The sequence below is a fragment of the Aquibacillus saliphilus genome, assembly GCF_020404745.1.
In the GTDB taxonomy this organism is placed as follows: Bacteria; Bacillota; Bacilli; order Bacillales; family Amphibacillaceae; genus Aquibacillus; species Aquibacillus saliphilus.
This window is the reverse complement of record NZ_JAIZAP010000013.1, coordinates 1-57,671: the sequence shown is the minus strand read 5'-3', so window position 1 is coordinate 57,671 and position 57,671 is coordinate 1. Positions and strand designations below refer to the sequence as shown.

47 protein-coding genes, 1 riboswitch and 2 other annotated features (1 of these 50 running past the window's edge) are annotated in these 57,671 nt (G+C 37.4%); of the genes, 35 read left to right on the top strand and 12 right to left on the bottom strand.

The window, feature by feature from the left end; all coding sequences use genetic code 11:
• Both LD272_RS13865 and LD272_RS13860 read left to right on the top strand, forming a co-directional pair.
• Positions 1 to 1,228: the 3' portion of a family 43 glycosylhydrolase gene (locus LD272_RS13865; protein ID WP_369413983.1), read on the top strand. 26 nt of this gene lie to the left of the window's left edge; only the last 1,228 of its 1,254 coding nucleotides appear in the window; its start codon lies beyond the left edge, outside the window; it ends in the stop codon at positions 1,226 to 1,228.
• Between the two features lie 111 nt (positions 1,229 to 1,339).
• Complete coding sequence (locus tag LD272_RS13860; protein WP_226037210.1) at positions 1,340 to 3,259, top strand: glycoside hydrolase family 127 protein; 1,920 nt, start codon at positions 1,340 to 1,342, stop codon at positions 3,257 to 3,259.
• Between the two features lie 63 nt (positions 3,260 to 3,322).
• Here LD272_RS13860 and LD272_RS13855 read toward each other — a convergent pair whose 3' ends face one another.
• The gene (locus LD272_RS13855; protein WP_226037209.1) at positions 3,323 to 3,724 is read right to left on the bottom strand and encodes a secondary thiamine-phosphate synthase enzyme YjbQ; all 402 of its coding nucleotides are present in this window, start codon (positions 3,722 to 3,724) and stop codon (positions 3,323 to 3,325) included.
• A gap of 113 nt (positions 3,725 to 3,837) precedes the next feature.
• Here LD272_RS13855 and LD272_RS13850 point away from each other — a divergent pair, with 113 nt between their 5' ends.
• Positions 3,838 to 4,212, top strand: coding sequence for a RidA family protein (locus LD272_RS13850; RefSeq protein WP_226037208.1), 375 nt, complete (start codon positions 3,838 to 3,840; stop codon positions 4,210 to 4,212).
• 389 nt (positions 4,213 to 4,601) lie between these two features.
• Positions 4,602 to 5,522, top strand: coding sequence for a DUF1002 domain-containing protein (locus LD272_RS13845; RefSeq protein ID WP_226037207.1), 921 nt, complete (start codon positions 4,602 to 4,604; stop codon positions 5,520 to 5,522).
• Positions 5,523 to 5,600: 78 nt separating this feature from the next.
• Here the strand turns inward: LD272_RS13845 and LD272_RS13840 are convergent, their stop codons facing one another.
• The 5 genes from LD272_RS13840 to LD272_RS13820 all read right to left on the bottom strand — a co-directional run bounded on the left by LD272_RS13840 (position 5,601) and on the right by LD272_RS13820 (position 10,397).
• Positions 5,601 to 6,788, bottom strand: coding sequence for an MFS transporter (locus LD272_RS13840; protein ID WP_226037206.1), 1,188 nt, complete (start codon positions 6,786 to 6,788; stop codon positions 5,601 to 5,603).
• Between the two features lie 227 nt (positions 6,789 to 7,015).
• Positions 7,016 to 7,813, bottom strand: coding sequence for a phosphonate ABC transporter, permease protein PhnE (gene phnE, locus LD272_RS13835; RefSeq protein WP_226037205.1), 798 nt, complete (start codon positions 7,811 to 7,813; stop codon positions 7,016 to 7,018).
• Positions 7,813 to 8,613 (bottom strand): phosphonate ABC transporter, permease protein PhnE, encoded by an 801-nt coding sequence (gene phnE, locus LD272_RS13830; RefSeq protein ID WP_226037204.1) that lies wholly within the window; start codon positions 8,611 to 8,613, stop codon positions 7,813 to 7,815. The genes phnE (LD272_RS13835) and phnE (LD272_RS13830) overlap by 1 nt, the downstream gene beginning before the upstream one ends.
• Entirely contained in the window at positions 8,606 to 9,382 is a 777-nt protein-coding gene (phnC, locus tag LD272_RS13825; protein WP_226037203.1) for a phosphonate ABC transporter ATP-binding protein, read from the bottom strand. The genes phnE (LD272_RS13830) and phnC overlap by 8 nt, the downstream gene beginning before the upstream one ends.
• 136 nt (positions 9,383 to 9,518) lie before the next feature.
• Positions 9,519 to 10,397 (bottom strand): phosphate/phosphite/phosphonate ABC transporter substrate-binding protein, encoded by an 879-nt coding sequence (locus tag LD272_RS13820; RefSeq protein WP_226037202.1) that lies wholly within the window; start codon positions 10,395 to 10,397, stop codon positions 9,519 to 9,521.
• 234 nt (positions 10,398 to 10,631) lie between these two features.
• On the opposite strand from LD272_RS13820, the gene LD272_RS13815 reads away from it, so the two are divergent.
• From LD272_RS13815 to LD272_RS13745, 15 genes are all read left to right on the top strand, one after another.
• The gene (locus tag LD272_RS13815) at positions 10,632 to 12,350 is read left to right on the top strand and encodes an ABC transporter ATP-binding protein (protein WP_226037201.1); all 1,719 of its coding nucleotides are present in this window, start codon (positions 10,632 to 10,634) and stop codon (positions 12,348 to 12,350) included.
• On the top strand, positions 12,350 to 14,182 hold the full coding sequence (locus tag LD272_RS13810; RefSeq protein WP_439647403.1) for an ABC transporter ATP-binding protein: 1,833 nt from the start codon (positions 12,350 to 12,352) through the stop codon (positions 14,180 to 14,182). The genes LD272_RS13815 and LD272_RS13810 overlap by 1 nt, the downstream gene beginning before the upstream one ends.
• A gap of 125 nt (positions 14,183 to 14,307) precedes the next feature.
• A complete protein-coding gene (locus LD272_RS13805) occupies positions 14,308 to 15,315 on the top strand; it encodes an LLM class flavin-dependent oxidoreductase (RefSeq protein ID WP_226037200.1) in 1,008 nt (335 codons plus the stop codon).
• A 194-nt stretch (positions 15,316 to 15,509) separates the two neighbouring features.
• On the top strand, positions 15,510 to 17,867 hold the full coding sequence (gene helD / locus LD272_RS13800; RefSeq protein ID WP_226037199.1) for an RNA polymerase recycling motor HelD: 2,358 nt from the start codon (positions 15,510 to 15,512) through the stop codon (positions 17,865 to 17,867).
• 558 nt (positions 17,868 to 18,425) lie between these two features.
• On the top strand, positions 18,426 to 19,976 hold the full coding sequence (locus tag LD272_RS13795) for a BCCT family transporter (RefSeq protein ID WP_226037198.1): 1,551 nt from the start codon (positions 18,426 to 18,428) through the stop codon (positions 19,974 to 19,976).
• Positions 19,977 to 20,194: 218 nt separating this feature from the next.
• Positions 20,195 to 21,727 carry a BCCT family transporter gene (locus LD272_RS13790; RefSeq protein ID WP_226037197.1) on the top strand — a complete coding sequence of 511 codons (1,533 nt, stop codon included), beginning with the start codon at positions 20,195 to 20,197 and terminating at the stop codon, positions 21,725 to 21,727.
• A 128-nt stretch (positions 21,728 to 21,855) separates the two neighbouring features.
• Entirely contained in the window at positions 21,856 to 22,695 is an 840-nt protein-coding gene (locus tag LD272_RS13785; protein ID WP_226037196.1) for an aldo/keto reductase, read from the top strand.
• 251 nt (positions 22,696 to 22,946) lie between these two features.
• Entirely contained in the window at positions 22,947 to 23,183 is a 237-nt protein-coding gene (locus tag LD272_RS13780; RefSeq protein ID WP_226037195.1) for a ferredoxin family protein, read from the top strand.
• A gap of 770 nt (positions 23,184 to 23,953) precedes the next feature.
• A complete protein-coding gene (locus LD272_RS13775; RefSeq protein ID WP_226037194.1) occupies positions 23,954 to 24,928 on the top strand; it encodes a ring-cleaving dioxygenase in 975 nt (324 codons plus the stop codon).
• Between the two features lie 304 nt (positions 24,929 to 25,232).
• Positions 25,233 to 26,084 (top strand): Cof-type HAD-IIB family hydrolase, encoded by an 852-nt coding sequence (locus LD272_RS13770; RefSeq protein ID WP_226037193.1) that lies wholly within the window; start codon positions 25,233 to 25,235, stop codon positions 26,082 to 26,084.
• Positions 26,085 to 26,156: 72 nt separating this feature from the next.
• Positions 26,157 to 26,256, top strand: a riboswitch (purine riboswitch).
• Positions 26,257 to 26,418: 162 nt separating this feature from the next.
• Entirely contained in the window at positions 26,419 to 28,197 is a 1,779-nt protein-coding gene (gene ade, locus LD272_RS13765) for an adenine deaminase (protein WP_226037192.1), read from the top strand.
• Positions 28,198 to 28,805: 608 nt separating this feature from the next.
• Complete coding sequence (locus tag LD272_RS13760) at positions 28,806 to 29,660, top strand: VOC family protein (RefSeq protein ID WP_226037191.1); 855 nt, start codon at positions 28,806 to 28,808, stop codon at positions 29,658 to 29,660.
• Positions 29,661 to 29,862: 202 nt separating this feature from the next.
• Entirely contained in the window at positions 29,863 to 30,711 is an 849-nt protein-coding gene (locus LD272_RS13755; RefSeq protein WP_226037190.1) for an NAD-dependent epimerase/dehydratase family protein, read from the top strand.
• Positions 30,712 to 30,747: 36 nt separating this feature from the next.
• Complete coding sequence (locus LD272_RS13750; protein ID WP_226037189.1) at positions 30,748 to 31,731, top strand: aldo/keto reductase; 984 nt, start codon at positions 30,748 to 30,750, stop codon at positions 31,729 to 31,731.
• Between the two features lie 237 nt (positions 31,732 to 31,968).
• The gene (locus LD272_RS13745) at positions 31,969 to 33,177 is read left to right on the top strand and encodes an ROK family transcriptional regulator (protein WP_226037188.1); all 1,209 of its coding nucleotides are present in this window, start codon (positions 31,969 to 31,971) and stop codon (positions 33,175 to 33,177) included.
• A gap of 124 nt (positions 33,178 to 33,301) precedes the next feature.
• On the opposite strand, the gene LD272_RS13740 is transcribed toward LD272_RS13745, so the two are convergent.
• Genes LD272_RS13740 through LD272_RS13725 form a run of 4 tightly spaced genes read right to left on the bottom strand, consistent with a single transcriptional unit; the run spans position 33,302 to position 38,045 of the window.
• The gene (locus tag LD272_RS13740; RefSeq protein WP_226037187.1) at positions 33,302 to 34,351 is read right to left on the bottom strand and encodes an aldose epimerase family protein; all 1,050 of its coding nucleotides are present in this window, start codon (positions 34,349 to 34,351) and stop codon (positions 33,302 to 33,304) included.
• A 13-nt stretch (positions 34,352 to 34,364) separates the two neighbouring features.
• Positions 34,365 to 35,855: a UDP-glucose--hexose-1-phosphate uridylyltransferase gene (gene galT, locus LD272_RS13735; protein ID WP_226037186.1), complete on the bottom strand. Its 1,491-nt coding sequence runs from the start codon at positions 35,853 to 35,855 to the stop codon at positions 34,365 to 34,367.
• 8 nt (positions 35,856 to 35,863) lie between these two features.
• On the bottom strand, positions 35,864 to 36,859 hold the full coding sequence (galE, locus tag LD272_RS13730) for a UDP-glucose 4-epimerase GalE (protein ID WP_226037185.1): 996 nt from the start codon (positions 36,857 to 36,859) through the stop codon (positions 35,864 to 35,866).
• Between the two features lies 1 nt (position 36,860).
• A complete protein-coding gene (locus LD272_RS13725; RefSeq protein ID WP_226037184.1) occupies positions 36,861 to 38,045 on the bottom strand; it encodes a galactokinase in 1,185 nt (394 codons plus the stop codon).
• A 378-nt stretch (positions 38,046 to 38,423) separates the two neighbouring features.
• On the opposite strand from LD272_RS13725, the gene LD272_RS13720 reads away from it, so the two are divergent.
• Together LD272_RS13720 and LD272_RS13715 are read left to right on the top strand one after the other, a co-directional pair.
• Positions 38,424 to 38,981, top strand: coding sequence for a nitroreductase family protein (locus LD272_RS13720; RefSeq protein ID WP_226037183.1), 558 nt, complete (start codon positions 38,424 to 38,426; stop codon positions 38,979 to 38,981).
• Between the two features lie 343 nt (positions 38,982 to 39,324).
• Complete coding sequence (locus LD272_RS13715; RefSeq protein ID WP_226037182.1) at positions 39,325 to 40,770, top strand: glycoside hydrolase family 1 protein; 1,446 nt, start codon at positions 39,325 to 39,327, stop codon at positions 40,768 to 40,770.
• A 45-nt stretch (positions 40,771 to 40,815) separates the two neighbouring features.
• Here the strand turns inward: LD272_RS13715 and LD272_RS13710 are convergent, their stop codons facing one another.
• On the bottom strand, positions 40,816 to 41,565 hold the full coding sequence (locus LD272_RS13710) for a MurR/RpiR family transcriptional regulator (protein WP_226037181.1): 750 nt from the start codon (positions 41,563 to 41,565) through the stop codon (positions 40,816 to 40,818).
• 781 nt (positions 41,566 to 42,346) lie between these two features.
• Between LD272_RS13710 and LD272_RS13705 the strand changes: the two genes are divergently transcribed.
• The 3 genes from LD272_RS13705 to LD272_RS13695 all read left to right on the top strand — a co-directional run bounded on the left by LD272_RS13705 (position 42,347) and on the right by LD272_RS13695 (position 46,796).
• The gene (locus tag LD272_RS13705) at positions 42,347 to 43,921 is read left to right on the top strand and encodes a bifunctional metallophosphatase/5'-nucleotidase (protein WP_226037180.1); all 1,575 of its coding nucleotides are present in this window, start codon (positions 42,347 to 42,349) and stop codon (positions 43,919 to 43,921) included.
• A 145-nt stretch (positions 43,922 to 44,066) separates the two neighbouring features.
• The gene (locus tag LD272_RS13700; RefSeq protein WP_226037179.1) at positions 44,067 to 45,758 is read left to right on the top strand and encodes a catalase; all 1,692 of its coding nucleotides are present in this window, start codon (positions 44,067 to 44,069) and stop codon (positions 45,756 to 45,758) included.
• A gap of 279 nt (positions 45,759 to 46,037) precedes the next feature.
• Complete coding sequence (locus LD272_RS13695) at positions 46,038 to 46,796, top strand: 3D domain-containing protein (protein ID WP_226037178.1); 759 nt, start codon at positions 46,038 to 46,040, stop codon at positions 46,794 to 46,796.
• Between the two features lie 142 nt (positions 46,797 to 46,938).
• On the opposite strand, the gene LD272_RS13690 is transcribed toward LD272_RS13695, so the two are convergent.
• The gene (locus LD272_RS13690; RefSeq protein ID WP_226037177.1) at positions 46,939 to 47,079 is read right to left on the bottom strand and encodes a hypothetical protein; all 141 of its coding nucleotides are present in this window, start codon (positions 47,077 to 47,079) and stop codon (positions 46,939 to 46,941) included.
• Between the two features lie 140 nt (positions 47,080 to 47,219).
• Between LD272_RS13690 and LD272_RS13685 the strand changes: the two genes are divergently transcribed.
• From LD272_RS13685 to trpA, 11 genes are all read left to right on the top strand, one after another.
• On the top strand, positions 47,220 to 47,765 hold the full coding sequence (locus LD272_RS13685) for a 3-dehydroquinate synthase II domain-containing protein (protein WP_226037176.1): 546 nt from the start codon (positions 47,220 to 47,222) through the stop codon (positions 47,763 to 47,765).
• Between the two features lie 78 nt (positions 47,766 to 47,843).
• Positions 47,844 to 48,953, top strand: coding sequence for a DEAD/DEAH box helicase (locus LD272_RS13680; protein ID WP_226037175.1), 1,110 nt, complete (start codon positions 47,844 to 47,846; stop codon positions 48,951 to 48,953).
• Between the two features lie 20 nt (positions 48,954 to 48,973).
• Positions 48,974 to 49,474 (top strand): C40 family peptidase, encoded by a 501-nt coding sequence (locus tag LD272_RS13675; RefSeq protein WP_226037174.1) that lies wholly within the window; start codon positions 48,974 to 48,976, stop codon positions 49,472 to 49,474.
• Positions 49,475 to 49,493: 19 nt separating this feature from the next.
• Positions 49,494 to 50,240, top strand: a complete 747-nt coding sequence (locus LD272_RS13670; protein WP_226037173.1) for a metallophosphoesterase family protein — start codon at positions 49,494 to 49,496, stop codon at positions 50,238 to 50,240.
• A 92-nt stretch (positions 50,241 to 50,332) separates the two neighbouring features.
• Positions 50,333 to 50,582: a binding site (T-box leader), on the top strand.
• Positions 50,583 to 50,617: 35 nt separating this feature from the next.
• Positions 50,618 to 50,848 (top strand) — a binding site (T-box leader).
• A 69-nt stretch (positions 50,849 to 50,917) separates the two neighbouring features.
• A complete protein-coding gene (gene trpE, locus LD272_RS13665; RefSeq protein WP_226037172.1) occupies positions 50,918 to 52,318 on the top strand; it encodes an anthranilate synthase component I in 1,401 nt (466 codons plus the stop codon).
• Entirely contained in the window at positions 52,299 to 52,898 is a 600-nt protein-coding gene (locus LD272_RS13660) for an anthranilate synthase component II (protein ID WP_226037171.1), read from the top strand. Before trpE ends, LD272_RS13660 begins: the two co-directional genes overlap by 20 nt.
• The gene (gene trpD, locus LD272_RS13655; RefSeq protein ID WP_226037170.1) at positions 52,882 to 53,904 is read left to right on the top strand and encodes an anthranilate phosphoribosyltransferase; all 1,023 of its coding nucleotides are present in this window, start codon (positions 52,882 to 52,884) and stop codon (positions 53,902 to 53,904) included. Before LD272_RS13660 ends, trpD begins: the two co-directional genes overlap by 17 nt.
• Positions 53,905 to 53,906: 2 nt before the next feature.
• Complete coding sequence (gene trpC, locus LD272_RS13650) at positions 53,907 to 54,680, top strand: indole-3-glycerol phosphate synthase TrpC (protein WP_226037169.1); 774 nt, start codon at positions 53,907 to 53,909, stop codon at positions 54,678 to 54,680.
• A 14-nt stretch (positions 54,681 to 54,694) separates the two neighbouring features.
• Positions 54,695 to 55,309, top strand: a complete 615-nt coding sequence (locus LD272_RS13645) for a phosphoribosylanthranilate isomerase (protein WP_226037168.1) — start codon at positions 54,695 to 54,697, stop codon at positions 55,307 to 55,309.
• Positions 55,306 to 56,511, top strand: a complete 1,206-nt coding sequence (gene trpB / locus LD272_RS13640; protein WP_226037167.1) for a tryptophan synthase subunit beta — start codon at positions 55,306 to 55,308, stop codon at positions 56,509 to 56,511. Before LD272_RS13645 ends, trpB begins: the two co-directional genes overlap by 4 nt.
• Complete coding sequence (gene trpA, locus LD272_RS13635) at positions 56,504 to 57,298, top strand: tryptophan synthase subunit alpha (RefSeq protein ID WP_226037166.1); 795 nt, start codon at positions 56,504 to 56,506, stop codon at positions 57,296 to 57,298. Before trpB ends, trpA begins: the two co-directional genes overlap by 8 nt.
• The last annotated feature ends 373 nt before the right edge of the window (positions 57,299 to 57,671 follow it).

The following is a 57,671-nucleotide window of genomic DNA, read 5'->3' as shown; positions in this document are numbered from 1 at the left end:
AGTAATTATTGTTGCGGTAGCATTTAATCTACTTGTTGTAAATAATAACAAAGAGGATGATTCAGCAATGGAAATAAAAGTAGTTAACGAACTTGAAATAGAGACAAGCATTGGCACAAAGCCGAATTTACCTGAAACGGTAACAGTGGAGTTTATTAATGGTATAGATGCTAATTTGAATGTTACATGGGATCAAATAGTCTCTGAACAGCTAAATACACCTGGATCTTTTCAATTAGAAGGAAAAATAGAGCATAAGGAATATCCAAGTCCATTAATTGAGCAAAGAGCGGATCCGTACATTTATAAGCATACTGACGGATATTATTATTTCACTGGTTCATATCCGGAATATGACCGGATTGTGCTACGCAGAGCAAAGACAATAGCAGGTCTTACCGATGCGCCTGAAACAGTAATTTGGGAAAGACACGAATCAGGGATTATGTCGGAACATATTTGGGCACCAGAGCTTCATTATATTGACGGTAAGTGGTATATCTACTTTGCTGCTGGTGAAAAAGATGATGTTTGGGAGATACGTCCATATGTATTGGAAACAGATACGGACAACCCACTTGAAGGAAACTGGATTGAGAAAGGTCAAATAAATACTGAATTTCAGAGTTTTTCATTAGATGCGACCACATTTGAAAATAGAGGTAAAAGGTATTTAGTCTGGGCTCAAAAGGTAGATAACGATACAATATCTAATTTATATATTGCCCAAATGAGCAATCCGTGGACGATTAAAGAACAAATATTATTAGCGACACCAGAATATAAGTGGGAACAAGCTGGATTTTATGTAAATGAAGGTCCGGCAATGATTAATAGAAATGGCAAGGTTTTTATTGCTTATTCCGCTAGTGCGACAGATGACCGTTATGTAATGGGATTATTAACTGCTTCTGAAGATAGTGATTTATTAGATCAGGCAAGCTGGACTAAAACGAAAGAACCGGTTTTTGTTTCAAGTGAAGAAACAAGTGAATATGGTCCTGGGCATAATAGCTTTACAGTTGCTGAAGATGGAAAAACAGATCTTTTAGTTTACCATGCTCGTCCATATAAAGAGATAGAAGGGAATCCACTTTACGATCACAATCGTCATGCTAGAGTTCAACGTTTATTTTGGAATAATGACGGAACACCTTACTTCGGGGTTCCGGGGCAAAAAGTCGATACATCGACCAAGAAGGCACTTATTACAATTACTGTTAAATAAACAACCCAATACCCGGCTTTTAACTAACGCACACCTAGAATACATCATGAAGGGATACTCTTTTTGATGTATTTTTTTCCGAAATAAAATTTAAAATGAGGTGAAGGACTTATGAGAAGCATTGAAAAAGTTAAAGTTACCGATGAATTTTGGCGCACGTATATGAAAGTTGTAAGAGATGAGGTAATTCCTTATCAGTGGGATGCCTTAAATGATAAGTTACCGGACACTGAACCAAGTCATGCTATTGAAAATTTCAAGATTGCGGCTGGTGAATCAGGCGGAGAGTATTTTGGAATGGTTTTTCAGGATAGTGATGTGGCAAAATGGTTAGAGGCAGTTGCCTTTAGTTTGGAAAATGATCCCAACCCATCACTAGAAAAGATTGCGGATGAAGTGATTGATTTATTAGGAAGAGCACAGCAACCAGATGGTTATTTAAATACTTATTATATAGTGAAAGAGCCAGGATTGAGGTGGACGAATCTCCGAGACAACCATGAAATGTATTGTGCGGGTCATTTGATGGAAGCGGCTGTTGCTTATTATAACGTAACAGGTAAAAGAAAATTCCTTGATATAATGTGTAAATTTGCAGATCATATAGTTGAGATGTTTGGAAGTGAAAATGAAAAGCAACAAGGGTATCCAGGGCATCCGGAAATCGAGCTTGCTTTAGTAAAGCTATATTCTGTCACGGGAGAAAACAGATATCTACAATTAAGCAAATTTTTTATTGATCAACGTGGTCAAAAGCCAAATTACTTTGATTTAGAAAAAGAAGAGCGCGGGGATACAAAGCCATTTTGGTTTAATGGTAGCCAGACGTACCACCAGGGCCATCTTCCGGTCAGAGAACAAGATAAAGCAGTGGGACATTCGGTTAGAGCCATCTATTTATATATTGCCATGGCAGACATTGCTGAAAAAACGAATGACGCTTCTTTAAAAGAAGTTTGTGATACCTTATGGGATAACGTGACAAAACAACAAATGTATATTACTGCTGGAGTTGGTTCGAGTGAATTTGGAGAGTCATTTTCATTTGATTACGATCTTCCTAATGACTTGTCTTACACAGAGACTTGTGCTTCGATTGCCTTAGTATTTTGGGCAAAGCGAATGCTAAACTTAGAGGTTAATAGTAAGTATGCCGATATTATGGAACGTGCCCTTTACAATGGAACGATAAGTGGAATGGATTTAGATGGCAAGAAATTTTTCTACGTGAATCCATTAGAAGTATGGCCAGTTGCTACCACTCGACATGAGAAGAGACATGTAAAACCTGTTAGGCAGAAATGGTTTACCTGTGCATGTTGTCCGCCCAACCTTGCCAGAATGATTTCATCCATCGGGCATTATATATACTCACAGGGAGAAAGTGAATTATTTGTTCATTTATATGTAGGAAGTCAAACAAATGTGGATATAAAAGGTGAATCCGTTACGATCGTACAAGAAACTGACTATCCGTGGGATGAGAAAGTATCTCTAACAATATCACCAGAAAACGAGAGTAAGTTTTCAGTTGCCTTACGAATTCCTAATTGGTGTAAGGCGCCAGAGTTAAAAGTGAACGGTGAAGTTATTGATGTCGAAACTGTTGTTAATAATGGTTATGCTTATCTAAACAGATCATGGAAAAAGGGAGATAAGATTGAGTTGTTACTCCCTATGGCAATTGAACAAGTACGAGCAAATCCTAAAGTGCGAGAAAACGCAGGGAAAGTTGCCCTACAAAGAGGCCCGATTGTTTACTGTTTAGAAGAAGTTGATAATGGAAAGAATCTTCCGAGTATAAGTCTACCTAGGGATTCAAAGCTTCAAGCACATAAGGAACCAAGTACACTTGGAGGAATAGTGACTATTTCTGGTTCAGCATTAAGGGTTGATCAATCAAGTTGGACGGACGAGTTATACAGTACAAGGGAACATGAAAAATCTCCAATACAATTTAAAGCAATTCCATACTATGCTTGGTGTAATCGAACACCTGGAGAAATGCTAGTCTGGATTACTGAAGACTGATAATCTTGAAAAAAACCCATGCTCTGTGAGTTGCCTTGAGCATGGGTTTTGTTTGTTCAAATACTAATTTTCAATCACTTTTGCGGTGTATCTACGGTTTCTTGGACCATCGAATTCACAAAAGTAAACGCCTTGCCAAGTTCCTAATACAAGTCTGCCATCAGAGATAACTAATGTTTGTGAATGGCCGACTGTACTAGTCTTCAAATGCGCTGCGGTATTCCCTTCCATATGTTTGTCTTGTGGGTGGTTCCAAGGATATACTTCATCTAACCGCATTAACATGTCCGTTTTCACATCTGGATCAGCATTTTCGTTGACGGTAATCCCTGCTGTTGTGTGTTGGGAGGAAACAATCAATATTCCGTTTTGCATTCCTTGTTCATAGACCCACTTTTCCAAGCTTGAAGTAATATCAACCATTTGTGAATGAGCAGTTGTTTCTAAATAGAAAACTTTATTCAATTTTATCCCGTCCTTTCTTCTGATAAAGCTATTGTTCATTCTACTAAAAATAAGCAGTATGTTAAAATATCATGTATGATACATATTTTATATAACTAGGAAGGATGATTCGTATGATAAAACAAGTACAAACTGATAAAGCTCCTCAGGCAATCGGACCTTATTCGCAAGCCATTGACTTGGGGGATCTTGTTTTTGTTTCGGGACAAATTCCAATTAATCCAGCAACAGGAGACATCGTTCAAGGAATAAAAGAGCAAACTGACCAAGTAATGAAAAATATTGAAGCGGTGCTAGATGAAGCTGGCTTGGCATTTTCAAATGTTGCGAAATTCACGATTTATATTACTAATATGGATGATTTCGCAGTAATTAATGAAGCATATGCAAAGTTTCTAACTGAGCCATACCCAGCTAGAGCAACTGTAGAAGTAAGTCGACTGCCAAAGGGCATTGGAATAGAGATTGATGTTATTGCTAAACGCTAAATAACGATGACTAGTAGATAATGGATAAGGAATAAGACCTTCTTTTAAACTATATAGAAAGAAGGTCTTTTATATAACCTCATTTAATTTTGTGACCTACGAGATAAAACAAGACGTTGATGATAGTCTTAACCGGCTTCAGACTGAATATATTGACATTTATATAGGACCTGTAGTTCTATACTTCTTAAGATGCTAGTGTTAGCTGTGTTATAATTCAATAAATAGATAGGGTAATAAAAGAGGAGATATACCATCATCAAAATCGCTTTTATCAACGGTAAAGATGACATGAAATATAATTATTATTTCCCTTTCATTATTCATGTAAAAAATGCATACTATTAAAATGAGGTAAGACAACCTCAAAGGAAAAGGAGATTGACGTTATGATTAAACGCTTTAAATTTATGGCAATTGTTTACACGGTAATTTTAGCAATTAGTCTATCTATAACAAGTGTAGTAGCTGCTAGTGACGGTAATAACAATAGTGATAGTATAAATGAAAAATTTGGCTTGCCAATTTTAGTCCTTGGAGAGGCATTATCCGACGCTCAAAGAGATCAGGTAAGAAGTTTATTAGATGTAGATGATCCTGAAATGGTTCAAGAGCACATTGTGACTGGAGAGGACCTTGTTAATTATATTGGTGGAGATGCGAGTTCTAATATGTATTCATCCGCTAAGATTACCCGTAAGGAAGATGGCAATGGTTTAGTTATAAATATAGTGAATCCAGAAAATATCACAGAAGTAACTAATGAGATGTATGCAAATGCTTTACTTACTGCAGGAATTGAAAATGCGTTAGTTGAAGTAGCGTCTCCGGTGAAAGTAAGTGGACATTCTGCTTTAACAGGGATATATAAAGCATACAATGTTGATGGAGAATCACTAGATAAGGATCGAATGGAAGTAGCTAATGACGAGTTGAACGTAGCGACTGACCTAGCTGATGAAGAAGGAATGGATAAAGAAAAGGTAAGTGAATTACTAACTGAAATTAAAAAAGCAATTTCTGAACAAAATCCTGCAACTAAAGAAGATGTTGAAAGAATTGTCCAAGAGCAATTAGAAAATCTGAACATTGAGTTAAGTCCTGAGGACCGTGAAATGTTAACTAATTTATTTGAAAAAATGCGCGCGATTGACATTGATTTTGGTAATGTTCAAAATCAACTTGAAGATATCGCGGGTGATATAAAAAATAAAATAGAGGAAGTAACAGGCAATACCGGTTTTTGGAAAAGTGTTGCTACTTTTTTCGAGGATTTGTTTAAAGGAATAAGCAACCTATTTAGCTCTTAATATGAAAAGGCACTATTGTTTAAACAATAGTGCCTTTTGCTTATCCTTTGCTAAACCAGTCAATCACCACGTTTCGCCTTATGTTGATTGCGAAGTGCTTTGAACAACTTTTGGTGTTCTTTGCGTGGTGCCTAGTAGTGCAATCGCACAGAGAAGAAGCAAACTGCTTGTTACGATGAAAACAGCTGTAAATCCGTAATAGCCAGCAATTGCGCCACCCATTATCGGACCGATGATATTGCCAAAAAAACGAATACTTGTGTTATATCCTAGCACCTCACCCTGCATAGCTATTGGTGCTGCTTGTCTTATGTAGGCCATCCTAACTGGGATGATACCACCAATGGAAACTCCAAGTAAGAACCTTAAAATGACAAGTTGCCAAATATTTGTTACGAATCCTCCAGGAAAGTAAAAGATAGCAGCCATAAACAATAAGAGAATAAGGATTTTTATATAACCTACGCGGTCAGAAAGCTTTCCCCAAGTTCTAGTCATCATTAAGTTACCGAGTCCGGCAGCCGAAAATGCAATACCGGAAAAAAGGGCGAGATTTACAGGTCCATGCAACTCTCCAACATATAAAGAAAGGATTGGTTGAATGCTGAAATGGGCAATTTGAATAAACATTGAAACTAACATGACTACTAGTAATAGAGGACTTTTAACAATGTGCATCAGCACTTCTTTGCTTGAGTAACTTGTTTTGGCTCCTTGTTCTGACTCAAGCTTATACTCATTTATTCCAAACAAGACCAACACCGCGGAGATAATCAAAGCTATGGAGATCCATTTGAAAGTGGATGAATAACCGATACTATCTGCCAATACTCCGCCTATTAGCGGGCCCATCAGACTTCCCGTAATACTGCCTGTTTGAAGTGTGCCAAGTACTTTTCCTGCAATGTTTTTGGGGGTTTGTGTTGAAATAAGGGCTAATGACATTGGGATAAATCCAGTGAAAATACCCATGAAAAATCGAAGTAAAAAGAGTTGTAGTACAGAAGTTGCAAATCCCATAAGCAGGACGGAAACGCCTAATCCTACAGCCGATATAACAAGAATATATTTTCTTCCGTAACGGTCACCAATCTTTCCCCAGATTGGTGAGCAGATAAAGGCGGCAACAAATGTAACTCCAAATGTAAGGCCTGACCAATTTTGGACATATTGGTCAGAAAAATCACCTAGTGTTTCAATATATAAAGATAAAAACGGTAAGACCATCGTGATACTTCCTGCAATAAAGAAGTTAGCAAACCACATAATGGCAACGTTTTTCTTAGCTGCTCTTTCTTGGTCAGTAATAATTAATCACTTCTTTCAGAAAAATGTTTCGGTACTCTAAATATATTCTATAAAAAGTTAAGAGATTAATGAAGTGATTTGCACTTAACTAAAGGATTTAGTTTAGGTAGTGTCAGAGGAGTATGCTGCCATTTTTATTCTAAAAACGACCACTTCCTTTAAATGAGGAAGTGGTCGTTTGGTGTTTAGACTAGACGTCTACGTATATATCCTGAAATCTGATCAATGATTGTTACAGCAATAATAATTACTAGTAAAATCATGCCTACTTCATCCCAGTTACGGTTCAGATAAGCGAATGTAATTAATGTTCCAATACCACCGGCTCCAACAATACCGAGTACGGAAGAAGCACGTACATCAATTTCAAATCGATAGATAGCGTAGGATAGAAATTCCGGCAGAACTTGTGGCATGATTCCATAAAATAAAATTTGCAACTTATTGGCACCACTTGCTTCAAGTGCTTCAATGATGTTCATGTCAATCGATTCAATTACTTCTGAAAATAATTTACCGAGCATCCCGGTAGAGCCGATTGCAATCGCAAGTACACCAGCAAATGGATTAGGTCCAACAGCGGCAACGAAAATAATTGCTAGAATTATTTCGGGAAAGGCACGAACAGCTCCTAGTATCCACATGCCAAGGGTGTTTAACCATTTATTTTTAACCATATTTGAAGCACATAAGAAAGCGAGTGGGACGGCTAAAACTGCTGCTGCCAGTGAGCCTGTATATGCTATAAAGATGGTTTCGATCATTTTAACTAATATAGTGCCTGTTTCTTCAAACGCTGGATCAAAGAATTGTGGGATAATTCGGTTAAATTTTTCAAGGGTCCGTTCACTGAAAACCCGATCCCATGATATATTTACGCTGGTGAATGTCCAGGTGTAAAGGGCGATAACGGCCGCCAAAATAATAAACCTCTTTACTACTGTAGATGTCTTTTTTGGTTTAGGAGGAAGTTGAAATTTCATTACACTAATCCCTCCCTTAATTTGCCGCTGATATAATCAATTAGAATAACAACTGCAAAAATGATTAACACAATTGTGGAGACTGCTGGATAATTGAGGAAATTAATTTCTTTATTAATAAGTTGGCCAACCCCGCCGGCACCCACTAATCCGAGAACCACAGATGCTCTAATATTTATCTCAAATACATAAAGGCTAAAAGAGATAAACTGAGGTAATACTTGGGGTACTACTGCATACCAAATCGTTTGAATTGTGTTACCTCCAGACGCTCTAATTGCTTCTGATGGTTCCATGTCAATTGATTCAATTATTTCACTCATTAGTTTTACCAAAATACCAATAGCGAAAATAATTAAAGCGATAATTCCTGAAAATACACCGATTCCAAACAAGCCAACGAAAACAACAGCTAAAATGATATCGGGTATTGTTCTGATAATATTTAGAATCATTCGCATGATGTTATACAACCATTTATTCGTGGTAATATTTTGAGCAGCTAACAGACAAAAAGGAACACTTATAAACACGGCAACTGTGGTAGATATGATTGCCATATGAATAGTCTCAAATAGTTTTGGCCATACGTTAGTAATGTAGCCCCAATCTGGTGGGAAGAAACGTCCCACTAAATCGGTAATATTGCTTAGTTTTAAAAAGAAATTTATGATAAAAGATTCCGTTGTTATTGAACTAATTAGGTAAAACCCTATTACTGTAATAAAAGCTATTGTCATGGTTCGCTTTGTTTTCAGAGGGTAAAGGCTCTTTGGTGTAAATTGCTCGGGATTAGTCATTATTCTCGCCTCCACGTATATCATCTTCGCGGATGGTTCGACCATAGATCTCCTCAAATGTTTTTTCAGTTACCTCTGATGCTGGGCCGTCATAGACGACTTCGCCAGCGCGCATTCCAATAATGCGATCAGCATACTCCATTGCCATATCAATAAAATGAAGGTTAACAATAGTTGTGATATTGTCTTCTTTATTTATGCGTTTCAAGTACTTCATTACTTGATGAGATGTTGGTGGATCTAAACTTGCAACAGGCTCATCAGCTAAAATTACTTTTGGTTGTTGTGTTAGAACACGAGCAATGCTAACGCGTTGTTGTTGTCCGCCACTTAACTCATCTGCGCGACTATATAATTTTTCTTCAATATTTACTCGTTTTAAGTTTTCGTAGGCTAGCTGCATATCTTCTTTCGGGAACATATTAAAAATACTTTTAAAGGTACCGGTGTACCCCAATCTGCCAGAGATTACGTTTTTTAATACGGTAGATCGTTTAACTAGATTGTAGCTTTGAAAGATCATACCAACTTTTTTGCGTAATGCCCGAAGAGATTTCCCATTATGTTTCAATATATCTTCGTCATCAACAATTAATTCTCCGTCCGTTGGAGTTACCAAGCGGTTAATGCTTCTGATGAATGTTGATTTACCAGCACCAGATAAGCCGACAATAACAACGAACTCGCCTTCGTTAATTTTAATGTTTATATTTTTAAGCCCTTCGTTCCCATTTGGATAAACTAAGGATAAATTTTTAAATTCAATCATGATTTACCTCCACATGTACTTGGATAATTTAGATTAGAACTTACTTTTTATCATTATAGTGATTGACATAAAATTTGAAAAAAGGAGAGAAGGTAGCTTCTCTCCTGTAGCTCTATAAATAATTATTTAATATATTTTAAAGATCATCTACAGATATTGAATCTCCGAATTTTTGGAATGTGTCACGAACAACATCGTACTCACTATCCCGAGCTTCGATGATTGCGTCCCAATTATAGACGTCGTTCATAATTTCAATCATTTCATCATTGTCATTAAAGCTTAAGAAAGCTTCTTTAATTTGTTGCACTAGTTCGTCATCTAGTTCTGATGTTACCGAAATAGTATCGTTAGGGATGTCATCTGTATAGGTTAGTATCTTTGTTTCATCCATAATTTCTGGGTAATCTTCTTCAAGTCCAGTTCTCACATCATCAAACGTCGTAGCTACATCAGCTTCTCCTTCTAAAACAGCAATAGCTGATTGGTCATGTCCGCCAGTTTGCATCGACTCAGCAAAGAAGTCAGTTTCTGGGTTTTCAACATCAAATTCGTCCATAATTTGTGCGGCAGGGAATAGATATCCACTAGTGGAAGTAGGATCGCCATACGCCCAAGTAGTTCCCTCTAAATCGGCAAGTGTCTCAATACCTGAATCAGCGCGCACTATGTATTGCGCCACATAAGACCCGCTGCCAAAACGCTCTGATTTAAGAATTACTTCTACATCATGTTCTTGGTTGGCTAACACATATCCGAACGCAGGGATAAATCCGATTTGGACCTCATTTGTTCCCATTGCTTCAACAAGTGCGGTATAATTTGTCATTACTCGACCTTCTACTTCAACACCAAGTTCTTCGGAAAGTTTTTCTGCTAACGGTTCAACTGTATCTGCAATCTCATCAGAGTCTTGTGAAGGTACAAACCCCATTACAATAGTATCGTCGTCACTACAACCAGTAATAGCTAGCACTGCAGCTACAGCTAGAATAATAGATAAAAACCTTTTCATAAATAGATCCCCCCTTTGAAAATATGTTTTTTGATGACAATTATACTTATGCTATAGTTTGCTTGATTAAGCTAGTATATTTACATAAATTTAACAATTTTTTTACATCCGCGTCTTTACAATTGACTTATTTTGCATAAAAATATTCGGTTTTATCGTTTAAACCAGAACATAGAGTTTAAGAATAGTTTTCTATATAATAGAAGGTATAGTTGGGTTATCGGAGGAATTGTATTGAAGAAAATACTGACGTACGTTAAATCTTATAAAATCGCAACATCGATAGCTCTGTTTCTAATGGTGATAGAACTAATTGTAGAACTTGTCCAACCGGTAGTGATGGCAACTATTATTGATGAAGGTATTGTTAATAAGGACATCAATACGATCGTAGTATGGGGAACAATCTTACTAATCTTGACGATACTGGCTTTTGCGGCTGGTATTGCAAGTTCATTTTTTGCTGCTCAAACAAGCCAAGGTGTAGGCCATGACATAAGAAGCGATTTGTTTTGTCATGTCCAATCCTTTTCAACATTACAAATGCAAACCTTTTCTACTTCATCATTAACTACACGGATGACGAACGATGTGATACAGATACAAGCATTTTTATTTACTGCAATGCGAATCATGCTGAGGGCACCTTTGTTTATTATTGGTGGTTTAATCATGGCATTTACAATCAATGTCAAGCTCGCAATAATTTTAGTAATAGCAGTCCCGATACTTTTCACTATCATGTTTTGGATATTATTTAAAGGCGTCAAACTGTTTCGGAAAGTGCAAAAAAAGCTAGACTCTTTGAATTCAGTTTTGCGGGAAAACTTATTAGGTGTGCGCCTAGTAAAATCATTCAACCGTGGAAAACATGAAAACGAACGATTTAACATGGTTAATAAGTCGTTGATGGATGACAATAAACGAGCGCTTCGACTGATGGAAATAACGATGCCGGTAGTAATGTTAGGCATGAATATCAGTATGGTTTTAATTATTTGGTTTGGTGCAATTGAGTTAAATGTGGGAGGAGCAAAAACTGGTGAGATAGTGGCGATTATTAATTACGCAACCAGGATGATGGGATCATTTGGTGTATTCTCATTTTTAATTATGAACTTTTCTAGGGGGAAGGCATCTGCCTCTAGAATTACAGAAGTCCTAGATCATCAAGTGGATGAAACAAATGACGAAAATCCTGATGATATGCCGAGTATTCCAAAAGAAATCCGGTTTGAAAAGGCATCATTTACATATCCAAATTCAAGTGTTTATGCTGTTTCTAATCTATCATTCAAGGTTTTGTTTGGTGAGACAATTGGCGTAATCGGTGAAACAGGTTCTGGTAAATCGACGTTATTACAGCTAATTCCTCGTTTGTACCCATTAACAGCAGGAAGAATAGTAATAAATGATAGTCCAATAGAATCTTTAAGGTTGAAAGCACTTAGAAATCAGATTGCAATGGTTCCGCAAGAGTCGCAATTATTCTCAGGCACAATTGCCGAAAATATTGCTTGGGGTAATAACGATGCGAGTATAAGTGACATCGTTCAGGCTGCTAAGGATGCCAACGTTCACTCGTATATAGAGAGCTTGCCCAATCGATATCAAACAATAATAGGGCAACGAGGTGTGAGTTTGTCAGGTGGACAGAAACAACGAATTACTTTAGCGAGGGCGTTTGTCAGAAATCCGAGTATCTTACTTTTAGATGATAGTACAAGTGCGCTGGATGCAGATACCGAAGCGAACGTAATAGAAACGATTAAAAAGAAATCGTGCACTACATTAATTGTTTCACAAAAAATAAGCTCAGTAATGGAAGCTGATAAAATACTACTTTTAGATGATGGCAAAATAGTCGATCAAGGCACTCATGGGTATCTGCTGGAAAATAATCAATTATACAAAAGAATGTATCAATCACAGCAACAAGGAAGTGGAATCTGATGTTTAGAAATAAACGGAGTAAAACAGTAACTAAAAATAATCAGTCAGATTCTAATTTGCAAGATGGCCCGAAATCACAACAAAAAAGAGCATCGCTTGGGAATATTGGGGAAACCGTCTATCGGATATGGAAGTACATGGCTGCGGATAAGTTTTTGTTTAATCTGGCTATCATCTTTGTTGTAATAAGTTCTGCACTATCACTACTCGGACCTTATTTGCTTGGAGTTGCCGTGGATTTATTAGTCGTAAATGAAAACCCATCGGCATTAACTACAATAATCTTTACGCTTGTTGCGATTTTTATTATCCACTCAATTGTTTTGTGGTTTCAGAATTATTGGATGATCACTGTTGCTCAAAATACGATATTTACAATGAGAAATCACCTTTTTACTCATTTATTGCAGCTACCGATTCTGTATTTTCAAACCCGGCAAAGCGGAGAGTTAATGAGTAGACTAACGAATGATTTAGAGAATATTAGCCGGACACTAAATTCATCGGTAATTCAACTAGCTACTAGTTTTCTTACGCTTGTCGGTACAGTAATTGTCATGCTGTGGTTAAGTCCTCTACTTACGTTGTTGACAATGGTCATTGTGCCTTTGATGATTTGGGGTATGAACTGGATTACAAATAGAACGGGAAGATATTTCAAGGAACAACAAAAGTACTTAGGTGAAATGAATGGATATATTGAAGAAACTATGTCTGGTCATCACATGGTTAAATTGTTTTCGCAGGAAGAGCGGGTAATTAATGAATTCAGAGGTAAGAATGCACGTGTGATGCATGCAAGCTACTGGGCCCAGGTCTATTCTGGTTTTATTCCTAAAGTGATGAACAGCCTAAATAACTTAAGTTTTGCGATTATCGTAGGTGTTGGTGGGGTTTTTGCTTTAAATGGTATGATTTCAATTGGGATTATTGTTACTTTTTCAACCTATGCAAGGCAATTCACACGTCCGTTAAATGATTTAGCTAACCAGTTTAATGTAGTTTTGTCAGCTGTTGCAGGTGCTGAACGAGTATTTGATATTATCGATGAACCAGAAGAAGATAAAGATAGCCCGAATAAAGAGCCTATTTCTAGTATAAAAGGTGATGTTGAATTCAGATCTGTTTCATTTTCATACGAATCTGGTGAAGATATATTAAAAAACATTAGCTTCGATGTAAAACAAGGAGAAACAATCGCATTAGTAGGTCCAACTGGGGCTGGAAAAACAACGATTACTTCATTGCTCTCAAAATTTTACCAAGTGGAAAAAGGTGAAATATTTATTGACAATCAAGATATTAATGGCATTTCACGGCACAGTTTAAGGAGTCAAATCGGAGTTGTATTACAAGATTCCTTTTTGTTTGATACAACAGTGAAAGAAAACATTCGTTATGGAAGATTAGATGCAACTGATGAAGAGATTAAAAAAGCAGCGATTAACGCTAATGCCCATTCTTTTATTTCGAAACTACCTAATGGGTATGATACCGAATTGGGTGCTGACGGCGGGCAAATTAGTCATGGGCAGCGGCAGTTACTTTCAATTGCTAGAGTGATGTTGGCTGATCCTGCTTTACTTATTTTGGATGAAGCGACAAGTAGTATTGATACTATAACTGAAATGAAAATAACGGATGCACTCACGAAGCTAATGAGAGGAAGAACAAGCTTTATTATTGCCCATCGATTGAATACTGTTCAGCGTGCCGATAAAATTATCGTTTTAAATCATGGAGAGATAGTTGAACAAGGTAGTCACCAACAATTAATGAAACAAAATGGTTTTTATGCAAACTTATCTCGGATAAACGATTCAGCAGGATAAACACTTATGAATAATTGTATTCTAAAGCGATTAAGTTAAATAAATCATGCATGAATACCTATGTACAGTACTAAAATGAATAGAACATTCTTAAACTGTATTCTAAAGGGGAGGTAAGATGAAATATGGTTCGTTTAAGCATATTAGATCAAACCCCAATTCCTGAAGGTAGTAGTGCACGAACAGAAATAATTAATACAGTAAGGTTAGCTCAAATAGCAGAAAGATTAGGATATCATAGGTTTTGGTTGTCTGAACACCATTTAGAGACGCAAGGACACTCAAGCCCAGAAATACTAATTCCTCATATAGCAGCAAATACATCGGCAATTAGAGTGGGTTCTGGAGGAGTTATGTTACCGCACTATAGTGCCTATAAGGTTGCTAAAAACTTCCGGTTACTAGAAGCATTATATCCCAACCGGATTGACCTGGGTGTTGGAAGAGCTCCGGGAGGGATACCGCTTGCTACGATGGCATTACAAGAAGGAAAGGCGAATCATCAAGATCAATTTGCCCGACAAATTGAAGATCTTATTTACTATTTAACCGGATCAAACGGTCAGGGCCACCGTTTTCAAGGATTAAAGGCAATGCCTGACATTGATACGATTCCCGAGCTATTTGTTTTAGGTTCTAGTGGCGGGAGTGCTGGATTAGCTTCTACATATGGTGTTTCTTATGCTTATGCCCAGTTTATTAGTGGCCAGCACGGGGGAGAGGTCATTGAAAACTATCAGCAGATGTTTCAGCCATCACTACTGCAGCAAAGGTCTCATTCCATAGTTGGGTTCTTTGTGGTTTGTGCAGAAACTGACGAACAAGCAGAGCGATTAGCTTCTAGTATGGATGTCGAGTTTATTAAGGTTGCGAGGGGCGAAAAAAGTAAAGGGATTTTATCTCCTGAACTGGCCGTTAACTATCCTTTTACAACTAGCGACCGACAGCTCGTTTATGAAAACCGAAAGAGAATGGTGGTTGGTTCACCAGAAAAAATAAAGATGACGTTACTTCAGTATAGTGAGGAATATAAGACGGATGAATTTATTTTGGCTACTATGATGTTTGACTTTCATACAAAAGTAAAAAGCTACCAGCTCTTATCAGATGCGTTTGCATTGAGGAAAAATTAAACCACCTTCCATCACGGATGTAAGGTGGTAACTTTTGGGTTATATTTCACCCTACTTGCCTATACTAAAGTCTTGAAAGCATAGGTCTTGAATGGTATGATTTAATGTAATTAAAAATTCATTTTGCAAACGAATAATAATATCAAAAATAGTAACTAGTGTCAAGATATAGTGCGGATTTGAGGTGCATTGTAATGGATGAACAAGATAAAGATTGGATTGAAGAACAAAAACGTGTCAATATCGTTGTCGAAGAAATTAATAAAAAAATAAAGAAACTAAAAGAAAGAGTTGGCGGTCTAAAGGAAAGAGTTATCGATATTAGAAAAAATTTCTGGGAAGATGTTACGGTTAACCTCGATGACCCTGATGATGTGATCGAAACCCAGGCTAGCCTCAAGCAACAAGCTGAATTTTTATCAGAGCGGGAAAGAAGTCACGGTCAGGTAAGTGAGCAGCTAATAACACTAGAACGCTTGCACAACTCACCTTACTTTGGACGAATTGATTTTAAAGAAAACGAGGTACCTTCCGCTGAACCTATTTATATTGGAATTTCATCGTTAATGGATGAAAAGGATGAAGATTTTTATATTTATGATTGGCGGGCGCCAATATCTAGCCTGTATTATGATTACCCTCCAGGAAAGGCCCAATATGAAACGATTGACGGGGCAATTGAAGGTGAAATAGAACTGAAGCGACAATTTATAATTGGTGATTCAAAAATTAAAGGAATGTTTGATACTGGGTTAACGATTGGTGATCATCTCCTTCAAACCGTTTTGGGGAATAATGCAGATACAAATATGAAAAGCATCGTTGCAACAATTCAACGAGAGCAAAATCAAATTATTCGAAATGAAAAAAGTGATTTACTTATTGTCCAAGGTGTAGCCGGAAGCGGAAAGACATCCGCTGCACTGCAACGGGTTGCTTATTTGTTATATCGGTATCGTGAAGTATTATCGTCGGAAAATATGATTTTGTTTTCACCTAACCCATTATTTAATAGTTATGTGGCTACTGTTTTACCTGAATTAGGAGAAGAAAACATGAGGCAGACGACGTTTCATCAATACGTCGATGCACAACTAGGTAATGAATTTGATGTAGAAACCCCGTTTGAACAAATGGAATTTTATCTGAATGGTCTAGGTGACGGTTATAGTACCAGGGTTGATGGGATCAGTTACAAGGCAAGTCTGACTTATAAACAACAAATTGATGGCTTTATTCGTCAGTTAGAAACGGACGGTTTAATGTTTAAAAACATTACATTCCGAGGAGAAAAAGTAATAACGAATAAGGAAATTAAAACATATTTCTACTCGTTAGATAAGAGCTTATCAATTCCAAATCGGATGGAGGCTGTCGTTGAATGGTTGTTGTCTAGGTTAAAGGACTTTGAGCGAATCGAAAGGTCAAAGGATTGGGTAATTGAAGAAAGCGAACTATTAGATAAAGAGGACTATTTGAACGTTCATAATCAGCTACAAGAAGAAAATAAGTTCTCTGAAGATACCTTCGATGATTTTGAGCGAGAGGAAAGTTTATTAAGAATGCAAGTGGTGGCAGATAGAATGAAGCCGTTGAAACAGAAAATCAAGCGCTTGTTCTTTGTTGATAGTAAGAATACCTATATAAAACTGTTAGAGGATTCCAAAGATGCTAATTATAGTAGAGAAAATTTACCTATGTACTGGGAATCTATCTGTGACCAAACAATTGAAGACCTAAAAGAAAAACGATTAACATGGGAAGATGCGACACCTTACCTATATTTTAAAAAGATGGTGGTTGGTTTTAATGGGAATAGAGCGATTCAGCATTTATTTATTGATGAAGCTCAGGATTATTCTCCGATTCAATTTGCCTATCTTAAAAAATTGTTTCCTAGCAGTCGAATGACTCTGTTAGGTGATATAAATCAAGCTATCTATGCACATTCGCTTCATCATCAAACATTATTATCCGAAAACATGAAAGAAAAACATGAAAGAATTACATTAACACGTAGCTACAGGTCAACCAAACCGATTGTTGAATTCACTAAATCCTTTATGCCTAAAGGTGATCTAATTGAAGCGTTTAACCGTGATGGTGAAAAACCAGTATTGATGGAGGTGGATAACACCGCTATTTTATACGATAAACTATTTCAAGAGATCAATAAATTTCAGGCAAAAGGCTATCAAACAATTGCAGTGATTTGTAAGACAATGCTAGAAAGCGAAAAGGTCCATCAGCAACTGAAAAATAAGCTAGATGTCAAGCTAATGAGTCAAGAAACACATACGTTCCAAGAAGGAATAATGGTGATTCCGGCTTATCTCGCTAAAGGGATCGAGTTTGATGCTGTCATTATCTATAACGCATCAGCTGCTCAGTATAATAAAGAGTTGGAACGTAATCTTTTTTATACTGCAGGGACAAGGGCGATGCATGAACTGACCATGTTTTCCCTAGGTAAAGTTAGTTCCTTCGTTGATATGGTACCAAAAGATAAATACACTCATTACAAGATACATGCTGTACAAAAAGGGCATTAACAAAATTGAGAAGAGGCAGTTGAACAACATTTGTTCAACTGCCTCTTTCGTTTCTTGAAAAAATAAGAAAAATGCAGTTGGTATTTAAGTTTAAAAGAAGAATAAATGAATCTGTAGTTAAGGTGAAAAATATATGAATAGCTTCTTGATTATGGTCTTAAATTTCATTTGACGAATTTAGGACGTATATATATAATAGGAACTTGTGTAATAGAGGTAGTATCATGAAAGGGTGATCTAGCCTTCAGCAACTTGAACAAAAGATAAAAAATTGTAGTTAAATCGTAGAAAAAATATAGTGAGCAAGCCGATGGTCTTCGGACTTGAAAAATTATTCGAGTTTCTATAATCTTTTGTTCTACTATCAGGAAATCATAAAAATGGTAGTAGTATAAGTGAAACTAAGGCTTTCGTTACTGAGATAGGTGCGTTAATCAAAGTTTTTCTAATCATGAAATTTATTAAATGAGTGAATAATTTCCATCTAATAGTCTGCAATGAATAGACATAGAGAAGAATTTGTAGGCACTTGCTCCTAACAAAATTAGGAGGAAAAAAGTGCAAAAAAGTGAAAGTAATTTATCAAGTAAATATACAGACAAAACAGTATTTATTATAAGTGGAGGATTGTTAATACTATTTGTAGTATTAGCTATGTTTGATCTAAAAATGGTGGAGGGGTGGATTAACACCTCTTTCGCATTTTCTGCTAAATATTTCGGTTCTTATTGGGAACTTCTGTTATTGGGTAATTTTGTAATTGGTATCGCGTTAGCAATCTCTAAGTATGGCAAAGTCCGTTTAGGTAAAAAAGATAAGCCTGATAATGGATATTATCGTTGGGTTGCAATGATCTTATGTACACTACTTGCAAGTGGTGGAGTTTTTTGGGCGGCTTCAGGGCCAATGAGTCATTTTATTACGACCCCGCCATTATTTGATGATAATTCTTCAACTCTCGCTGGTGTCGAGCCTGCCTTAGCGCAAAGCTTCCTTCACTGGGGTTTTCTAGCTTGGGCAATCCTAGGAACGTTAGCTACGATAGTATTAATGTATGTTCATTATCATAAAGGATATCCAATGAAACCAAGAGGAATGCTTTATCCAGTTTTTGGTGAAAAAATATTCCGTAAAAATAGTATTATTGGAAATGTAGCAGATATTGTATCCATTGTAGCTGTTGCCGCTGGTACAATGGGTCCTGTTGGATTTCTAGGATTACAGCTTGGATATGGATTAAATTCATTATTTGATGTGCCTAATACATTAGTCACTAATATTATTATTATTACTGCTCTAGTTGTAATAGCTGCAATTTCTGTTGCGACCGGTGTTGATAGAGGTATTCAGTTTTTAAGTAGAATGAATGTAGGTTTAACCATATTTTTAGCAATCTGTATGCTAATTCTTGGACCAACGATGTTTATTCTTAATAAATTTGTCTCTGCAGAAGGATTTCACATCCAAAATATGCTGACAATGGCTCTATATCAAGGAGATCAAGCATGGCTAGGTTGGTGGACGGTCTTTTTCTGGGGTTGGTTCTTAGGATACGGACCAATGATGTCAATATTTATAGCACGTATTTCACGTGGTAGAACAATTCGGGATTTAATCATTGCCGTTTCTATTGTTGCTCCACTAGTTACCAACTTTTGGTTTACTGTTGTTGGTGGTACCGGAATTAAAGCTGAATTAGACTCTCCAGGTTCAATTTCCGTTCCTTTCAATGAAGGAGGAATGCCGGCTGCAGTAATGGCGATAATGAGCCAATTACCATTAGGTTTTTACCTAGCAATTGGATTCCTGCTTGTGACACTCGTTTTCGTTGCAACAACTGTTGATTCAATTTCATACACAGTAGCGGTTACGTTAACTGGAAGTGACCAACCAAGTAGGCTAATTCGAGTGTTCTGGGTAATCATGTTTGGTGTATTGTCGATTGTATTATTAGCGATTGGTGAAAATAGTATTTCTGCTATTCAAAATTCAATCGTTGTAACAGCAGTTCCGGTTTCAATCCTGATGTTACCTACCCTTTGGGGTGCGGTGCAGATTGCCCGTAAACTAGGAGCAGAACAAGGTATTACTTCAAAAGTTAAGGAATAAAAGGAACTAATGTAACAGTAATATTTATAATATTTATAATAAAACTCTTCTCTCTCTAGTTTGCAAATTGAATTTGCAAAACTAGAGAGATTTTTTTATCTTTAATTAAATTAAAGATCGATAGTGCAAAATCAGTAATGAAATTTGTAGTAAGTGGGAAAGGTAATGAACAGGTCGATAGAGATTACTTTTAAATGTTGACGTCTAGGAGGATTATAATGCCACAAGAAAATAAAACAGATAAGACTGTATTTATTATAAGTGGAGGTTTACTTGTATTATTTGTAATTTTGGCAATGATTGACTTAGAAATGGTCGAATTGTGGATAAATACATCATTTGCCTTTTCTGCCAAGTACTTCGGTTCCTATTGGGAAGTACTTTTACTCGCAAACTTTGTTATTGGTCTTGGTTTAGCTATTAGCAAGCTTGGAAAAGTTAGGCTAGGTAAAAAGAATAAACCTGAAAATGGCTATTACCGGTGGATTGCGATGATTTTATGTACGCTACTAGCAAGCGGAGGTGTGTTTTGGGCTGCAGCAGAACCGTTGAGTCACTTTATCACAACTCCGCCTTTATTCGATGATAACTCATCCACTTTAGCTGGTGTTGATCCAGCATTAGCGCAAAGTTTTTTGCATTGGGGATTCCTAGCGTGGGCAATTTTAGGAACATTAGCGACCATCGTTCTAATGTATCTTCATTATAATAAAGGTTTTCCAATGAAACCAAGAGGGTTTTTATATCCAGTATTTGGTGAAAAAATATTTCGCCCAAATAATGTTATTGGTGGAATTGCAGATATTGTAGCAATTGTAGCTGTTGCTGCTGGAACAATGGGACCGATTGGTTTTTTGGGATTGCAACTGGGCTACGGTATTCATTGGTTATTTGATGTGCCTAATACATTAGTAACTAACATTATTATTGTTAGTTGTCTAATAATAATTGCTGCAATCTCTGTGGCAACTGGAGTTGACCGAGGAATTCAATTTTTAAGTAGAATGAATGTTGGTTTAACCGTGTTTTTAGCTATATGTATCCTAATTCTCGGACCAACAATGTTTATATTAAATAAGTTTGTTTCAGCAGAGGGATTTCATCTCCAAAATATGTTGACGATGGCTTTGTATCAAGGTGATGAGGCTTGGCTTGGTTGGTGGACCGTTTTTTTCTGGGGCTGGTTCCTTGGATATGGACCAATGATGTCTATTTTTATTGCAAGAATTTCGCGTGGTAGAACGATTAGAGAACTAATTATTGCGGTTTCAATTGTTGCGCCGTTAGTTACAAACTTCTGGTTCACTGTTGTCGGAGGAACAGGGCTTAAAGTTGAACTTGATAATCCTGGGGTAATATCTGAACCTTTTAATGAAGGAGGAATGCCGGCCGCAGTAATGTCAATTATGGGTCAGCTTCCATTAGGTTTTTTCTTAAGCATTGGATTTCTTCTCGTTACTCTCGTGTTTGTCGCTACCACAGTTGATTCTATTTCATATACTGTAGCTGTAGCGCTAACGGGTAATGATAGACCACATAAATTGATTCGCGTGTTTTGGGTGCTGATATTTGGGTTAATGTCGATCATGCTATTAGCGATTGGCGAAAATAGTGTTTCTGCAATCCAAAACTCGATTGTGGTAACAGCAGTTCCGGTTTCAATAATTATGTTACCGACATTGTGGGGCGCCGTTCAATCGGCTCGTAAATTAGCTGTAGAACAAAATATTAGTTCCCCAAGAAAAAAGTAATTTGAGGGTAGAGATAAAGTCCGTTTTTATATTGCTACAAATCAAGGAGGGTTTTCCTGGGAGCATTACTATTTAATTTATCAAAAATTTATGAGAGAATGGTTTTAAAGTGAGAAGGAGGCGTTTTCATGCTGGAAAATCTACAAGCTACAACAACACTCCACAATGGAGTGAAGATGCCGTGGTTAGGTTTAGGTGTTTTCAAAGTTGAGGATGGAGAAGAGGTTATAAGCTCCGTTAAATCCGCAATAAAAAATGGCTACAAAAGTATTGATACTGCTGCAATATATAGAAATGAAGAAGGGGTAGGTCAAGCGATTAAAGAATCGGGCATTGCTCGAGACGAATTGTTCGTAACCTCAAAGCTATGGAATGGTGACCAAGGATATCAATCAACAATAAAAGCCTTTGAAACAAGTCTTAATAAGCTAGGGTTAGATTACTTGGATTTATATTTAATACATTGGCCAGCTCCTGCTGTAGGAAACTATAAAGAATCTTGGAAAGCAATGGAAGAGCTCTATAAACAAGGAAAAATCAGAGCAATTGGTGTAAGTAATTTTAAAGAACATCATTTAGAAGATTTAATTAGTGATGCTGACATTAAGCCGATGGTGAACCAAGTGGAGTTCCATCCTAATTTCGCTCAAAAAGATTTACATAACTTCTGTAAACAACAAGGGATTCAACTAGAAGCATGGTCCCCGTTAAAACAAGGCCAGCTTTTGGATGACCAAACACTTATTAAGCTTGCAGAGAAATATGGTAAATCAACAGCACAAATAATTATTCGCTGGGTCTTACAAAAAGAGGTAATAGTGATACCAAAGTCAACAAAGGAACACCGAATTATTGCTAATGCTGATGTATTTGATTTTGAATTAACGGCGGAGGATATCAAAGTGATCGATGGACTTGATACGAATCAAAGAGCCTTTGCAGACCCAGACGAAATGAATAAAGTATAATTATAGGTAGGCGCCCATTTATGGACGCCTTCTTTCTTTTTTGCTAGATGACTTTTTAGAGTGGTGGTATCTCTAGTGGCATTATTTTGTTATAATTAGAAGCGCATTGCTTGCTACTTAACAAGAAATGTTATTTAACCTGAATCAATTTCATAGTTACCTTATGCGGACGGCAGCTGCAAGAAAAATCAGTAATATGAAATTGACTAAATCTAGGTAGAGTTAAATCTATACTGTAAGGGGGATTAACCTTGGCTTTTGTAATAACAGCTCCATGCGAAACTGAAAAAGCTGGCGAATGTGTATCGGTTTGTCCAGTTGATTGTATAGAAGAAGGAAAAGATCAATTTTATATAGATCCAGACATTTGTATTGATTGTGGTGCTTGTGTGGCGGTATGCCCGGTTGATGCAATTGAGGAAGAATATGATTTATCTCCTGAACAAGAAGTATATTTAGAAAAAGCAGAAAAATACTTCGGGAGTTAAGTTTATCGAATAAACGATCAGTCAAAATTGGCTGGTCGTTTTTCTTTTTTTACACGAAACAAAACATTTATCTTGAAATCGAGATAAAATTGAATTACTATTTACATGTACTAAAAATCTAATAGTTGACTAGAAAATCGGGATAGTATAGTTATATTAAGCAAAGACTCTTCGTGAGTATTGTTGCTTTAAATTATGTAAACCTTCACAGTTGATAGAAACTGCGACGTAACTTTTGCTTTCTTCCACTCTTTCTAAAATGAGTGCTAAATCAGCGCTGCGGAAATACACTTCGCTTTCCGCGGGTGGCTGCTGAGCCTCCTCGTGCTTGCGCACTGCGGGGTCTCATCTATGCCTTTCCTCCCGCAGGAGTCTTCGTGTATTTCCTCCGCTTAGAATAGCTTTTTGTTCAAGTGGGAAGACCCCCACGAAATGTTGTTTTTTACGGTGTATTGGCACTCATTAATCAGAACACCCATGTCCAGCGTAGGCAGAATACGAAGACTCCTGTGGGAACAGCACGAGTTCGAAGACCCCGGAAGAATCGTTTTTTGATTCTGAGGAGGCTGAGGCCGTGCCCGCGGAAAGCGACTGCCCGGAGCGGAAATCTACTCAGTAGTTACGTCGCAGTCTATAGAAATTACTCGTTACGATTCAATACTCGGAAACAACAATAAACATCTTCGGTGGGATGAATAACTACAGTCCCACTCTTGTAGAAAATAGCCTATGAAATAAATAAAAAAGCAATATAAAGGGAGTGTGATTTAATGGAAATAAAAGGACTTCATCACGTTTCTTCAATCACTGCTAACGCTAAAAACAATTATCACTTTTACACACAAGTTCTTGGCATGAGATTAGTAAAAAAATCAGTTAATCAGGATGATACAAGTATGTACCATTTGTTTTATGCTGATGAAATTGGCAACCCCGGTACCGATTTTACTTTCTTTGAGATACCGAGAGCAGGGAATACCTATCAAGGAAACAACAGCATATCATTTACATCATTACGTGTACCAGATGATAATGCGCTTGAGTTTTGGGAGAATCGGTTTGGTGAATATGATGTGAAACATGAGACTATTAAAGAGGAATTTGGTCGTTTGGTTCTTCATTTTCAAGATCCTGAAGGACAACGATTAGTTTTAGTTTCCGATCAAACGAATCAAGGCGTTGCAGGTGGAACTCCTTGGGATAAGAGTCCTGTTCCAAGAGGTAAAGGGATAATTGGTCTTGGACCATCGAGATTAACAGTTCCAGATCCAGAACCAACAGTAAAAGTGTTAACTGAAGTTTTGGGTTTTAACTATGCCGGGAAATATCCTGCATTTGTAGATGGACAACCTGAAATTCAGGTATTTTCAATAGGAGAGGGCGGTACAGGTGCTGAGGTTCACTTAGAACATCGTACCGATCTTCCTAAAGAAAAACCAGGACGAGGAAGTGTTCATCATGTAGCTTTTCGTGTTGATGATAATGACCAGTTGTCAGCTTGGAAGGATAAAATAAAGAAACAACGTATTCCGAATTCAGGTCTTGTCGATCGCTATTATTTTAAATCACTTTATTTTAGAGAACCAAATGGTATCCTGTTTGAACTAGCAACAGATGGACCTGGATTTGCAACAGATGAAGATGTTGAACATCTGGGTGAGAGTGTAGCCCTACCGCCATTTTTTGAAGACAAAAGAGCAGAAATAGAAGCTAAGCTTGAGTCATTAGATACAAAAACAAATTAAGGTAGCTTTTCATCCCGGTTAATATACTTAGCCGGGATTTTTTTGAGGTCGCCTTAAGCTTGGAGGGGCTAACAAGGCGCTTCCGCTTTTGTTTTTGAAAAGGTGCTGTAGTAGCCTTCTGCGTACATAGTAGCGTGTAGCTTGGAAAGTATATGGATAGGAAGGCTCATATTACTGGAATCGAAGTATTCATCGATGGAGCAGAATCATTATTGTAAAAAGTTTATCTATTTATTTAAAAGATATATACTAGATACTTACTATTTGGATAAATAGAGATCAAAAAAATTGTGGGGGAATACGTGTGATTTTTCAGCCTAAAGCTATATTTTTAGATATGGATGGTACAATTTTAAACCATCATAATCGAGTGACTATAAAAACTAAACAAGTGATTGATAATTTACGAACAAATGGAATTCCTGTCTTTGTTGCAACAGGGAGATCGTATGGTGAAATTAGTGAGTTAGTTCCTGAGGGTTTTACAGTTGATGGAATTGTAAGTTCTAATGGAATGGTTGTCCATGTAGGGGGAAATCTATTAGTTGAGAACACACTTCCGATGGACTTAGTGAACCATGTTATTGAAATGGCTCGTGAAGAAAAGGTTTACTATGAGCTATTCCCAAATCAAGGACCTAGAATAAGCCTACAAGAGGATAGACATTTTATTGAAGCGGAGATTAGTGGTTCTAAACCTGATAGTGTTGGTATTAATGAATGGTCATCACGAAAAGAAGCAATCGAAGATGAAATAGTTTGGAAGGATGCTTTAGATAGTGATAACTTTTCTAAGTTTTACTTCTTTAGTCGAAGGAAGGATAATATCAATGCCTGGAAGAATAAATTAGACCAGTTAAAAAAACAGATTGATTTTACAACATCCATCTCATCTGAACATAATGTCGAGTTAATGGTTGCAAATGTAAATAAGGCTACTGGAATCCAACATATGTTAGATCACTATGATATAAATAGACAAGAAATTCTTGCTATCGGTGATAGTAATAATGATTTACCAATGTTTGAACATGCTGGCTATTCTGTAGCAATGAAAAATGCTCCTGATCAGATCAAAGAAGTTGTTGATGAAATTACCGAATACACATGCGATCAGGACGGCGTATATCACTTTTTGAATGAAAGATTTCTGTAAAATAAAGTAGTGGATGGAGATGGAAAAGGGGTTTTTGCCATCTCCATCCTACTTCCTGTATAATAAATAGAGTACGTAAAATAGAATTATTCATGTATATGCTTGGAAATATGGTCCAAGCGTCTCTACCGAGTGACCACATCACTGGACTACATGTATGGAAAAAGTGCGTGATTAATACATCGATAGAATTGGTGTATAGTATTTCGTGCACCTCATATACATGTGGAACAGCCTAGGTACAGATTGCCTTAGGCTTTTTTTGTACTATTAAAACGCAATTTATCTATTTCTAATATCAAGCAATAATTTATAGAGGGGGAATTTAAAGAGAATGAAAAAATTATATGAAGTCAATAGAATGCTTGCAAAGGTTGCGCTAGGGGATGAGAAAGCTGACTTAATCATCAAAAACGGAATACTAGTTAATGTTATCTCAGGCGAATTGTTAGAAGGAAAAGATGTAGCAGTCAGTCACGGTAGAATAGCTTATGTTGGAAATGTCGGTCATACTGTCGGCCCTAAAACAAAGGTAATTGATGCAGAAGGTAAGTACATTACGCCGGGGTTAATGGATGCGCATATGCATGTGGAAAGCTCGATGCTATCGGTTACTGAATTTGCCAAAGCGGCAATTGCGAAGGGTACGACTGGAATTTTTATGGACCCACATGAAATAGCTAATGTTTTTGGAGTTGAAGGGGTTCGGCTAATGCATGACGAGGGCCAGCAGTTACCGTTAAAAGTCTTTACTACCTTTCCATCGTGTGTTCCTGCGACTGATGATTTAGAAGACGCTGGTGCAACATTAACTGTTCGGGATATTAAAGCGGGTCTCACTTGGAATAATGTTGTCGGATTGGGCGAAGTAATGAATTTTCCAGGTGTCATTTATGGCAATGACAAAATGACTGGAGAAATAGAGGAAACGATAAGGGCAAACAAAACTGTGACTGGACACTTCCCAGATGGAACTGATCAAATGTTACAGGCTTATATCGCTTCTGGCGTAAGTTCTTGCCATGAAACAGTAACCAGGGAACAAGGATTGGAGAAGCTGCGTCTAGGTATGCATGTGATGATTCGAGAGGGATCCGCTTGGCATGACGTCAAAGAAGTAATTAAAATCGTAACTGAGGACCTAGTTAACACGGATAACATATTGCTCGTCACGGATGATGTTTATCCACAAACACTAGTGGAAAAAGGGCATTTAAATCATGTTGTTCGTCGCGCTATTGAAGAAGGTGTAGATCCAATAACCGCAATTCAAATGGCGACGATAAATGTCGCTCGTTACTTTAAGATGGATACTGATATAGGTAGTATAAGTCCTGGGAAATGTGCGGATATCTTGTTGATAGAAGACTTGCAAAAGATAGAGCCTACAACAATTATTGCTGATGGACAAGTTATCGTGGAAGATAATCATGTTATTGCGGATTTCCCTGAATTTAATTACCCTGAACATGTGAAGAAGTCGGTGAATCTAGAACGTAACCTTCAACCCGGTGATTTTTTGTTACACTCGAAAACTACGAACCCTAAAACAAAAGTCAATGCAATAAAAGTAATTGAAAACAGTGCTAGAACAGAAAAAACTGTTGCCGAACTAGAAGTAACAGATGGGGTCATCCAATCAGATTTAGAAAATGACGTGCTTATGCTTGCTTGTATTGAGCGCCATCATGCCTCTGGTCAAATAGCTTTGGGTTTTGTAAATGGTTTTAAGCTAACAAGTGGAGCGGTTGCATCAACTGTGGCACATGATAGTCATAACCTTCTTGTTATGGGTACTAATTCAGAAGATATGGCGATTGCTGCAAATAAATTAGCCGAATCAGGTGGAGGAATGATTGTTGTAGACAATGGGGAGATTTTAGCTCATGTGAAAATGCCAATTGCAGGTTTAATGTCTGATCAGCCATTAGAAGTTGTGGTAGAAGAAGTGAACCAATTAGAACAAGCATGGAAAAAAGTTGGATGCCCGTTACATGCACCGTTTATGACATTCTCTCTGATTGCTTTACCAGTAATACCAGATACTCGGATATCGAATCGTGGCCTTGTTGACGTAACGACATTTCAACTTATTGAAACAGAGATTAGCTAATGCACGTTTAGTCTCTGCTAAATTCTCATTCTTGACATCTGAAGATATTTGTAATAAGTTAGTTACATAAAGTAACTAACTTATTATTTTATAGTAACATGATTCACATTGATTAAGACTGTTTTTAATAGATCGTTGGTTTGACACAAAAACTATAGAATCGACGTAACTTGGGTTAGGATTTGCTTTCATCCACTCTAATTGAATCGAGTGCTATACAATCGCTTCAGCAGAATACTTCGCTTTCCGTGGGCACGGCCTCAGCCTCCTCAGAATCAAAGAACAATTCTTCCGGGGTCTTCGGCTCGCGCTGTTCCCACTGGAGTCTTCGTATTCTGCCTACGCTGAGTAGTTGTGTTCTGATTAATGAGTACCTAAATGCCGTAAAATCAATGATTCGTGGAGTTCTTCCCACTTGAACAGAAAGCTATTCTAAGCGAAGTGTATTTCCGCAGCGCTGATTTAGCACTCATCTTATAAAGAATGGAAGAAAGCAAAAGTTACGTCGCATTTTCTATCAAACACGAAGTAACGATATTTAGAAAAAGCACTTTGATTAATTATTTTTTTAAAATAGATACTAAGGATAAAAAGGGAGCTGAATATTGATGGAGAAGAATTTTTTTCGTGAGCCAAATACCTATGTGGGACATGTCGAATTAGTAGTTCAAGACCTGGACCGCTCTATTAAATTTTATAAAGAAGTGATTGGTTTAGACTTGTTAGAACAAACATCAAGTAAAGCAGTGTTAACAGCTGATGGTAAAAGAGCTTTATTAAGTATTGAACAGCCTGAAAATGCGATGCCTAAACAGGGTAGAACAACAGGGTTATATCATTATGCCATTTTGGTACCTAGTCGTTTGGATTTGGCTAAAATATTAAAGCACTTTGTTGAGCTTAATGTGCAATTAGGAGCTTCAGACCATCTAGTAAGTGAAGCTTTGTATTTAAATGATCCTGATGGAAATGGAATTGAAATATACACAGACCGCAAAGCTACAAGTTGGACCTGGGAAGATAACCAAGTGGTAATGGCTGTTGATCCGTTAGATGCTGAAGGTATTCTTGCAGAACTACAGGGCGAAACTTGGGAAGGACTCCCAGCTGAAACAGTTATGGGCCATATTCATTTACATGTAGCAGAGCTTCAAAAAACGAGAGAATTTTATAGCGATGGACTTGGTTTTGATGTCGTCTGCCAATTTGGTACGCAGGCATTGTTCATTTCTACTGGCCACTACCATCATCATATTGGTTTAAATACATGGAACGGAGTTGGTGCTCCTGCCCCAGCAGAAAATAGTGTTGGATTGATATCATTTTCACTCGTTTTTCCGAGTGATGAAGTAAGACAAGAAAAAGTTGTTCAGCTACAACGCTTAGGTTATGATGTCGAGGAGGATAACGGAGTGTTGATTACCGAAGACCCTTCGCATAACCGTATTAAATTAACAGTTTAAGATCAAGCAATAGTTTGTAGGTGAGCAAAGAGCCAATTGATTTTCAGTCAATTGGCTTTTTGTTTTTTTAATAATGATATTAGTTGAATAGAAGGCTTTGGAAAAATAAATTGTATTTTCTAATCAATTTATTTTAAAACTTTATATGAAGGTAGTATAATAGAATGTGAAAGCGCAAACAAACTTGGGAGAGGTGTTTTAAATGAAAAAAGTTGTTATTACTGGTGGAAGTGGTTTGTTAGGACCATCAGTTATTGAAGAGTTTTTACAGCATGGATATGATGTACTTAATGTCGATCAAAAAATACCTGAAAACCCGTTGTGTGAAACTATTATTGCAGATTTAAACAATTTAGGTGAAGTATATGATGTTTTAACTGGAGCAGATGCAGTTGTTCACTTAGCAGCAATACCAAGAGCGTACATGTTCCCGGCTGATGTAACATTTAGAAATAATGCGATGTCAACATATAACATTTTAGAAGCGGCTGGAACGCTTGGCATAAAGAAAGCGGTTATTACTTCAAGTGAGTCATCATATGGAATCGTATTTTCGAAAAGGGATTTAAAACCGCAATATGTTCCAGTTGATGAAGATCATCCAAGATTTCCTGAGGATAGCTATGGATTGTCTAAGATAGTAAATGAACAAACTGCTGAAATGATTAACAATCGAACGGGTATGCAAGTAGTTTCCCTGCGAGTTGGAAATGTGATTGCGCCTCATATGTATAAAAACTTCCCAGGCTTTATTCATGAGCCAGAAGAAAGAAAAACAATTATGTGGAGTTATATCGATGCTAGAGACGCTGCATCAGCCTATCGATTATCTGTTGAAAAAGATAATTTAGGAGTTGTTGCCTTAAACGTAGGGGCAGATAATTCTAGTATGGATATTAAAAGTCGTGATTTAATGGCCCAGGTTTATCCAGACGTAACAGATTTCCGTGAAACACTATCAGGCTATGAAACATTATTTAGCAACAAAAAGGCCAAAGAAGTTTTAGGCTGGCAGCCAGTACATAACTGGAGAGATTATGTAAAGCTATAAATTTAGATAAATAAAATTACTAAAGGTTGTGTATATATGAGATATCGATCATTAGGAAAGACAGGTATGGAAATTAGTGAACTCAGTTTTGGTACATGGGCTATTGGTGGCGCATGGGGAAAAACAAATGATGAAGAAGCGTTAAAAGGTTTAAATAGAGCAATGGAGGCGGGTGTCAATTTCTTTGATACTGCTGACGTATATGGTGATGGACATAGTGAGGAATTGCTAGCAAAAGCTACTAAAGGAAAAGAAGATGAAATTTACATTGCAACAAAATTCTGCCGTGCTGGCGATATCCATGATTTAAACACGTATTCAGAGAAATCGATAACTGATTATTGTGATGCAAGCTTGAAACGATTGAATCGAGATTCAATAGATTTATTTCAAATTCATTGTCCTCCATTAGAGATTTTAAAAGAGGGTAGTGTATTTAAGGTATTAGATAAGTTAAAAGAGCAAGGGAAAATCCGTAACTATGGTGTAAGTGTTGAAACAGTTGAAGAAGGCCTATATTGTTTAGAGCAACCTAATGTTAGTACACTTCAGGTAATATTTAATATATTTCGTCAAAAATCTATTGAAGAACTATTCCCTAAAGCGAAGGAAAAAGGAGTAGGAATCCTTGCGCGTGTACCGTTAGCGAGCGGCTTATTAACTGGTAAATTTTCAACGAATCATCAATTTGAATCAGATGATCACCGTCAATTTAACCGTAATGGTGAAGCATTTAATGTTGGTGAAACCTTTGGAGGAATTGAGTTTTCAAAAGGTGTAGAACTGAGTAACCAATTGAACTGGATAGCTGAAGGAAGAGGCAATATGACTAGAGCGGCGCTAAAGTGGATATTAGAACACGATGCTATTTCCTCTGTCATCCCTGGTTTTAAAACAGTTAAGCAGGTAGAAGATAATTTAGAAGCAGTAAATGCGAAGGACTATTCTAAAGAAGAAATGGAAAAGTTAGCAGACTTTTATCAGACTGAAGTCCATTCACATATTCGCGGACCGTATTAAGTATTTAAGGAAAGGGGGGATCAAGCTACCACAGTTGATTACCTCCTTTTTTAAAACTGTTTTGACGTTGATGGAGTTACTTAGTTTCATAATACTGATCTTTGTAATTGTCACCCAGATATAGTTGGTATAGACTATCACCAAACTATATGTGTGTGACAACGGCTACATAAGGAAATTATGTAATTGAATCAATGTGTTATAATTAAGGAAAAGTTTGCGGTGGAGGATTCGTTCATGCAAAGAGGCAGCTTCCAGTGGATGAAGTCGTTAAATAAGTCTATTATTCTCAATAAAATTAGAACAAGCGGATCAATTTCAAGGGCACAGATTGCTAAGGAAACGAAACTAACTCCTCCGACAGTCGGAACAATTGTTAAAGAGTTAATAGACCAGGGAATTGTTAAGGAAAGTAATTTAGGAGTTTCCAAGGGCGGAAGAAAACCAAAGATGCTGATTATTAATAATAGCGAATTATTTATTATTGGTGTTGATGCAGGTCCAAACGATATCGAAGTGATTATTACAGATTTATCAGGTAATATCTTAGATCAGTCAACTAAATTAATAGAATCAGCCAAAACAAATGAACAGTTCTTGCAATTATTGAAGGATAGTATTAGCGATATCTTATCAAAATTCACTATTCTACATGATAAGATTATCGGGATTGGTGTGGCAATGCATGGTGTAGTAGAGGTCGATTCAGGAACTTCATTGTTTGCTACTAATTTAAATTTAAAAAATATCCCTATCAAGAAAGAACTGGAAAAAACATTCGACTTTATTGTTAAGGTTGAAAATGATGCCAGAGCATACGCCTTAGCGGAAGCGTGGTTTGGTCAAAATGAAAACATAAACAGTATGTTAGTTGTTAATATTGGTAGAGGCATCGGAGCGGGTATGATTATCGAGGGTAAGCTATATCACGGTGAGCATGACATAGCTGGAGAAGTTGGACATATGACAATAGATATGAAAGGTGAAATATGTGAGTGCGGCAATCGAGGTTGTTTACAAACAGTTGCTTCAGGTCCAGCAATTGTTGAGAAAACAAAGTCTGCGATTGCTTTAGATAACAAAAGTTTACTAATTGAGAAGTTAACTAAGAGTGGATCAGAGCTAACTGGAGAAACGGTTTATCAGGCTGCATGCGATGGGGACCAGTTGTCTATAGATATTTTTGAAGAAACAGGCAATGTAATCGGGATAGGCTTAACGAATCTAATTCATATTTTCAATCCAAGTAAGATTGTCATTGGCGGAGGAGTTTCAAAAGCAGGATCGTTTATTTTGAATCCGATAAAACGAACAATTGAACAGCGTGCGTTGACTAGTGAAGCAAAAAAAACAGAGGTAATATTATCCACGTTAGGGACACATGCAACAGCTTTAGGTGCGGTGGCTCTACTTTTAGTTGAGTTGTTTAAGGCCGATAAATCATAAGACCAAAAGCTCCAGCACCTTCGAAATAAGCAAGCCGCTTATTTCCGGGTAGGCGCCGGAGCTGGACGTGGTTAACATAGTAATTAATTATCTACACCTATCCATTTTCTACTAAAAATTTCTTCTATTCAGCAAACGTGTTGAATTGAAAGCTCGTTTTAGAATAATATTTCTCATCCTTATCTAACACAATAGTTGGAAAACCTTGATGGTTTAAAGAAGCTGTAGGTGATTGTGTTTCTAAGCAAAGGCCTAAGTATTTTTTCGAGTTGCGTTCTTTCAAATTCAGCTGATCATCCATAGTAGTTGAAGTATAGAATACAACTCCTGGTTGATCTGTAGTTACAACTAGTTCACGACCGCTAGTATGCTCCTTAACAATAGCTTTTTCTTCTTTTGTGTTGTCAAAAAGGAAGTAGTGATCATAACCGTTATTTGCAACTAAGTTTTGTTTATGTGTGGATGTGGTCCCATCTTTGATTTGACGACCATTTCTGAAGTCAAAAACTGTGTTTTCTACTGAAGCCTTGTTTCCTGTCGCTATTAATTGTTCATCTAACTCGACGAAATGACTACTATCTAATGTCACCTCATGTTGCAAAACATCATCTTTCAAATCACCACTTAGGTTGAAATAAGAGTGATTCGTAGTTGTTAATACTGTTTTCTTATCTGAAGTTCCTTCATAGGTGATTGAGAAGTTGTTATCATTACCTAATGTATAAGTGACTTTCATCGTTAATTCTCCTGGATAATTACCCTCTCCATCTTTGCTTGTATGGGAAAGGTGTACTCCTACTTCATTTTCTGTTTGAAAAGTTTCAGATTCCCAAACAACAGAATGAAGTCCATTCGGGCCACCGTGTAGATGATTTTCCCCATCGTTTGGAGTTAGATTAAATGTCTCACCGTCTAATTCAAACTGTGAATCTTGTATTCTACCGGCTACTCTGCCAATTAGTGCTCCAAAAAAGACGGGATTCGTTAGATAGTCTTTGTAATCTTTGAAACCTAAGACAACGTTTTCGAAATTATTATTACGATCTGGTGCGAGAATTTCAGTAATGATCCCCCCGTAGTTTAGGAAACTTACTTCCATTCCGTTGTTATTAACTAAAGTGAAAAGCTTCCATTCCTGGTTAGGAACTGAAATTTCTTTACTTTTAATATCCATAACTACACTCCTTCTACTTGTTAAGGTCTGCTGTGAATTTTTCAAAAGCAGCTCTACCTTGTTGATTCGTCTTGAAAACGCCGGAATCCTCTAATACTCTAGTGAATTTTTTACCTAGTTCATCCTCCAAAATACTGTCGACATTTGTAGTGTCGATAACCTTATAGTTAGTTTTTATCTGGGTTGCCCATTCTTGGTGATAATCGGTAACTTGACTAGCTTCATTTAATAAAAACTTACGAATTTCTTCTAATTCACTTTTAAGCCGCTCTGGTAAGACTGCAAGCCCCATTACCTCAATTAAACCGATATTTTCTTTCTTGATATGATGGACATCTTGGTGCGGGTGAAAAATACCAAATGGGTGTTCATCTGTCGTTCTGTTGTTTCGTAATACAAGATCTAATTCGAATAAGCCATCGCGCATTCTAGCGATAGGTGTGATGGTATTGTGACTTGTTTTATCAGTAAATGCTTGAATATCAACTAGTGGGTCACTATAATTTTTCCATTTATTGAGAATATGAGTTGCTGCGGCTATCAATTCTTGCCTATTGTTAGACCTTAGTCTAACAACTGATAATGGCCACCTAACTACCATGGCATCAACCTCGTTGAAACCGTCCAGTTTAAACGTGAATTCGTCAGTTGCCTCTGTCATTGCAAATGTATAGCGGCCACCTTGGTAATGATCATGACTTAAAATGGAACCACCAACAATCGGAAGGTCTGCATTTGAGCCAATAAAGTAATGAGGAAATTTATCGACGAAAGCAGTTAAACGTTCAAAGGTTCCTTTGTCAATTTTCATCACTCTATGTTCTTCTGCTAAAAGAATACAGTGCTCATTGTAATAAACATAAGGCGAGTATTGTAGAAACCAGTTTTCTCCTTCAAGTGGCACATTAATAATGCGATGATTGGAACGGGCTGGATGTCCTGTACGTCCAATATATCCTTCATTTTCAACACATAAAAGGCATTTGGGGTAACTGATTTTTTGTTTCATAGCACGTTCCCGCTTCAATTGCTCAGGATCCTTTTCTGGTTTAGACAAGTTGATGCTGATGTCCAGGGAACCGTAAGGAGTTTCTGTCTTATAATGTATATTCTTACTAATGCGTTTCATCTGGATATAATTGCTGTTTTTACTTAAGTTATAGAAATAATCAGTTGCTAGCTCAGGTGATTGTTGGTAGTTTGAATAAAAAGTATTATTTATTTCTGATGGCTTTGAAATAAAGCAATTCATTAGTTTGGCAGAAAGTACTTCTTTATCATCTAATACATCGTCAATTAAGTCCTCGGCAATTGCATAACTGATGATATCCTCAAGCAAATCGGGAATAGATTTATCGGTTGTCGCAATAGGACTAGTTTCAAATTTGTGGACATTTAATAGTCCAAGAAGCTGGTTTCTAACATAGACCCGGTCTCCTTGTTCAATGAGTTGACCTTCAATTCCTTTTTCCACTAGCTGAGTAACATGTAAAAAGATAGACATAGTTTAGACTACACTCCCTTCTGGTAACCTGCGGGATTCGCTTGATGCCAGTTCCATGCATCTTCAATAATTTTATTAATCGATGTTTTCTTTGGGATCCAGCCTAATATGCGCTTCGCTTTATCTGAAGAAGCAATTAACACGCTTGGATCTCCTTTTCGTCTTTCACCTATCCTAGCTTGTATCTTATCACCTGTTACAACTCGTGCAGTATCAATGATTTCTTTAACGGAAAAACCTTGGCTGCTTCCGAGATTAAATACGTCACTTTTTCCGCCATTTTTCAAATAACTTAGAGCCAAAAGATGAGCGCCAATTAAATCTTCAACATGAATATAATCACGGATACATGTACCATCCTCAGTGTTGTAATCTTCCCCAAAAATAGTGATGTGTTCCCTTTGGCCTAAAGCTACTTGTAGAACAATAGGGATTAAGTGTGATTCAGGTTGATGATCCTCACCAATTTCACCAGTCGCCCGTGCACCTGCAACATTAAAATACCGCAGTGATACATAGTTAATGCCGTGGGCCGCTTCACACCACTTCATTAATTTCTCCATCGTTAACTTTGTTTCCCCGTATGTGCTCGTTGGAAGTGTCCGCATATCCTCAGTAATCGGGACAGATTCTGGCTCCCCGTAAGTAGCAGCAGTAGAAGAGAATACGATGCTTTTAACATCAAACTCTTTCATGGCTTGTAATAACACTTGTGTGCCATAAACATTATTATCAAAATACTTCAAAGGATCCTCCATTGACTCACCAACTAACGAATTAGCTGCAAAGTGAAGAACAGAATCAATCGATTCATTTTCAAATACATCTCTTAAAAAGGTAATATCCCTTATATCACCGGGATAAAAAGTAGCATCTGGATGAACTGCATCACGGTGCCCTGTTTCTAGATTATCAATCACTACCACGTCTTGTTTGTTATCTATTAGTTGGTACACAGCGTGAGAGCCAATGTATCCAGCTCCCCCTAACACTAATACGCTCATTTTAAAGGACTCCTTCGTTAGTTAATTCTTTAGCTCCATCACCAATTGAAGCTATATAAAATGTAGCATCGTATCCTATTTTATCACGATAGACAGTATTAACATTTTGCTTAAAGTTATTTACTTGATCTTTGTCTACGATCGCAATAGCACAACCGCCAAATCCGGCACCAGTCATTCTTGCACCTAAGACACCTTCTTGTTTCCATGCCGTCTCTACAATGGTATCTAGCTCCAGTCCAGTAACTTGATAGTCATGCTGTAAGGATAAATGGGACCTATTCATTAGTTCACCGAATTTCTTTATGTTCCCTTCCTTCAATCTTGCTAATGCTTCTAGTGTACGTTCGTTTTCATAGACTGCATGTTTTGCTCGTTTTTTGTCTGTGTCATTTTTAATAAGATGCTTATAGTTATCAAACTTCTCTTTTGATAATTCTCCTAAACTCAAAATATCAAGTTCTGATTGTAAATCAAGTAACGCCCGTTCACATTCACTACGTCTTTCGTTGTATTTCGAACCAGCTAGCTCTCGGCGTTTGTTTGTATTAATAATTATAATAACATGATTTGCTAAATCTATCGGGGCATAGTGATAGTTTAATGATTGGCAGTCTAACAAAATAGCATGATCCTTTTTGCCTTTTCCAATCGCAAATTGATCCATAATACCGCTGTTTACCCCAATATAATGATTTTCGACTTGTTGCCCGATTAAAATCATACGGATTCGGTCTATTTCTAAATGGAAAAGTCCTTCAAGCATAACTCCAGTAACCATTTCTAGTGAGGCGGATGACGATAGACCGGCTGCATTAGGGATGTTTCCGAAAAATAAAATATCCGCCCCCGAGGTGATCGAGTGACCTTCATTCTTTAGATATTGAATCATTCCTTTTGGATAATTGGCCCAGTCATCACTCTTTTTAAAGTCTAGATTCGATAGGTCACTTTCAATTATCTCGTCACTTGGAAAATTCATTGAATGAAACCGTATTCTTTTGTCATCACGTTTTGTTGCTAGGGCATAAGTACCGAATGAAATCGATGCGGGAAAGACATGGCCTCCATTATAGTCGGTGTGTTCACCAATTAAATTAATACGGCCGGGTGCAAAAAATGTTCGCGGTGTTTCTTTGGTTGAAAAAACAGATTGGAACCTTTCAAATAAATAGTTTAAATCCATTTTAAAAACTCCTCCTTTAGCTTAAATAGGACTTAATTAAATTAATTTATTAACTATAACTTTACGCCAATTGTTAGATAAATACAAGGTATTTTGTCTCTAGTAAATAAGCGCTATCTTTACAAAAATCATAGGGAAAGCCTAGATATCCAGTAAAACCTGATTTTGTAGAATACATTCATGAAATAAAGTTTGGATAATCGGAGGTTTGTTCGCGGATTATTCAGATAATAAAAGGATGTTCCTTCTGAGTTTACAAGTGAAATGCTTTTAAACACTTTTTTTGTTAGGGATTATCATAGTATAATGGTAATTGAGAATCAATTTCATTTAATTTTGTTGATGTGATTTTAACAAATAAACGAGGAGAGAAGAGACATGAACCTATCCCAACTTATTAAAGAAAGACGCTCAATCCAATTATACGAGGACAAGGCTGTATCAATTGATCAAATAAAAGCGATGTTAGAGACCTCGGTATGGGTACCAAACCACAAAATGACTCAGCCGTGGCGTTTTGTTTTTGTAAATGGTGAATCGAAGAAAAAAATTGCTGAGATTAATAGAAAGATGTCTGAAAAAGGTAATACTATAGAAGAACGTAAAACAACTGGTGAAAATGCTTATAATAAAATAATGAATGTACCATTGCTCTTAATGGTTATTATGGATGAAAATCCAAACCTTAAATTTCGAGATGAAGACTATGCAGCTACTAGCTGTGTGATTCAAAATCTAAGCTTGCTAGCGTGGGAACAGGGAATCGGGATGATCTGGAAAACCGGTCCAATTACAATAAATCCAGAATTTAGAGAGGTAGTTGGCGCAGTACGAGGTGAAAGAGTAGTAGGTATGCTTCAGCTTGGTTACCCTGCTAAAGTTCCAAAATCTAGACCGAGAGTTGACGTTAATAGCGTTATTACAGAACTAAACTAGTTGTTTAATAATAGAAATTAAGACAGTGTTATGTAAATGATAGTGAACGTCTGATTTAAAGCTGTTAACTCAAATTTAGGTAACTACATTACTCGACTATTAAGACCCGCAAAGCTAGTTTACTAGTAAGTATGAGTTAGTAAATGAGCTTTGGTAACAACTTGTTCCCTTTATGTAACAGGTTGCAGAAGAGAAAACAAAATACTTTCTATTGAAAATCTATTTATATTTAAAGAACAAATGTTTACTATAAGGGTAGGATAACGTTTTAGTTACGTGCCAAGAATTAGCGTGACTAATTCAGTGTGGATAGCACATGCCACTTTTATTAGGAGGTTCTTAAATGGAACATAAAAAACTAACACCATTTCCGAAAGATTTTTTATGGGGCTCAGCCTCAGCAGCTTATCAAATAGAAGGTGCATGGGATCAAGATGGGAAGGGTCCTTCTGTATGGGATGTTTATACCAAACAAGAAGGAACCACATACAAAGGGACAAATGGTGATGTAGCAGTAGATCACTATAATAAATATAAAGAAGACGTAGCACTGATGGCAGAAATGGGTTTAAAAGCTTATCGTTTTTCAATTGCCTGGAGCAGAATTTTACCAGAAGGCCGTGGTGAGGTTAATGAGGCCGGTTTAAAATTCTACGATGACTTAATCGATGAATTAATAAAACATGATATTGAACCGCTGATAACTGTTTACCACTGGGATGTTCCGCAAGCACTGATGGAAGCTTATGATGCATGGGAGTCTCGTGAAATTATCGAAGATTTTGATAAGTACTGTTCGATTCTTTTCAAGCGCTATGGAGATCGTGTTAAGCACTGGGTTACATTAAATGAGCAAAATATCTTTGTTGGCTTAGGCTATCGTGATGCAATCCACCCACCGGGAGTAAAAGACCTGAAGAGAATGTATCAAGCAAACCATATAGCTAACTTAGCCAATGCTAGGGTAATCCAATCATTTAGAAAATTAGTTCCAGATGGAAAAGTTGGACCAAGTTTTGCTTACAGTCCAGCATATTCATATGATAGTAATCCAGACAACGTTATTTCAGCAGAAAATGCCGAAGAGATGAATAGTCACTGGTGGATGGATATCTATGTATGGGGTACTTATCCAAAATCAACATGGAATTACTTAGAAAAAAATGGTTTAGCGCCGACGATTGAAGCTGGAGACATGGAGTTACTTGCAAATGCAAAGCCTGATTTTATGGGTCTAAACTATTATCAAACTACCACATTTGAGCATAACCCACTTGAAGACGGCGTTGGTGCTGCAAAAATGAATACTAGTGGTAAAAAAGGGACTTCAAAAGATTCTGGAATACCGGGAGTATTTAAGACAATCAAAAATCCGTATTTAGGCACAACGGATTGGGATTGGACGATTGATCCTAAAGGTATGCGGATTGCATTGAGAAGAATTTCAAATCGCTATCAACTACCTATATTAATTACTGAAAATGGTCTAGGTGCATTTGATACATTAGAAGAAGGTGACGTAGTCAATGATGATTACCGAATTGACTTCTTAGAAAGCCATGTTAAAGAAATTCAAAATGCAATTTCCGATGGTGTTGATGTATTAGGCTACTGCACATGGTCTTATACAGACTTATTAAGCTGGTTAAATGGTTATCAAAAACGGTATGGTTTCGTTTATGTCAACCGTGATGAAGATGGCCCTAAAGATTTACGAAGAATTAAAAAGAAAAGCTTCTATTGGTATAGCGATGTAATCAAAGCTAATGGACTAGTAGATAGAAAATAAATAAGAGTGAAAAAAGACTGTTCCTAATAACTAGGGACAGTCTTTTTACTTTTGTTCTTCGTAATCATTTTCCATTATAGTATAGGTAGCTTTAGCAAGGCTTTCTAGTAGGTATAGAACTGGAATCTGTGTCGTTAGGTTTATATCTTCAACGTATTCAGTTGTAATATAGTACGATAGATTATAGTCAGATATTTTTGCTAATGAACAATCGGAATGATTGGTAATACTAACAATTGTGCTACCTTCTTGTTTGAACTGATTAACCTGACTTAACGTAGTTGGAGTTTCGCCTGAGACAGAAAGGACAACAGTGATACTATCTTTTAGATACTGACCATGAATCGGCAGAAAGGGATCTTTAATATACAAGGCGAATTTCTTTAATCCCGAAAAATAACGCGAGCCATATTCTGCGAGGATACCTGAGCTACCAACTCCAATAAAAACAACGCTTTTAGCATTAGCTACAACGGAAGCTATTTTCTTTATTTTTTCGTCATAGTCATGTGTAAGTGTCCGTTCTAAAAACTCTGTCACAGTGCTTTTTGTATTAGAAATTGCATTAGAATTTTTATTTTTCTTCAAGTAAAGTTTTAATTTAACCTTGAATTCAGAAAAACCTTCACAGCCTATGTTTCTGCAAAATCGTAGAATGGTAGTGGTCGATACATGAGTCTCCTCTGCCAAATCACGTATTCGCATGTAAATGATTTTATCTTCATTATTAATAATATAATTGTAAAGTTCATATTCCAGTTCTGAAAAACCGGAGATTTGTTCACTAGTAAACATATTGTTCCTCATTTCAACCATTATTTAATAGTTTTTTGGTTCTTTAAACTAATTATACCAATTGCACTCCCTTCATTTTATCACAGACGAGCTGTTTAATAATCATGAGCATGCTCAGTCAAATAATAGCTAAACTATAGAAGAGCGAGAAATTTTAAAACCGAGCTGTTTTCGGGACACCGAGGTTACTCGTACCGCCGAACATATTTGGTGACTACGACGTAACTGCTGAGTTGATTTCCATTTATATTCTTTTAAGATGAGAGCTATGTCAGCGCTGCAGCAATACACTTCGCTTTCCGCGGGTGGCTGCTGAGCCTCCTCATGCTGCGCGACTTTGGAGTCTCATCTTCCCGGAATGCGCACTCACCCCGGATATATTCTCACTCATCTTCCCGGAATGCGCACTCACCCCGGATATATTCTCACTCGGCGTCCCGGAATGCGCACTCATCCCGGATTTATTCTCACTCATCTTCCCGGAATGCGCACTCACACTGGATATATTCTCACTCGGCGTCCCGGAATGCGCACTCACCCCGGATTTATTCTCACTCGGCGTCCCGGAATGCGCACTCAACCTGGATTTATTCTCACTCAGCGTCCCAGAATGCGCGCTCAACCTGGATTTTTTCTCACTCAGAGGCACTCGATTCAATTAGAGTGGAACTAAAAAGATACGTCGTTGTTTCTATTAACTTCGAAACACTTACCTAAGCCTAAGCAAAAAAGAATCGTGATACAATTAATGGAGTATTTTCACTTTTAGGAGGAAAAAGCGATGGATAATAGTAACAAAACCGATATTTCATTGTTAGTAACAAGTGATATTCATGGATATATCTATCCAACTAACTATAGTGATCATGACGACAGAAACTTTGGACTCGCCAAGCTATCTACACTTATTAAACAAAAAAGACAAAAAGACAATCTACTACTATTGGATAATGGCGATTTAATTCAGGGAAGTCCATTAACATTTTATCATGCTAAATATCAGTCAACTACTGCAAATCCACTGATAAAGGTTGCAAACGAATTGGGTTATCTTGCATCTGTGTTCGGAAACCATGAATTTAATTATGGTCAGGAGTATTTGCAAAATGTGATAAACCAGTCTGAATTCCCGTGGCTTTCAGCGAATATAGTCAATCAAAATGACGGCAAACCAGCCTTTGGCAAACCTTATATCATACATAAAGTTAAAAATATATCTATTGCTATTTTAGGAATAACAACCCACTATATACCAAATTGGGAGGACCCAAAACATATCAAAGGATTAGTCTTTCAAGATGCTCTTGAATCGACAAAGGGCTGGGTCAAGCATATCCATGAAAACGAGCAACCAGATGTAGTCGTCGTTTCGTATCATGGTGGCTTCGAGCGGGACATCCAATCTGGTGAACCAACAGAAGAATTAACTGGTGAGAATCAAGGTTATCAAATTTGTATGGAGGTTGAAGGTATTGATGTGTTAGTAACAGGCCATCAACACCGTGCACTCGCGAATAAAATTAATGGTGTAACAATCGTTCAACCTAGTAATAACGGACAATTATTAGGTCAAGTAGACATAGAAGTAGAAAAAAGAAAAAATGAATGTGTTAAACGAATTAATTGCTCGTTAATTGAGATTGACGATTCGGTCAAAGTTGATAAACAGGTAGTTGATTTGGTGAAAGAGTATGAGGAAGCTACACAGGTTTGGCTCGACAAGCCAATTGGTAAGATAAATGGAGACATGACAATTAGTAATCCGTTTTCTATTCGTCTACAAGACAATCCGTTGATTGAGTTTATTAATAAGATTCAGATGGATATTGCGAATGTGGACATCTCTAATACGTCGTTGTTCAACAACACATCACCAGGCTTCAAATCGAATGTAACGATGCGAGATATTGTCTCCAATTATATTTATCCAAACACATTGAAGGTAATTCGTATCTCAGGTTCAGACATTAAACAAGCATTAGAACAGTCTGCAAGTTATTTTATTATCAATGCAGATGGCCAAATAGATGTCAATTCAGCCTTTATCAATCCGAAACCCCAACATTATAATTATGATATGTGGGAAGGTATTGAGTATGAGCTGAAGATCACAAACCCGATTGGTGAGCGAGTGACTAAGCTAAACTACCAAGGTGAGCCAATTGATTATAATCAGGATTACCATGTAGTGATGAATAATTATCGTGCTGGTGGCGGCGGTAACTTTAAAATGTATCAAGGAAAACCTGTTGTACAAGATATCCCGACTGATATGACAGAGTTAATTGCTAATTACATTTTAAATAGAAAAACGATCGAGGCAACATGTAATCACAATTGGAAAGTAGTTAGATAAACATCAATCGTAACAAATCATGATTGATTCAACTGATATGTAGTAAGGAAAATGTGGATTTCCCAGTACAAAAAGTTCTAATTCTGAATAAAATTCCCCTCCTAGACAAATAGTAATTAGGAATATTTGTCTTAGGAGGGATTTTTTGAATAAAGATGAGAATAAAAAGGAAAATGGACCAGGTGGGGCAAATGATAAACGTTTTGCGGCGGATGAAAATGAGAAAACATTAACGAATCGACAAGGACACCCAATTCGAAATAATCAAAACGTGCGTACTGTAGGTAATAGAGGACCGTCGACACTAGAGAACTATGAGTTTTTAGAAAAAATTTCACATTTCGACCGCGAACGAATTCCAGAACGTGTTGTCCACGCTCGGGGAGCAGGGGCTCATGGTTATTTTGAAACATATGGCAAGGTAGGAGAAGAGCCGGTTGAGAAATATACCCGTGCAAAAGTGTTTTCAGGTGCTGGTAAAAAGACGCCTGTTTTGGTTCGTTTTTCTACTGTGACACATGGGAATTCTTCCCCAGAAACAGCTAGAGATCCTCGTGGATTTGCGGTTAAATTTTATACGGATGATGGAAATTGGGATTTAGTCGGCAACAATTTAAAAATTTTCTTTATCCGCGATGCGATAAAATTTCCGGACCTTATCCATGCGTTTAAGCCCGACCCAGTAACAAACGTTCAAGACGGTGAGCGAATTTTTGACTTTATTAGTAATACTCCTGAAGCGATTCACATGATTACTTTCTTATTTTCACCATGGGGAATTCCAGCTAACTATCGCCAGATGCAAGGATCAGGGGTGAATACATACCGTTGGGTAAATAAAGAAGGGGAAGCAGTTATCGTTAAGTACCACTGGGAGCCAATGAAACAAGGAATTAAGAATTTAACACAGGCAGATGCAAATAAGATTCAAGCAGAAAATTTTAGCCATGCAACCCAAGATTTGTATGAGGCAATTGAAGAAGGCAACTATCCAGAGTGGGAACTTTCTGTGCAAATCATGGAGGATAAAGAGCACCCTGAGTTGGACTTTGATCCATTAGATGATACAAAACTTTGGCCAATGGATGAATTCCCGTTTTTAAAAGTTGGGAAGATGGTGCTTAATAAAAACCCGGAAAACTATTTTAATGAAATTGAACAAGCGGCATTTGGTACGGGAGTGCTTGTTGATGGACTAGATTTTTCGGATGATAAGATGCTACAAGGTCGTACCTATTCGTATTCGGATACCCAGCGTTACAGAGTGGGAGCTAACTATTTACAATTGCCAATCAACGCAGCGAAAAAACATATTGCTACTAATCAAGAAGGTGGGCAGATGTCTTATAACGTAGACCGACCAGATTCTGCTAATCCTCATATTAACTATGAGCCGTCAACAATCGATGGTTTAAGTGAAACAAAAGCAAGAGGCAATTATTTTCAGCCTTATGTCGAGGGATATTTAACTCGTGAATCAATTGACAAGAAGAATGACTTTCTCCAAGCCGGTGAAACATACCGCAACCATCAGGACTGGGAACGAGATGATTTAATCAATAACTTAGTAAATACATTAAAACCCTGTGATCCAAGAATTCAACAAAAGATGGTGGATATGTTTACAGAATGTGATGAAGATTATGGACGACGAGTCGCTGAAGGTTTAAAGATGGATATGAATCACGGTGGCTCGATGGATACCGAGCATAGTGAAGAAATTACTCCAACAAAAGGAAAACTACCTAAACATGGTGGTTCACCGATGGGAAGTACAGGTGCAGCGGATGCTGTTCAAGAGGCAGAAGAAAAAGGACGAGATGGAAAACCTTATTAGTATCTGAGTTAGGATGGGACTTTGTTCCATCCTTTTTTCTTGTTTTACATGGTTATGCTAAAACCTAAATTAGCCTGAACTTAGTCTTTTTAATAAAAGAAAATTCAGAAATTTAACGAAAGTATGTATAAATCTAGTGAATGTTGCCCCACAATGACAAATATGACAGTCTAACGTAGTTTGGTAACCTTTGTAATAGATTTTTAATTCGTCTGTAACCACAAGGGTGCGGACGCTATGTTAGGATTGAGCTTGTGAGAAAATAAGGAGGGAAAACAGATGAAAAAAACAGTTGTATCACTTGCTATGAGTGTTGCTATAGTCGGTATGGCTGCATTACCAGCATCTGCGAAAGAGTATGAAGTAGTAAAAGGTGATAGTCTCTGGCAGATTGGCCAAGAGCATCAGATTTCTGTAAATCATATCAAAAAAACAAACCAATTAGACACAGACATAATATACCCTGAGCAAATGCTACAGTTAGATATAGAAGAACAATATGTAGTAGAAAAAGGAGACACGCTAAGCGAAATTGCGCTTGATTATCAGGTTAAGGTTGATGACTTGAAGGATTGGAATGAACTAACATCAGACTTAATTTTGATTGGACAAGAGTTAACAATTAAATCAGACGTGTCTACTGTCAATGTAGAAGAGAATCAACAAAAAGAGGAAACTGTGGAACAAGACGTAAAAGTCAAAGAAGCTGATAAGGTCGAAACAAAAGCGGAGACAACTGAAACTAGTAATCAACAACTTACTATGACCGCAACAGCCTATACTGCTGAATGCACAGGTTGTTCAGGAGTCACCGCAACTGGTATTGACTTAAATAATGATCGAGATAAAAAAGTAATAGCAGTTGATCCGAGTGTGATTCCACTAGGTACTAAGGTTCACGTCGAAGGTTATGGCGAGGCAATTGCTGGTGACGTAGGCGGAGCGATTAAGGGAAATAAAATTGATATTCACGTTCCAACTAAAGATGAAGCATTTCAATGGGGCGTAAAGTCAGTTCAAGTAACAATACTAGATTAATATAAAAAGCGGAAGCAATTTTTTATTGCTTCCGCTTTTGTTCTTGCTAGGAAATTATGAAATTGGTTTCGGGTGGATAATTAATTCCTAAGATAGCCACATCCAGCTCCGGCGCCTACGCTTTTGTTCTTTACAATCTATTTTATTGCAAAACTTGCATATTATTATCGGAAGGTTGCTGTTGCTCAATTTTAATATCATCGGTATCTGAAGCTGTTACAAATCCTACAAAGCTAAAACTAGTAATTAAAAGAAGAAATAAAATCACCAATAACTTCCTCATATATCTTTCCTCCTGTTTGGCAAATCTGTTTCTATTGTATATGATATGGACTATCATTTACTATAGTAATTATTAGGAAATTTTAAAAAATAACGTTTTTTTCTCTGTTATAGTATAGATTGTATTCTTGGAGGGATAAAGTGAAACATCAATTAGTAGAAGCGGAGGTAAAATCAGTCGAACCAATCGGTGAAGGTTCCCGGGTTTGTATCGATTTTATCGATCAGTTAAATTCAGATGAAGGTATATTGGTAGGAAACACAGGAAACGGATATATTGCTGTTTTATCTGAAAATAGAACGACAGAAACATATCCAGCTAGACCATTTCGAGTTAACTGCGGTGCGCTTCATCAATACTTATATCTAGGTGATGGGAAAACAACATACTTATCGGAAGTTAAGCCTGGCTTAGAAGTTCTTGTACTGAAAAATGGACAAACGAGAAAGGTGGCCGTTGGGAGAGTTAAAATTGAGAAAAGACAATTTCTTCGTGTCGTTTGTCACTATCAAGGAACGGAAATTTCTGCTACACTACAGGATTCCGATAGTGTACATATTTTAACGGCTGAGCAATCGGAAAAATCAATTGATAATCTTAAGGTCGGTGATTCTATCCTTTGTTATCCAGACCAACCTGGTCGTCATCTAGGTGAATCAATTGAAGAAGAAATAAGCGAGTTTTAGTATAATATAATAGCAGGGGCAATTTCTGCTAAAACTAGGTAACACTAAAACGAAAAGCGATAGAAAGCGGTGGAATAATTGTCCAACTTTACTTCCTTAGGAGTAACAACAGAATTAAGTGAAATTTTAAAGTCAGACGGAATCATAGAGCCTTCACCTATACAAGAAAAAACAATACCGGAAATTCTCACGAAAAGTGACGTCATTGCCCAAGCACAAACAGGTACAGGCAAAACGTTAGCCTTCTTATTACCAATTCTGGCAATGATTGATCCTGAGAAAAATAATGTCCAAGCCTTAGTACTAACTCCTACTCGTGAGCTTGCTTTGCAGATTACAGCAGAGTTAAACAAATTGACTAAAACCAATGAGGATATACGCACGCTAGCGGTTTACGGTGGTCAGGACATCGAAGGTCAATTAAAGAAACTGAAAAGGAATGTTCAGATTGTGATTGCGACACCAGGAAGGTTACTTGATCACATTCGAAGAGGGACAATAGATTTAGGTCGTCTGTCTACATTTGTATTAGATGAAGCAGACCAAATGTTACACATGGGATTTTTGCCAGAGGTAGAAACAATTATGGATGAATTGCCTTCCGAAAGACAAACATTGCTGTTCTCTGCAACAATGCCTAAGGAAGTGAAAGATCTTGCTAAAAACTATCTAAATAAACCAAAAGACATTCGTGTTAAAGGGAAAAATATAACTGTTGACGAAGTGAACCAAGTAGTAATAGAAACAACGGATCGCGAGAAACAAGCCAAGCTAATGGCTACACTTGATGAATACAGACCGTTTTTAGCGATTATCTTCTGTCGTACGAAAAGAAGAACAATGACGTTGAATCAAGCATTACAAAAAAATGGTTATTTAGCAGATGAATTACATGGCGATCTATCCCAATCGAAACGAGAAAAAGCAATGAAACGATTTCGGATGATGAAAACCCAGTACTTGGTCGCAACAGATGTTGCTGCTAGAGGAATTGATGTTGAAGGTGTGACGCATGTCATTAATTATGATATACCTGAAGATGTTGAAAGCTACATTCACCGAATTGGTAGAACTGGCCGGGCGGGTGATGATGGTATGGCGATTACTTTTGTAGCGCCGAAAGATAGTCAGTATTTGAAGATCATTGAAAAGGGAATTGATCGAAAAATTGAACGTAAAGAAATGTAAAAGCAGTCAGGTGAAAATTTATGGATCATTCAACAACAGATAATAAAAATTATAAAAGAAATACCTATCCCCAGACCAATCAAGTGATAACTGCTGGGGATATTCTCTATTCTTCAAAAGGCTGGTCGACCTTTCTGGTTGGCCATGTCGGAATAGTTGGGCCTGATTTAGCAGTCCATCACTCTCATCCAAGAGGTGGTTTCACAGATTCTCTCAAAGCATACTTATCCAGACATAAGTTTGGCGGAGTAATGACAGTCTACCGTCCTAGAAAAGGTGCGGAACATGCAGCTATTTGGGCAAGTGAAAATATTGAGATTGTTAATAAATATATTTTTCATCCTTATTTAGATAATATAGCCTCCAATTATTGCTCGAAGTTTATCTGGCAAGCATTTTGGTTTTCACAATCAGTAGATATTACTAGCAGACGTTTATCAGGTAAAAGTAAGAATTTTGTTTATCCAATGAATATTAAAGCTTCTTGGAATCTAGAAGAAATTGCACGGATAAAGTTATAGACTAGTGGAGGGAAGTTCGATGAGATTTGCTGTAATCACTGATGTTCACGGTAACGCACCGGCACTACAATCGGTTCTAGCAGAGATTGATAATCGTGGAGATATTGATCATATTTATTGTTTGGGAGATATGATTGCTATTGGTCCAGATACAAACCAAGTACTAGAAATTCTATTTGCTAGAACGGATTTATCGATGATAACAGGCAACCACGATGAAGCAGTGCTTGCGCTAGTAAATGAACAAGAATATCCAAGAAGCCACTTGCATATTTATCCACACCACGATTGGATCGCAAGCCGAATTGATAAAGCCTATATCTCGAAATTAGCTACACTACCGCGCTTTATAAACAAAACAGTTAATAACAAGTCACTATTTTTTATTCATTATCATATCGAAAAGAGAAAGATAAATAAACATATTAGTGATGACCCCTTTAGTACGATAGTCGAACCATCACTGGAAAATATGGAAAAGCTATTTACAAAAAGTAATCAACAATTAATTTGCTTTGGCCATCATCATCCTGTCCATCACTTTTCAAATAACCAATCAATATTCTTAAACCCTGGCTCGTTAGGATGTCATGATCAACCAACAGCACGTTTCGGGACGGTTACTATTGATGGTGATGATATCAAAGTTAACCTCCATCAAATTGCTTATGATAACAATGATTTTTTAAAGTCCTATAATAAGTTAAAAGTGCCTGAGCGTCAGTTTATCTTAGATGTTTTCCATGGTAATCAACCAATCAATTAGTTAATTGAAGTTTTAGAAAATTTAAAATTTATTGCGTTTTAGCATTGACAAACGAATACGTGCATATTATGATAATAACCAATATCAAATACGTTATGGCGAAGATGAAGAATAGTAGTTCTTAACAACTCTAAAGAGAGCTGGTGGTTGCTGTGAACCAGTGAGGGGTTATGAATGAATGGACTTTTGAGCCTCCAAACCGAACTTTTAAAGACAACAGTAGGCTTTGGCGAAACGCCTCATCGTTACAAGAGGCAGGTATTAAGTATATTTACTTGATACTGCTAAAGTGAGCTGTTCTGCAGCTATTAAGGTGGTACCACGGGTTTCCTCGTCCTTTTCGGATGTGGAGCTTTTTTTGTATCTAAAATAATAAATTCAAATCGATGATTTAAGATTAGTATGCCAATTGATTCATTCTAGAGAGCCGGTGGTGCTGGAAAACCGGTATGATAAATAGGCAGAATGGACTTATGAGAGGTCTCCTGAAATGAAGTAGCTTAAGCTATTTAGTAAGGAGAAACGGATTCCCACCGTTACCGGGCTAAAGTGGAAGGGAAATTCCCTTCAATTAGTGGTGGTACCGCGGTAAAATATCCGTCCCCTATAAACGCATGTTCATGCGTTTATAGGGGATTTTTTAATACTTAAATGAAATGGTAAAGGAGACTAGAACAATGCCATCGGTCAATTACAAAAGTATTCAACTAAATGGAGATGTCTTAACTCCAATATCTGTGTTTAACCGGGTTAAAGGGAATAAGAAATTTTTGTTAGAAAGCTCTGCGAATAGTGGGGAGAAGGGTCGTTATTCTTTCATCGGTGTAAATCCATTTAAAGAAGTGATTGGTGATGGTAACCAGACAACAATTATCAACGTTAAAGAGGGTACTGAAGAAGTAGAGCAGGGCAAGCCGTTGGATATTTTGAAGAAGCATCTTCCACAGCACGAATTACCATTACCATTTGCCTTTTACGGTGGTGCAGTTGGGTATATCGGTTATGACGCGATCCGTCAATACGAAGACATTGGTGAACTCAACGATGATGAAATTGAAATGCCGGAAATTCATTTAATGTTCTATCAAGATGTAATTGTTTTTGATCACCTAAAGCAAGCTGTCTCGTTAATTGTTATTAATTTGGATGGTGAACGAACGGATCAGGAATTAGAAAATAGCTTAGAAGCGATGAAGGTAGATTTATTGGCTGATCAAAATCAAGAAAGGCATTCACCTATCGATGTTACTTTTAAACCTTCAATCAACAAGCAAACGTTTATGGAAATGGTTGAGACGGCGAAACAACAGATAACGGATGGAGATATTTTTCAAGTTGTTCTTTCGCAACGAATGAAAGCAAGCTTTGATGTCGATCCATTCACTTTTTACCGAAGCTTGCGCAGAGCCAACCCATCACCATATATGTTTTATTTAGATTTCGACGACTATATTGTACTAGGAGCCTCGCCAGAAAGTTTGATTAAAACGGATGGCAAACAGGTATTCACAAACCCAATTGCGGGTACTAGGCCAAGAGGAAAAACAAATGAGGAAGATATCGAGCTAGCAGATGATTTACTTGCTGATGAGAAAGAGCTTGCTGAGCATAAAATGCTAGTTGATCTAAGTAGAAACGATCTTGGTCGTGTTTGCGAAATAGGGAGTATTACGATTCCAAAGTACATGGCAATCGGAAGATATCAACATGTTATGCACATCGTGTCTGAAGTACAAGGAACCTTAACGAGTGACTATAGCGGGGTAGATGCACTGATATCAACATTGCCAGCTGGAACAGTATCCGGTGCCCCGAAAATACGAGCGATGCAAATTATTAATAAATTAGAAAACAAAAAACGTGGTGTCTATGCAGGGGCTGTCGGTTACATCAATATCAACGGTGATGTTGACCTTGCTTTAGCGATACGTACACTAGTTATCAAAGATAAGCATGCCTATGTGCAAGCAGGAGCGGGTGTTGTTTATGATTCAGACCCCGCATCGGAGTATCAAGAAACACTAAATAAAGCGAAGTCTTTATTGGAGGTTAATACAAATGATTTTGTTAATCGATAATTACGACTCATTCACATATAACTTGTACCAATATGTTTCTGAATTAGGTAAACAAGTAAAGGTATTTCGAAATGATCGAATCACCATTGATGAAATTAACGACCTGAATCCAGAAGCGATTATCTTATCGCCTGGTCCAGGAACACCAACACAAGCGGGCATTTGTATTGACGTTGTTAAACAGCTTTCAGAGGAAATTCCAATTCTAGGAATATGCTTAGGCCACCAAGCAATTGGTGCAGCATTTGGCGCAGAGATTATTCATGCCAAGCAAATAAAGCATGGGAAAACGTCGCAATTAAACCACCAAGATGACAAAGTTTTTAAAGGTTTAGCACAATCTCTAGAAGTGATGAGATACCATTCGCTCTCGATAAAAAGAAATACAGTCCCAGATGAATTAGAGATAACCGCAGTAGCAATCGATGATGATGAAATCATGGCCATTAAACATAAACAATTACCTATCTATGGATTGCAGTTTCATCCTGAATCAATCGGAACAAAAGAAGGAAAAACAATTCTTAATAATTTTTTTATGGAGATTAAAAAGGAGAGATCATATGAGACAATATCTTGATAAGGTTACTAACCATCAAGCGCTGAGTGTCGATGAAATGGAGCAAGCGACGAGAATGATGTTTGCTGAAGGTACCTCAGATACAGAAATAGGCGCCTTTTTAACGGGTTTGAAGGTTAAAGGGGAAAGTGCTGATGAAATCACAGGTTTAGTAAATGTTATTCGTGAAAAATCATTAACTTTACCAAAGGGTCTAATTGATGTGATGGACAATTGTGGAACTGGCGGGGATGGTTCACAAAGCTTTAATATTAGTACTACATCAGCATTTGTCATTGCTGGTGCAGGATTAACTGTTGCAAAACACGGGAACCGTAGTGTCTCTAGTAAAACAGGGAGTGCTGACGTATTAGAACATCTTGGTGTTTCCTTGACGCTCTCGAGCGAGCAAACCCATCATATTTTAAAAGAAAATGGAATTGCCTTTTTATTTGCACCAAATGTGCATCCAGCCATGAAGCGTATGATGAAGGTAAGAACGGATTTAAAAATACCAACGATATTTAACTTAATAGGGCCACTTACTAACCCAGTAGAACTTAGCACACAGCTTTTAGGAATCTATCGTCGTGATATGTTAGAACGAATGGCAAGCGTACTCCACAAGCTTGGTAGAAAGAGAGCATTAATTCTTAATGGTGCAGGATACATGGATGAAGCATCTTTAGCAGGGGAAAATCACCTCGTCCTACTAGAAAGAGGAGAGTTAATCCAGTTTACTTTAACACCTGAGGATGTAGGTTTGCCTACTTACGATAATGAGAAAATTAAAGGTGGAGATTCGAAACAGAATGCAGATATTCTTCATGCTGTATTAAAGGGAGAAAAAGGTCCTTTCCGTGATACCGTCATATTTAATGCAGGACTTGGAATTTTTGCGAATGGAAAAGCGAAAACTGTCCAGGAAGGTGTTGCAATTGCTAAAGAAAGCATTGATTCTGGGGCAGCGTTACTAAAATTAGAGAAATTAGTTGATTATAGCAATCAGGTAAAACAAGGGGTGTAATCATGACGATACTAGATGATATATTAACAGAAAAAAAGAAGGAAGTAGCTAGACTTAAAGAAACGTATCAACCCGGAAAGTATCAAGCAATTTATCAAAAAAGATCGCTGTATGAAACCTTTATGACATCAAATCGAATGAATATTATTGCTGAAATTAAACGGGCATCACCATCGAAAGGAATTATAAATGAAGGTGTTAACCCTAGCATTCAGGCAAGCGATTATCAGGAGTATGGAGCTCAAGCGATATCTGTTTTAACCGATAACCCCTTTTTTAAAGGAACAATGGAAGATTTGCAAGCAGTTAGAAAAGCAGTTGAGATCCCAATATTAAATAAGGATTTTATCATCGATGAAATACAAATTGATCGTGCTAGTGATTACGGAGCAAGTGTTATTTTACTAATCGCAGCAGCCTTGCCGAAAGAAAGATTAAAAGAATTATATAATTATGCCAGAAGCTTGGATCTAGAGATCTTATTTGAAGTACACAACAGTGAGGAATTGCAAGTTGCAAAAGATATAGGTGCCCAAATTATCGGCGTTAACAATCGAAATTTAAAAACATTTGAGGTTGACCTAGCAATTACTGAACAGCTTGCACAAGAAATAACTGACCCAGATGTACTATTAATTAGCGAAAGTGGCTTCCGAACAACTGCTGACGTTGAACGGATTAAGAAATCCGGTGTCAAAGGGATTTTGGTTGGGGAAACCATGATGCGATCTGGAGATTTAAAACAAACATTTGAGCAGTTACGAATTCCGTTTTAGGGAGAGTAAAGACAATGAAGGTAAAGATATGTGGTATCACAACAGAAGCGGCGGCACAACAAGCTGTTCAATCAGGGGCAGATTTCATCGGTTTTGTGTTTGCCGATAGTAAACGAAAAATAGATGGCCGAGACGCTAAAAGGATTGCTGAAACTATCCCTGCTACTGTTAAAAAAGTTGGTGTATTCGTTAACGAACAGGCGCAGAAAGTCAATCAACTGGCAGATGATGTAGGCCTTGACTATGTGCAATTACACGGTGATGAAACCCCTGAATTTTGCAAACAAATTAGCTATCCAATCATTAAAGCTTTTCAAATAACATCATCGAGTGATCTAGAAAAGTTAGTGAATTATAGTTGTGATTATTATTTACTTGATAGTCCTGCCGGTAAATATCGGGGTGGAAACGGTGAAACATTTAATTGGAACTTAGTAAAGGACCTACCAAACATCGGTCAAAAGGTAATTCTTGCAGGTGGGCTACATGTAGATAATATCAGGCAGGCGATAACAGAAGTTGGTCCTGATGGTGTCGATGTATCTAGTGGTGTTGAGACAGAAGGAATAAAGGATCTAGAAAAAATAGCAACTTTTATTACTGAGGCGAAGAAAGGTGATATAAATTGAAAACATACCAGCAACCAAGTAGTCAGGGGCATTATGGGTCATTTGGCGGAAGGTTTGTACCTGAAACATTAATGCCAGCCGTTATCGAACTTGAAAATGCCTATAAAAAAGCAATGGACGATCCAGAGTTTATTAAAGAGTTGGATTATTATTTTAAACAGTATGTAGGAAGAGAGACTCCTCTTTATTATGCGGAAAGATTTTCAAAACAGCTCGGTGGGCCAAAGATTTATCTGAAAAGAGAAGATCTTAATCACACTGGGGCACACAAGATAAATAATGCAGTAGGCCAAGCGCTGTTAACCGTTCGAATGGGTAAGAAGAAAGTGGTGGCCGAGACTGGAGCAGGTCAACACGGCGTTGCGACTGCGACTGTTTGTGCGTTGTTAGGATTAGAATGTGTTATTTTTATGGGGAAAGAAGATATCCGAAGACAAAAGCTTAATGTATTTCGCATGGAACTGCTCGGAGCGAGAGTTGAGAGCGTTGACCAAGGGAGTGGCACACTAAAGGATGCTGTTAATGAGGCACTGCGCTACTGGGTCAGTAACGTAGAGGATACCCATTATATTATTGGTTCTGTCGTTGGACCACACCCTTTCCCGCAAATAGTTAGGGATTTCCAAAGTGTAATCGGCATCGAAACGAAAAAGCAAGTGTTAGATCAAGAAGGAAAATTACCGGATGCTGTTGTTGCGTGTATTGGTGGAGGAAGTAATTCGATGGGAATGTTTTATCCATTTGTTGATGATAAAGAAGTGAAGCTTTATGGTGTAGAGGCCGGTGGTTCTGGAATAGAGTCTGGCAAGCATGCAGCTACATTAACGGATGGTAAAGCAGGGATTCTGCATGGCACGATGACTTACTTGCTTCAGGATGTAAACGGACAGATTCAGGAAGCTCACTCAATCTCAGCTGGACTAGACTATCCTGGTGTTGGACCTGAACACAGTCATCTAAAAGAGGTTGACCGAGTTATTTATGATTCAATTACAGATGAAGAAGCAATCGAAGCTTTGCAGGTGTTGTCGAAAACGGAAGGAATCATTCCTGCTCTTGAAAGTGCACACGCGATTGCCTATACGATGAAACTAGCTGATCAAATGGATCCTAATCAACTACTTGTTGTTTGTTTATCAGGTCGCGGTGATAAGGATGTAGAGACGGTAAGAGATGCACTTGGAGGTGAATCGAATGGGTAAAAAGAAAATGAGTCAAGCATTCGATCGTGTATTATCAAACGGCAATAAAGCATTTGTTCCCTATATTATGGCGGGTGACGGTGGTTTAGAAAATTTAGAGGAACAGCTGAATTTCTTAGAAGATAGTGGAGCGACTGTTGTTGAGTTAGGGATTCCATTTTCGGATCCTGTCGCAGATGGACCGACAATTCAGGCTGCAGGTCTTCGGGCACTAGAAAATGGTGTGAGTTTAAGGTCAGTGTTAGAAGAGTTGAAAAAATTTAAGGGTAGTCGAGATATACCTGTCGTTTTGATGACCTATATCAATCCAATCTATGCCTATGGAGTCACCGAATTTGCTAAGGCTTGTGATGAGGCAGGAGTTGATGGACTTATTATTCCAGACTTACCACTTGAAGAAGAAAACATTATTGTTGATGACTTGAAACAGTATGATATCGCCCTAATCCGTTTGGCTGCATTAACAAGTCCAAAAGAGCGTTTGGTAGAAATAGCAAAACGAACGGAAGGATTTCTATATGCGGTAACTGTTACTGGCACGACTGGAGCGAGAACTTCATTTAAAGAAAATCTAGCACAGCATTTAAGTGAGTTGAAAGATATTTGTGAGGTTCCTATATTAGCAGGATTTGGCGTATCGACACCTGAGCATGTAGAGGAACTAACGAAAAGCTGTGACGGAGTTGTCGTTGGCAGCAGAATCGTTGATCTTTTGCATAAGGTTGACAGGGAAACGATTTATCAATTGATCCAATCCGCGAAGCTTTCGGAAAAAACAAAATCATAAAAACTAGAAGAGTGTAGGAAATTTTCCTACACTCTGTTTATTACCTCTTCCATTTGTTTAAGGTGATGAAGATCATGAGTGGAACTGCGGTTACTAGTCTCACCGAGAATAGTTGTTGCTTTTGACATGAAAGATGTAAAGTGCGCTACAGTTGCCGGCCCAAAATTAACCAAGTATTCCAGTCGGAGGCAAGTTGCCAACGACTACTATAAAGGCGAATAAGTGCGAGTTTGGGGCGAATCTTTGCTCTTTCTTTTAAGCCCCCTTATTCCTTTGGACACCTAAATCGATTAAGAGTAGAATGATTTTAATAAAAAATCAATCGATAAAGGTGGTGATAAGATGCCAAGAGAAGCAGAAATCATTGAGGATT

What these genes read in the sequence shown, in the direction of transcription:
- LD272_RS13705 (WP_226037180.1), top strand. Translation starts at nt 42,347, where the DNA reads ATGGATAATAGTAACAAAACCGATATTTCATTGTTAGTAACAAGTGAT.
- LD272_RS13805 (WP_226037200.1), top strand. Translation starts at nt 14,308, where the DNA reads ATGGTTCGTTTAAGCATATTAGATCAAACCCCAATTCCTGAAGGTAGT.
- trpA (WP_226037166.1), top strand. Translation starts at nt 56,504, where the DNA reads ATGGGTAAAAAGAAAATGAGTCAAGCATTCGATCGTGTATTATCAAAC.
- LD272_RS13670 (WP_226037173.1), top strand. Translation starts at nt 49,494, where the DNA reads ATGAGATTTGCTGTAATCACTGATGTTCACGGTAACGCACCGGCACTA.
- LD272_RS13725 (WP_226037184.1), bottom strand. Translation starts at nt 38,045, where the DNA reads ATGGATTTAAACTATTTATTTGAAAGGTTCCAATCTGTTTTTTCAACC.
- LD272_RS13850 (WP_226037208.1), top strand. Translation starts at nt 3,838, where the DNA reads ATGATAAAACAAGTACAAACTGATAAAGCTCCTCAGGCAATCGGACCT.
- galE (WP_226037185.1), bottom strand. Translation starts at nt 36,859, where the DNA reads ATGAGCGTATTAGTGTTAGGGGGAGCTGGATACATTGGCTCTCACGCT.
- LD272_RS13840 (WP_226037206.1), bottom strand. Translation starts at nt 6,788, where the DNA reads ATGTGGTTTGCTAACTTCTTTATTGCAGGAAGTATCACGATGGTCTTA.
- trpE (WP_226037172.1), top strand. Translation starts at nt 50,918, where the DNA reads ATGCCATCGGTCAATTACAAAAGTATTCAACTAAATGGAGATGTCTTA.
- LD272_RS13715 (WP_226037182.1), top strand. Translation starts at nt 39,325, where the DNA reads ATGGAACATAAAAAACTAACACCATTTCCGAAAGATTTTTTATGGGGC.
- helD (WP_226037199.1), top strand. Translation starts at nt 15,510, where the DNA reads ATGGATGAACAAGATAAAGATTGGATTGAAGAACAAAAACGTGTCAAT.
- LD272_RS13755 (WP_226037190.1), top strand. Translation starts at nt 29,863, where the DNA reads ATGAAAAAAGTTGTTATTACTGGTGGAAGTGGTTTGTTAGGACCATCA.
- LD272_RS13775 (WP_226037194.1), top strand. Translation starts at nt 23,954, where the DNA reads ATGGAAATAAAAGGACTTCATCACGTTTCTTCAATCACTGCTAACGCT.
- LD272_RS13860 (WP_226037210.1), top strand. Translation starts at nt 1,340, where the DNA reads ATGAGAAGCATTGAAAAAGTTAAAGTTACCGATGAATTTTGGCGCACG.
- phnE (WP_226037204.1), bottom strand. Translation starts at nt 8,613, where the DNA reads ATGACTAATCCCGAGCAATTTACACCAAAGAGCCTTTACCCTCTGAAA.
- LD272_RS13710 (WP_226037181.1), bottom strand. Translation starts at nt 41,565, where the DNA reads ATGTTTACTAGTGAACAAATCTCCGGTTTTTCAGAACTGGAATATGAA.
- LD272_RS13785 (WP_226037196.1), top strand. Translation starts at nt 21,856, where the DNA reads ATGCTGGAAAATCTACAAGCTACAACAACACTCCACAATGGAGTGAAG.
- trpD (WP_226037170.1), top strand. Translation starts at nt 52,882, where the DNA reads ATGAGACAATATCTTGATAAGGTTACTAACCATCAAGCGCTGAGTGTC.
- LD272_RS13820 (WP_226037202.1), bottom strand. Translation starts at nt 10,397, where the DNA reads ATGAAAAGGTTTTTATCTATTATTCTAGCTGTAGCTGCAGTGCTAGCT.
- LD272_RS13675 (WP_226037174.1), top strand. Translation starts at nt 48,974, where the DNA reads ATGGATCATTCAACAACAGATAATAAAAATTATAAAAGAAATACCTAT.
- LD272_RS13750 (WP_226037189.1), top strand. Translation starts at nt 30,748, where the DNA reads ATGAGATATCGATCATTAGGAAAGACAGGTATGGAAATTAGTGAACTC.
- LD272_RS13810 (WP_439647403.1), top strand. Translation starts at nt 12,350, where the DNA reads ATGTTTAGAAATAAACGGAGTAAAACAGTAACTAAAAATAATCAGTCA.
- LD272_RS13845 (WP_226037207.1), top strand. Translation starts at nt 4,602, where the DNA reads ATGATTAAACGCTTTAAATTTATGGCAATTGTTTACACGGTAATTTTA.
- galT (WP_226037186.1), bottom strand. Translation starts at nt 35,855, where the DNA reads ATGTCTATCTTTTTACATGTTACTCAGCTAGTGGAAAAAGGAATTGAA.
- phnE (WP_226037205.1), bottom strand. Translation starts at nt 7,813, where the DNA reads ATGAAATTTCAACTTCCTCCTAAACCAAAAAAGACATCTACAGTAGTA.
- LD272_RS13720 (WP_226037183.1), top strand. Translation starts at nt 38,424, where the DNA reads ATGAACCTATCCCAACTTATTAAAGAAAGACGCTCAATCCAATTATAC.
- LD272_RS13740 (WP_226037187.1), bottom strand. Translation starts at nt 34,351, where the DNA reads ATGGATATTAAAAGTAAAGAAATTTCAGTTCCTAACCAGGAATGGAAG.
- LD272_RS13745 (WP_226037188.1), top strand. Translation starts at nt 31,969, where the DNA reads ATGCAAAGAGGCAGCTTCCAGTGGATGAAGTCGTTAAATAAGTCTATT.
- phnC (WP_226037203.1), bottom strand. Translation starts at nt 9,382, where the DNA reads ATGATTGAATTTAAAAATTTATCCTTAGTTTATCCAAATGGGAACGAA.
- LD272_RS13690 (WP_226037177.1), bottom strand. Translation starts at nt 47,079, where the DNA reads ATGAGGAAGTTATTGGTGATTTTATTTCTTCTTTTAATTACTAGTTTT.
- trpC (WP_226037169.1), top strand. Translation starts at nt 53,907, where the DNA reads ATGACGATACTAGATGATATATTAACAGAAAAAAAGAAGGAAGTAGCT.
- ade (WP_226037192.1), top strand. Translation starts at nt 26,419, where the DNA reads ATGAAAAAATTATATGAAGTCAATAGAATGCTTGCAAAGGTTGCGCTA.
- LD272_RS13695 (WP_226037178.1), top strand. Translation starts at nt 46,038, where the DNA reads ATGAAAAAAACAGTTGTATCACTTGCTATGAGTGTTGCTATAGTCGGT.
- LD272_RS13760 (WP_226037191.1), top strand. Translation starts at nt 28,806, where the DNA reads ATGGAGAAGAATTTTTTTCGTGAGCCAAATACCTATGTGGGACATGTC.
- LD272_RS13660 (WP_226037171.1), top strand. Translation starts at nt 52,299, where the DNA reads ATGATTTTGTTAATCGATAATTACGACTCATTCACATATAACTTGTAC.
- LD272_RS13790 (WP_226037197.1), top strand. Translation starts at nt 20,195, where the DNA reads ATGCCACAAGAAAATAAAACAGATAAGACTGTATTTATTATAAGTGGA.
- LD272_RS13645 (WP_226037168.1), top strand. Translation starts at nt 54,695, where the DNA reads ATGAAGGTAAAGATATGTGGTATCACAACAGAAGCGGCGGCACAACAA.